General features: G+C 48.6%; 49 protein-coding genes, 1 other RNA gene and 2 pseudogenes. 34 read left to right on the forward strand and 18 right to left on the reverse strand.

What is annotated here, in order from left to right; genetic code table 11:
* Positions 1-250: 250 nt before the first annotated feature.
* The 7 genes from ACJJI8_RS04150 to ACJJI8_RS04180 all read left to right on the forward strand — a co-directional run bounded on the left by ACJJI8_RS04150 (position 251) and on the right by ACJJI8_RS04180 (position 5,249).
* Positions 251-1,213, forward strand: coding sequence for an alpha/beta hydrolase (locus tag ACJJI8_RS04150; RefSeq protein ID WP_444934376.1), 963 nt, complete (start codon positions 251-253; stop codon positions 1,211-1,213).
* Positions 1,214-1,273: 60 nt separating this feature from the next.
* Positions 1,274-2,011, forward strand: coding sequence for a DUF1963 domain-containing protein (locus ACJJI8_RS04155; RefSeq protein ID WP_444934377.1), 738 nt, complete (start codon positions 1,274-1,276; stop codon positions 2,009-2,011).
* Positions 2,012-2,086: 75 nt separating this feature from the next.
* On the forward strand, positions 2,087-2,452 hold the full coding sequence (locus tag ACJJI8_RS04160) for a hypothetical protein (RefSeq protein WP_444934378.1): 366 nt from the start codon (positions 2,087-2,089) through the stop codon (positions 2,450-2,452).
* A gap of 121 nt (positions 2,453-2,573) precedes the next feature.
* Complete coding sequence (locus ACJJI8_RS04165) at positions 2,574-2,825, forward strand: hypothetical protein (protein WP_444934379.1); 252 nt, start codon at positions 2,574-2,576, stop codon at positions 2,823-2,825.
* 41 nt (positions 2,826-2,866) lie between these two features.
* A complete protein-coding gene (locus ACJJI8_RS04170; RefSeq protein WP_444934380.1) occupies positions 2,867-3,250 on the forward strand; it encodes a DUF7674 family protein in 384 nt (127 codons plus the stop codon).
* Between the two features lie 139 nt (positions 3,251-3,389).
* Complete coding sequence (locus tag ACJJI8_RS04175; RefSeq protein ID WP_444932661.1) at positions 3,390-4,340, forward strand: IS5 family transposase; 951 nt, start codon at positions 3,390-3,392, stop codon at positions 4,338-4,340.
* Between the two features lie 249 nt (positions 4,341-4,589).
* A complete protein-coding gene (locus tag ACJJI8_RS04180; RefSeq protein ID WP_444918426.1) occupies positions 4,590-5,249 on the forward strand; it encodes a hypothetical protein in 660 nt (219 codons plus the stop codon).
* Between the two features lie 92 nt (positions 5,250-5,341).
* Here the strand turns inward: ACJJI8_RS04180 and gcvH are convergent, their stop codons facing one another.
* From gcvH to ACJJI8_RS04220, 8 genes are all read right to left on the reverse strand, one after another.
* Positions 5,342-5,728 carry a glycine cleavage system protein GcvH gene (gene gcvH, locus ACJJI8_RS04185; protein ID WP_282930945.1) on the reverse strand — a complete coding sequence of 129 codons (387 nt, stop codon included), beginning with the start codon at positions 5,726-5,728 and terminating at the stop codon, positions 5,342-5,344.
* A 66-nt stretch (positions 5,729-5,794) separates the two neighbouring features.
* The gene (gene gcvT, locus ACJJI8_RS04190) at positions 5,795-6,883 is read right to left on the reverse strand and encodes a glycine cleavage system aminomethyltransferase GcvT (protein WP_413663598.1); all 1,089 of its coding nucleotides are present in this window, start codon (positions 6,881-6,883) and stop codon (positions 5,795-5,797) included.
* A 269-nt stretch (positions 6,884-7,152) separates the two neighbouring features.
* Positions 7,153-8,268: a CNNM domain-containing protein gene (locus ACJJI8_RS04195; RefSeq protein ID WP_444907019.1), complete on the reverse strand. Its 1,116-nt coding sequence runs from the start codon at positions 8,266-8,268 to the stop codon at positions 7,153-7,155.
* 5 nt (positions 8,269-8,273) lie between these two features.
* Positions 8,274-9,215, reverse strand: coding sequence for a rhomboid family intramembrane serine protease (locus ACJJI8_RS04200; RefSeq protein ID WP_444934381.1), 942 nt, complete (start codon positions 9,213-9,215; stop codon positions 8,274-8,276).
* Between the two features lie 149 nt (positions 9,216-9,364).
* A complete protein-coding gene (locus ACJJI8_RS04205) occupies positions 9,365-10,603 on the reverse strand; it encodes a UbiH/UbiF/VisC/COQ6 family ubiquinone biosynthesis hydroxylase (protein ID WP_282930941.1) in 1,239 nt (412 codons plus the stop codon).
* A gap of 50 nt (positions 10,604-10,653) precedes the next feature.
* The gene (locus tag ACJJI8_RS04210) at positions 10,654-11,892 is read right to left on the reverse strand and encodes an FAD-dependent monooxygenase (protein ID WP_444934382.1); all 1,239 of its coding nucleotides are present in this window, start codon (positions 11,890-11,892) and stop codon (positions 10,654-10,656) included.
* Positions 11,893-11,956: 64 nt separating this feature from the next.
* Positions 11,957-13,309 (reverse strand): aminopeptidase P N-terminal domain-containing protein, encoded by a 1,353-nt coding sequence (locus tag ACJJI8_RS04215; RefSeq protein WP_444934383.1) that lies wholly within the window; start codon positions 13,307-13,309, stop codon positions 11,957-11,959.
* Positions 13,309-13,863, reverse strand: a complete 555-nt coding sequence (locus tag ACJJI8_RS04220) for a UPF0149 family protein (protein WP_444934384.1) — start codon at positions 13,861-13,863, stop codon at positions 13,309-13,311. The genes ACJJI8_RS04215 and ACJJI8_RS04220 overlap by 1 nt, the downstream gene beginning before the upstream one ends.
* Positions 13,864-14,032: 169 nt before the next feature.
* On the opposite strand from ACJJI8_RS04220, the gene ACJJI8_RS04225 reads away from it, so the two are divergent.
* The 4 genes from ACJJI8_RS04225 (at position 14,033) to ACJJI8_RS04240 (ending at position 15,477) form a co-directional block, all read left to right on the forward strand.
* Entirely contained in the window at positions 14,033-14,275 is a 243-nt protein-coding gene (locus ACJJI8_RS04225; protein WP_444918431.1) for a TIGR02449 family protein, read from the forward strand.
* Positions 14,275-14,604, forward strand: a complete 330-nt coding sequence (locus tag ACJJI8_RS04230; RefSeq protein ID WP_413663605.1) for a cell division protein ZapA — start codon at positions 14,275-14,277, stop codon at positions 14,602-14,604. The genes ACJJI8_RS04225 and ACJJI8_RS04230 overlap by 1 nt, the downstream gene beginning before the upstream one ends.
* An 85-nt stretch (positions 14,605-14,689) precedes the next feature.
* A non-coding RNA gene (gene ssrS / locus ACJJI8_RS04235) (6S RNA) lies at positions 14,690-14,870 on the forward strand.
* Positions 14,871-14,898: 28 nt separating this feature from the next.
* Positions 14,899-15,477, forward strand: coding sequence for a 5-formyltetrahydrofolate cyclo-ligase (locus ACJJI8_RS04240; RefSeq protein WP_444907015.1), 579 nt, complete (start codon positions 14,899-14,901; stop codon positions 15,475-15,477).
* Between the two features lie 93 nt (positions 15,478-15,570).
* On the opposite strand, the gene ACJJI8_RS04245 is transcribed toward ACJJI8_RS04240, so the two are convergent.
* Together ACJJI8_RS04245 and ilvA are read right to left on the reverse strand one after the other, a co-directional pair.
* Complete coding sequence (locus ACJJI8_RS04245) at positions 15,571-15,708, reverse strand: hypothetical protein (protein ID WP_192879435.1); 138 nt, start codon at positions 15,706-15,708, stop codon at positions 15,571-15,573.
* Positions 15,709-15,952: 244 nt separating this feature from the next.
* Positions 15,953-17,470: pseudogene (gene ilvA, locus ACJJI8_RS04250) on the reverse strand (threonine ammonia-lyase, biosynthetic); the annotation flags it as partial.
* Between the two features lie 207 nt (positions 17,471-17,677).
* Here ilvA and rpiA point away from each other — a divergent pair.
* From rpiA to ACJJI8_RS04265, 3 genes are all read left to right on the forward strand, one after another.
* Positions 17,678-18,349, forward strand: coding sequence for a ribose-5-phosphate isomerase RpiA (rpiA, locus tag ACJJI8_RS04255; RefSeq protein ID WP_282930934.1), 672 nt, complete (start codon positions 17,678-17,680; stop codon positions 18,347-18,349).
* 17 nt (positions 18,350-18,366) lie between these two features.
* Entirely contained in the window at positions 18,367-18,993 is a 627-nt protein-coding gene (locus ACJJI8_RS04260) for a transglycosylase SLT domain-containing protein (RefSeq protein ID WP_282930933.1), read from the forward strand.
* A gap of 313 nt (positions 18,994-19,306) precedes the next feature.
* On the forward strand, positions 19,307-19,684 hold the full coding sequence (locus tag ACJJI8_RS04265) for a DUF4168 domain-containing protein (protein WP_282930932.1): 378 nt from the start codon (positions 19,307-19,309) through the stop codon (positions 19,682-19,684).
* Positions 19,685-19,709: 25 nt separating this feature from the next.
* On the opposite strand, the gene ACJJI8_RS04270 is transcribed toward ACJJI8_RS04265, so the two are convergent.
* Positions 19,710-20,042, reverse strand: a complete 333-nt coding sequence (locus ACJJI8_RS04270) for a helix-turn-helix domain-containing protein (protein ID WP_413663608.1) — start codon at positions 20,040-20,042, stop codon at positions 19,710-19,712.
* 364 nt (positions 20,043-20,406) lie between these two features.
* Between ACJJI8_RS04270 and ACJJI8_RS04275 the strand changes: the two genes are divergently transcribed.
* Positions 20,407-21,441, forward strand: a complete 1,035-nt coding sequence (locus ACJJI8_RS04275; RefSeq protein WP_282930930.1) for an AraC family transcriptional regulator — start codon at positions 20,407-20,409, stop codon at positions 21,439-21,441.
* Between the two features lie 93 nt (positions 21,442-21,534).
* Here the strand turns inward: ACJJI8_RS04275 and ACJJI8_RS04280 are convergent, their stop codons facing one another.
* On the reverse strand, positions 21,535-22,779 hold the full coding sequence (locus ACJJI8_RS04280; protein ID WP_444934385.1) for an OmpA family protein: 1,245 nt from the start codon (positions 22,777-22,779) through the stop codon (positions 21,535-21,537).
* Between the two features lie 383 nt (positions 22,780-23,162).
* Between ACJJI8_RS04280 and ACJJI8_RS04285 the strand changes: the two genes are divergently transcribed.
* From ACJJI8_RS04285 to ACJJI8_RS04320, 8 genes are all read left to right on the forward strand, one after another.
* A complete protein-coding gene (locus ACJJI8_RS04285; protein ID WP_444915307.1) occupies positions 23,163-24,371 on the forward strand; it encodes an acetyl-CoA C-acetyltransferase in 1,209 nt (402 codons plus the stop codon).
* Between the two features lie 10 nt (positions 24,372-24,381).
* Entirely contained in the window at positions 24,382-26,538 is a 2,157-nt protein-coding gene (locus tag ACJJI8_RS04290; RefSeq protein ID WP_444907012.1) for a 3-hydroxyacyl-CoA dehydrogenase NAD-binding domain-containing protein, read from the forward strand.
* Between the two features lie 105 nt (positions 26,539-26,643).
* Complete coding sequence (locus ACJJI8_RS04295; protein WP_413663612.1) at positions 26,644-27,792, forward strand: acyl-CoA dehydrogenase family protein; 1,149 nt, start codon at positions 26,644-26,646, stop codon at positions 27,790-27,792.
* A gap of 53 nt (positions 27,793-27,845) precedes the next feature.
* The gene (locus ACJJI8_RS04300; protein WP_444934386.1) at positions 27,846-29,042 is read left to right on the forward strand and encodes a CaiB/BaiF CoA transferase family protein; all 1,197 of its coding nucleotides are present in this window, start codon (positions 27,846-27,848) and stop codon (positions 29,040-29,042) included.
* A 559-nt stretch (positions 29,043-29,601) separates the two neighbouring features.
* Positions 29,602-31,161: an ABC-F family ATP-binding cassette domain-containing protein gene (locus ACJJI8_RS04305; RefSeq protein WP_444934387.1), complete on the forward strand. Its 1,560-nt coding sequence runs from the start codon at positions 29,602-29,604 to the stop codon at positions 31,159-31,161.
* A gap of 32 nt (positions 31,162-31,193) precedes the next feature.
* Entirely contained in the window at positions 31,194-32,720 is a 1,527-nt protein-coding gene (locus ACJJI8_RS04310; RefSeq protein WP_444934388.1) for a cryptochrome/photolyase family protein, read from the forward strand.
* A gap of 87 nt (positions 32,721-32,807) precedes the next feature.
* The gene (locus ACJJI8_RS04315) at positions 32,808-33,398 is read left to right on the forward strand and encodes a cysteine hydrolase family protein (RefSeq protein ID WP_444934389.1); all 591 of its coding nucleotides are present in this window, start codon (positions 32,808-32,810) and stop codon (positions 33,396-33,398) included.
* Positions 33,395-34,315, forward strand: coding sequence for a DMT family transporter (locus ACJJI8_RS04320; protein WP_444907006.1), 921 nt, complete (start codon positions 33,395-33,397; stop codon positions 34,313-34,315). The genes ACJJI8_RS04315 and ACJJI8_RS04320 overlap by 4 nt, the downstream gene beginning before the upstream one ends.
* Before the next feature lie 75 nt (positions 34,316-34,390).
* On the opposite strand, the gene ACJJI8_RS04325 is transcribed toward ACJJI8_RS04320, so the two are convergent.
* The gene (locus ACJJI8_RS04325) at positions 34,391-34,807 is read right to left on the reverse strand and encodes a VOC family protein (RefSeq protein WP_444907005.1); all 417 of its coding nucleotides are present in this window, start codon (positions 34,805-34,807) and stop codon (positions 34,391-34,393) included.
* Positions 34,808-35,309: 502 nt separating this feature from the next.
* Here ACJJI8_RS04325 and ACJJI8_RS04330 point away from each other — a divergent pair.
* The 7 genes from ACJJI8_RS04330 to ACJJI8_RS04360 all read left to right on the forward strand — a co-directional run bounded on the left by ACJJI8_RS04330 (position 35,310) and on the right by ACJJI8_RS04360 (position 45,030).
* Positions 35,310-36,917, forward strand: a complete 1,608-nt coding sequence (locus ACJJI8_RS04330; RefSeq protein ID WP_282930917.1) for an ABC-F family ATPase — start codon at positions 35,310-35,312, stop codon at positions 36,915-36,917.
* A gap of 758 nt (positions 36,918-37,675) precedes the next feature.
* Complete coding sequence (locus ACJJI8_RS04335) at positions 37,676-38,461, forward strand: outer membrane protein OmpK (protein ID WP_444934390.1); 786 nt, start codon at positions 37,676-37,678, stop codon at positions 38,459-38,461.
* Position 38,462: 1 nt separating this feature from the next.
* Positions 38,463-39,824, forward strand: a complete 1,362-nt coding sequence (locus ACJJI8_RS04340) for an NCS2 family permease (protein WP_413663622.1) — start codon at positions 38,463-38,465, stop codon at positions 39,822-39,824.
* Between the two features lie 11 nt (positions 39,825-39,835).
* A complete protein-coding gene (locus ACJJI8_RS04345; RefSeq protein WP_413663623.1) occupies positions 39,836-40,399 on the forward strand; it encodes a phosphoribosyltransferase in 564 nt (187 codons plus the stop codon).
* 250 nt (positions 40,400-40,649) lie between these two features.
* Positions 40,650-41,990, forward strand: a complete 1,341-nt coding sequence (gene aptA / locus ACJJI8_RS04350) for an omega-aminotransferase AptA (protein ID WP_444934391.1) — start codon at positions 40,650-40,652, stop codon at positions 41,988-41,990.
* A 138-nt stretch (positions 41,991-42,128) separates the two neighbouring features.
* Entirely contained in the window at positions 42,129-43,634 is a 1,506-nt protein-coding gene (locus ACJJI8_RS04355) for a M1 family metallopeptidase (protein ID WP_444934392.1), read from the forward strand.
* A gap of 463 nt (positions 43,635-44,097) precedes the next feature.
* Positions 44,098-45,030, forward strand: a complete 933-nt coding sequence (locus ACJJI8_RS04360; RefSeq protein ID WP_444934393.1) for a NosD domain-containing protein — start codon at positions 44,098-44,100, stop codon at positions 45,028-45,030.
* 243 nt (positions 45,031-45,273) lie between these two features.
* Here ACJJI8_RS04360 and ACJJI8_RS04365 read toward each other — a convergent pair whose 3' ends face one another.
* The gene (locus tag ACJJI8_RS04365; RefSeq protein ID WP_444916185.1) at positions 45,274-45,945 is read right to left on the reverse strand and encodes an IS630 family transposase; all 672 of its coding nucleotides are present in this window, start codon (positions 45,943-45,945) and stop codon (positions 45,274-45,276) included.
* A 67-nt stretch (positions 45,946-46,012) separates the two neighbouring features.
* A pseudogene (locus ACJJI8_RS04370) lies at positions 46,013-46,156 on the reverse strand (helix-turn-helix domain-containing protein); the annotation flags it as partial.
* Positions 46,157-46,614: 458 nt separating this feature from the next.
* Here ACJJI8_RS04370 and ACJJI8_RS04375 point away from each other — a divergent pair.
* Together ACJJI8_RS04375 and ACJJI8_RS04380 are read left to right on the forward strand one after the other, a co-directional pair.
* Positions 46,615-47,076 (forward strand): GNAT family N-acetyltransferase, encoded by a 462-nt coding sequence (locus tag ACJJI8_RS04375; protein ID WP_444934394.1) that lies wholly within the window; start codon positions 46,615-46,617, stop codon positions 47,074-47,076.
* A 44-nt stretch (positions 47,077-47,120) separates the two neighbouring features.
* Positions 47,121-48,164 carry a Kelch repeat-containing protein gene (locus ACJJI8_RS04380; RefSeq protein ID WP_444934395.1) on the forward strand — a complete coding sequence of 348 codons (1,044 nt, stop codon included), beginning with the start codon at positions 47,121-47,123 and terminating at the stop codon, positions 48,162-48,164.
* A gap of 64 nt (positions 48,165-48,228) precedes the next feature.
* On the opposite strand, the gene ACJJI8_RS04385 is transcribed toward ACJJI8_RS04380, so the two are convergent.
* Together ACJJI8_RS04385 and ACJJI8_RS04390 are read right to left on the reverse strand one after the other, a co-directional pair.
* Positions 48,229-50,436 (reverse strand): transporter substrate-binding domain-containing protein, encoded by a 2,208-nt coding sequence (locus tag ACJJI8_RS04385; protein ID WP_444915292.1) that lies wholly within the window; start codon positions 50,434-50,436, stop codon positions 48,229-48,231.
* Between the two features lie 227 nt (positions 50,437-50,663).
* Positions 50,664-52,166 (reverse strand): hypothetical protein, encoded by a 1,503-nt coding sequence (locus tag ACJJI8_RS04390; protein WP_444934396.1) that lies wholly within the window; start codon positions 52,164-52,166, stop codon positions 50,664-50,666.
* Positions 52,167-52,492: 326 nt separating this feature from the next.
* Between ACJJI8_RS04390 and ACJJI8_RS04395 the strand changes: the two genes are divergently transcribed.
* Together ACJJI8_RS04395 and ACJJI8_RS04400 are read left to right on the forward strand one after the other, a co-directional pair.
* Entirely contained in the window at positions 52,493-54,043 is a 1,551-nt protein-coding gene (locus ACJJI8_RS04395) for a CocE/NonD family hydrolase (RefSeq protein WP_282930907.1), read from the forward strand.
* Positions 54,044-54,172: 129 nt separating this feature from the next.
* Positions 54,173-56,911: a M1 family metallopeptidase gene (locus tag ACJJI8_RS04400; protein ID WP_444934397.1), complete on the forward strand. Its 2,739-nt coding sequence runs from the start codon at positions 54,173-54,175 to the stop codon at positions 56,909-56,911.
* A 96-nt stretch (positions 56,912-57,007) separates the two neighbouring features.
* Here the strand turns inward: ACJJI8_RS04400 and ACJJI8_RS04405 are convergent, their stop codons facing one another.
* Complete coding sequence (locus tag ACJJI8_RS04405) at positions 57,008-57,592, reverse strand: HdeD family acid-resistance protein (RefSeq protein ID WP_444915288.1); 585 nt, start codon at positions 57,590-57,592, stop codon at positions 57,008-57,010.
* Positions 57,593-57,671: the final 79 nt, after the last annotated feature.

Below are 57,671 nucleotides of genomic sequence, written 5' to 3' on the forward strand. Positions count from 1 at the left end.
TCAGATTCCAGCTGTATTTACAGATATAATTAGTCCAACTCTTATTCGGGTGAAGTCGAAATCTATCTGGCTGTACCTGGAGACATGTAGCTTTGACAATAAAGTGGTTATCTTTCTTAATGCTCCATCTGTACTCAGTAGGGGTAATATCACTATAAGGTGGGGAGAAGGCCCAACCACACAATCTATTGAGCTTTGGCATCAGGTGTAACAGGTAAAAGCATTATCTTTCCCTCTATCATTAAAGATTATGATTAAGAAATTGATATTAGTATTCGTGAGCAGCATAGTTATTGGCTGTTCCACAGTAGTTACAGAATATATTGAGCGGTCTAATAGCTTTGATTTTAAAGAGATTGTTTCTTTCGATAATATTGAAACTTATGGGTTTAAAAACAACAGATATTGCTCTACAGAGCATAAAGTATGCACAAACTACCTTCTAGGGGAGCCACTTGAAAACAAGAAGCTTCGCTATACGGTTTCCCTGGAATCATTTAGCGGTGCGGAAAGCACTGTTAGTTTAGACATTTTAAAAAGCTCACTACCTGAATTACATTCAGGAACAGTTGTTCTTATACATGGTTTTAGGGCATCTAAAGAGTTTATGCTGAATTCGGCTCTGTACTTCAGAATGTTAGGCTTTAGAGTTATAGTCCCTGACTTATTAGGGCATGGTGAGTCTGATGAGGATAAAGAATACGGTGTTGGTGATAGTAAAATAGTCAACGAAATTATCAACAAATATGAAAATAAAACCCTGTATATTGTTGGTAACTCTATGGGTGGTACAACTGCAATGCACATTTCTACTTTAAGAAATGACATTGATGGAATAATACTACAAGCTCCAATGCTTCGATTTGATAAGGCAGTTTTAAATTATACTAAAGCTAACTTTCCGAGTATGACAATGCTTTTCTCAGAGGAAAGCATCAAGCAAGGAGCGTTAGATAGTTTAGTTAGAGCCGATATCACCCTTGAACAGACGGACATTAAGCCAATTATTGGATCTTCTAGTGTACCTATAATTATTTTTGCATCATCTTCAGATCCTATTGCTCCACACAGAAGCTATAGCAATCTAGCATCGAATGGTGTTTCAATTGTAAAAGTTGACGACCGAAACCACCCAAGTATGTCAATAATTGGTGACAATGAAAGTCGGGAGTTAATTCACTGGTTTGGTAAGCTAACACACAAATCCAAGTGATGCTTACAATCTGACTGACTTATTAATAAGATTCTTATAACTTGCATGAGGTATTAAATTTTGTCTGAAATTGATTGGGAGAAATATTGGGAAGAGTTAAAAAGCAAACTCAGCCCCTATAGAAAAATCGCGTGGGAACCTCAAACACAAGAGCAAGTGACTGAAATATCAGATTCTAAATTTTGTGGAATGCCACTACTTACAGCAGAAGGCTGGCCTGAGTGTGGAAATTGCAATGAACCTATGCAACTCTTTGTACAATTGAATTCTAAAGATCTCCCAGAGGCTTCAAATACCCCTTTTGGAGATGGAATATTACAAGTTTTCTATTGTGTTAACGAAAATTCAAGCTGCGAGGCTGACTGTGATACGTGGGCTGCAAATTCAAAAGCTACACTATTAAGGATATTGCCACTAAATACTCCGGCTCAAACAGAAGTTACATTAACCCCTTCTTCAGATTATCCAGAATTAAAAATAACTGGTTGGGAAGAGTTAGAAGACTACCCAGATACATTTGAGCTCGAGGAGTTAGGTGTAGAGCTATCAGAAGATGAAGAAGATTTTCTATGCGAAGGCGAAGTTCCATTCTCAGGTGAAAAGTTACTGGGGTGGCCGCATTGGGTGCAGGGAATTGAATATCAATCCTGCAAGATATGTAATAAACAAATGCAGTTTATCTTTCAAATAGATTCCTCAGGAAATATTCCTTATATGTTTGGAGATTCTGGATGCGCACATATTTCACAGTGCACAGAACATAAGGAACAATTGGCAATGGCATGGGCTTGCTGTTAATAATGGAATTAATATGATGCCCTTTATACAGAGCTATTTACAAAAAATTATTATAACCTTACTGGAAAGACCAGAGTGTTTTATACAAAATTGAACAAGAAAGCTATAGCCTGGGGATTGATTAGTTTCAGTATTCTTTGGGTCATGCTGACTCTGATGATAAATTTTCTAGACGTTCCACTTAGCGCTACAGGGGTACTCCTAGTTTTATCGTCCATTCTCTCAGGCATAGTGGTGGTAAAACGTGGTGCTCAGGCCTCTTTAACCAACGCTGCAATCTCTGGTGGCATTGCTGGATTGCTTCTATATATCTTGACTGTTCCATTTTTTGGTATGGAGCTGTGGAGCCTGATTTATTCTTTAGTAGTTACTACGGGGGGATTTGTGGTAGGTGCTACTCTTTGGCTAGGCGCCTCTTTTTTTGTAAAGCTACGCAACTAAGCCTCCTCTTTACTAGGGAATAGCACATAAAACAAGTTTGTCCCAAGACAATTGAAAATTTAGGTAAGTAATAAAAACTGATGTCGCAGAAAAAACTGCTTTGATAGTTCAGCAATCAAGTATGATTATGGGTTCACACTTGTACTATCTCATAGAAGTTTTAGATGAAAAAGAATTTATAAGTATATGTAAAAAATTCGGAAAGGTAATGAGAGAAGCTCATTTGCAAATACTTGATCCAATATGGAAAGCCCACCCTGAGCTATTAGCTGAAGAACTGGGTGGAGAATACAAAATTGATAAAAATATGTATACAATGACTCGGAGTCCTAACTTGAAAAACCGTACACACGCCACTCTGAACTCCCAGTAAACTATTTGCCGTTTATCACTACACTATGCCGCATGGAACACATGACTCCACATGAATTTATCAATAGCCTTTTAGAAGCCTGCCCTGATATCGACTCGGAGTGGCAGGAGCACCTTGATTTTTGGGATGGTGATATTCCTGGATTCTATAATGACATAAGCGTAATCGTTCATTACGTGCTTTCAAAATATAGAGATAATGACTTTCAGGATCTTGAAAATGTAGCCTTAGTTGTTGACCTTGGTCTTAACTCAGGGAATCCAGAAACATCGGAGCTTGCATTAATTGGGTTTCTTGAAGGTATATTATTCGTCGGATCACATGAAAATCTATCTCCCATAAATCATAAGCACTGGTTGCGTGAACGATCCTATTGTGCGCTTGTCAATTTGAGCGAGGCGTTCGAAAGTCTAAATAACAAGTAATGAGCAATATTTACTATACATATTAGGTCTAACGTACCAGATTCTTGCCAAATGATTTCAAATAATTATCTAGGGAACCTCTGAATAATTCTGAGTCAATTTGGTAATATTCACCTACCCATCAAGACTACGATGAATCATGCACCAAGTCACCTTTGCCGAAGCAGAATATAAGCTAAAGCGCCGTATAACTCGGCGAGAGAAGTTTCTTTCTCAAATGGAAATCCTCATCCCATGGCAGCGACTAGAAGCTCAGATCACTCCTTGTTACCCACAAGGCAAACGTGGCCGACAGCCATATCCATTGAGTGTCATGCTTCGTATTCATTGCATGCAGCTATTTTACAATCTCAGTGATCCCGCTATGGAAGATGCACTGTATGAAATTGAATCCATGCGTAGTTTTGCTGGATTGACTTTGAGTAGCCCAATTCCCGATGAAACAACGATTCTTAACTTTCGCCACTTACTGGAGCTCAATCAGCTAGGTGCAGCTCTTTTTGATGAAATCAACAAACATCTTGCTGAGAATGGCATGGTACTGCGTGAAGGCACGATTGTAGATGCCACTATTATCTCTGCGCCAACTTCAACTAAGAATGAAAAGAAAGAACGTGATCCGGAAATGCATCAAACAAAGAAAGGCAATCAATGGCATTTTGGGATGAAAATGCATATCGGGGTTGATGATGTGCTCGGAGTAATACATAGCATAGATACAACAGCAGCGAATTCGCATGATGTCACAACCACAGAGCGAGTTCTCCACGGGGAGGAGAAAAGAATCTGGGGAGACTCTGGGTACATTGGTGCGGAGAAACGTGAAGAGTTGAAAGAGCGGGAGGCGGATTGGTATATAGCAATGAAGCCGAGCAAGCTAAAAACTCTTCCAGGGCGTGATGCACTCCGTAAAGCGGAAAAGATCAAGGCGCAGATAAGAGCGAAGGTCGAGCACCCCTTCCGCTACATCAAACAGGTATTTGGTTATGACAAGGTCCGCTATCGGGGACTGGTAAAAAATACTGAGAGGCTGTGCTTACTGGCAGGCTTTACCAACTTATTAATAGGGAGAAAATACTTGGCTACCTAGGGGGGGCGCCTGAAATCCGCCTATTGAGGATTTCAGATGAAAAATTAGGGGACTATTACGCGAAAATTACGCGTTTGAGCGTAATAAAGTGAATTTTTCAAGCAGTGTAGCTTAATTCTAGAAAAATGCTTCGTTGATCAGAGGGTCCCTAGCTCCAGTGATACACTATAAAGGCGCCCATTTATTTAAAACTCACTAGAAGTTTGTGCGCAATGATGAACCATCGCATATAAAACAAGGAATGAAATCGTGCTAAAAAAGATAGCGCTTCTCGCACTAGCTACAATGATCACTGCCTGTGTTTCACCTATTCCGTTACAGGAGCAGTCCGCAAAAGCAGAGTACACAACTAAAGAACCTGTTTTAATTTCTGTTATTGATCAGCGCAAACGTGTTCAAGAAGGGAAAGATAAGAATTTTATTGGTAAAGCCCACGTTTCATTTGGCATCCCCGTTGATTGGCATGTTAATCAGGTGCTTGCAACAGAGCCGGGAGATAAAGAAAAGAATCTGGCTCAGTTTCTACAAAGCCGATTGACTCACGGCTTGAATGAAACGGGCTGGAATACCACAGCAGTAGATTTAGATGAAGTGCCGAGTGATGAAGCCATCAAAGCCTTGATGGAAGAAAATAACACCGAAAAAATGATTAGCCTTGTGCTTAACGAGTGGTATTTCAGTGTTAACTTGAACTGGGTTTCAGCATTCAACTTCGACACGAATACCGATATTCTCGTATACAGCCTGGAAGAAGGGAAGTTACTTGCCAAGAATATTGCTGAAAGGGATGTCGTTGATGAGCAGGCTAGTGAATCTCCACAAAACAATATCTTGCGGGCCTATAAAGCTCAGCTAGATCAGATTGTGAATGATGAGGAAGTTCGCAACGCAGTATCGTTTGATCAATAAGCAGAAATTGATTTAGGCGCTTATAAAACAAAAAAGGCTGTGGGGATTAGCCACAGCCTTTTTTTAATATGCTTTTCAGCACATTCGCTCTATTAGTCTTCAGACTCTGAACGATATGTGTCTGCATCCAGCATATTGTCTAGCTCGCTCACGTCGGAGGGCTTGATGCGGAAGAACCAGCCATCGTCGTAAGGAGAGGAGTTTACAGTTTCCGGAGCTTCTTCCAGAGCTTCATTGACAGCAACTACTTCACCGGAAACCGGGGAGTAGATATCGCTGGCAGCTTTAACGGATTCAACTACACCTGCCTCGTCACCAGCAGCCAGATTGGTGCCCACTTCTGGAGTCTCAACGTAAACCACATCACCCAGGGCATCTTGAGCGTGATCGCTGATGCCGATGGTTACGGTGCCGTCCTCTTCCAGGCGTGCCCACTCGTGGCTGGAGAGGTATTTCAATTCATTGCGGATTTCGCTCATGCTGTTATCCCTTGATTAAGCATCTAAGTTTATTGTCTTAGTGACGCGTACACCTCTGGGCGACGCTTAAATAACTGACTTGCCGTTGCGTACGAAGCAGGGCTTAACCACCTTGACTGGCTGCAGTTTCTTACGGATTTCCACCTGTGCGGTATCACCAACACTCACCGGAACTCGCGCCAAGGCGATAGAGTAACCCAGTGTGGGGGAGAAAGTGCCGCTGGTAATGATACCCCGGTCATCACTATCGTCTACCACTACCGGTTGACCTGCGCGCAATACACCGCGCTCTTCAAGCACCAGGCCTACGAGCTTGTGCTTAACGCCATCGGCTTTTTCCTGCTCCAGAACACCACGGCCGATAAAGTTGCGGCTCTCCGGTGCCCAGGCAACCGTCCAGGCCATGTTGGCAACCAACGGAGAGGTCTCATCGTCCATCTCATGCCCATACAGGTTCATACCCGCTTCCAGGCGCAGGGTGTCGCGTGCACCCAGTCCACATGGAGAAACGCCCGCTTCGGCCAAGGCGCGCCAGAAACCACTGGCGTCTTCACCCGGCAACATAATTTCCAGGCCATCTTCACCGGTGTAACCGGTGCGCGCTACGAACCAGCCACCCCGGGCAACGCTTTGGAAAACTTTTAGTGCATCAATCGCGGAAGTCCAATCAATGCCCAAAACCTCTTTGGTTTTCTCGATGGCATTGGGGCCCTGGATAGCGACCATCGCTACATCCGGGCACTCTGTCAGGGTCACATCGAAGGACTCTGCCTGCTTGCGCATCCACGCCAGGTCTTTCTCGCGAGTTGCACAGTTAACAACCACTCGGTAGCCGGGATCGCGCAGGTAGACGATCAGGTCGTCAATCACGCCGCCTTTGTCATTGAGCATGCCGGTGTAAAGGGCTTTACCCGGGTTGCCATCCAGCTTGGCCACATCATTGGCCAGCAGGTAGCGCAGGTAGTCGCGAGCTTGGGCGCCATCTACGTCGACCACGGTCATATGGGAGACATCGAACATCCCCGCATCGGTGCGCACCTTGTTGTGCTCATCCAGCTGCGAACCGTAGTGCAGCGGCATGTCCCATCCACCGAAATCCACCATTTTGCCGCCCATAGCGACATGCGTGTCATACAGAGGAGTTCTATTTCCCATTTTTAAAATCTCAGTCCGTCAGGTTCCGAAGCGGCGTATTCTAGCGGCTTGGGTACCGGCCTTTCCAGCGGGGCAGGCGCGGCAATATATATGCTCTGCAAGCCTAGCAGGCATTGGTAGTAAAACCTGTCCAGGTTCACAGAGGCCGTCAAAGATTCCGCTGGCGCTCTATCCTGCATTCGCCCGCGTTTGGGAATCGGGCAATACCCAATACCCGCTGTATTGGGCTAGTGCAGAGATGATCATTTTTTGATCAGATAAATTCTTAATCAGTCGCTGCCCCGGTCGCGCCCTTGACCAGCCTCTTCCGCGTTCTCTTCTGTGTTTGCAGATTCGTCGACTTTGAGGCCGTACTTCTTCGATCTCCAGCGCCACAAACGCTTAGCCAGCTCCTGGCGGTCGGGTGTTTTATCTGCCTCGTCGACAATTTCTTCGCCGAGCAGGGTCTCCAGCAGATCCTCCAGGGTCACCAAACCTTCGAGACTGCCATATTCGTCCATAACAGCACTAATCTGCACGCGGCGGGACAGCATTTTCTGGAACGCTTGGTAAATAGTGGCTGTTTCCGGCAGGATCAACATTTCACGGCGATAATCCGCCAGAGTTTTCTGGTGCTCACCTTTGGCGTAGGCCAGCAATAGCTCCTGTCGCAATACAAAACCCACCACACAATCCGGGTCGCGATTTTCATAGACCGGGATTCGGGAGAAACGCCCTTTCTCTGCATCCTCGTAGGCCTCTTCCACAGTGATGTCCTGCGGCAGGGAGAAGACCACTGTGCGGGGAGTCATCACTTCGCGTACGGAGTGGTCTCGCAGGGTGAAGAACAGGTTGCGCAGGATGCTGGACTCCCGCTGCTCCAACTGCCCTTCGGCCTCGCCAATTTCCGCCATAATGGCGAACTCATCGCGGCTGAAGCCCGTCAGGGTTGGGCCGTGGGACAGGCCTTTGGTCAACCACTCGGACATTTTTACAAACGGGTGGAGTAACCAAACCAGGCCGCGCAATACATAAGCGGTGCTTGGGGCCAATTGGCGCCAGTACACGGCTCCCAGGGTTTTGGGGATAATTTCAGAAAAAACCAGGATCAGCAGGGTCAGGATCGCTGAGGCGATACCCAGGTACTCATTGCCAAAAACCGCTGCTGCCTGGGCACCGGCACCTGCAGCACCCGCTGTGTGCGCGACGGTATTCAGGGTGAGGATAGCGGCCAGAGGGGCATTAATATCGGATTTTAATTTGCGCAGCAAAGACCCCGCTTTATGCCCCTCCCGCTCCATCAAGCGTACGTATGGCGTTGTTACGCTGAGAATAACTGACTCTGCTATCGAGCACAGAAAAGAAAAGCCAAGGGCAATAAAAACGTAGGTTATCAGTAAAATCATAAAATTCAGGTTGAAGCGGGATAAGAGTTAAATTTTCGCGCACCACCAGCAACGCAGTAAACCAGCGCAATCAAAAAACCAGCAAAAAAGCCTCCTAAATGCGCAGCATTGGCGATGCCGATCCCAGTAAAATAGGTAATCACTCCAAGAACACACAATATCATCCACACAATCGCCAGGGTAATAATACCCGGGGGTATATCTCTCCATGCCGGTTGCCAACGCTGCATTACCACAGTAAATCCGACCAGCGTGTATACAACACCCGACATTCCAGCGAATATCACCTCGGGCTTCCAGGCATATTGGGATAAATTAGCTGCAATCCCGCCGAGCAACACTAGAAGGCTATAAATAAATGGCCCTCCGCGTGCTTCCAATGGACGCCCAAGTATCCAGATAGCCAGAGCATTGAACAGGGCATGCTGAAAAGACAAGTTGATGATTGCAGGGGTCCACAATCGCCAAAACTCCCCTCTCTCCAAGTGCCACATTAAAGACGACTGTGAGAAAAGTGGGCCACCACTGGTATCTGGATATATTAAAAGCGGTGCAGACAGATTATTGGAATGTAAAAACCAACCAAAAAAACACAGGCCGATAAGCAGTAAACTAATCGGTGTTTTATCCATTGGGAAAGTCGGTAAAAATGAGGGGCTTACAGGTGTTTTCTCCTTTGGTGCTTGTCCCTCTTCACCCGGTAAATGGTCGCCGTCCTCTGGTTCCGCCTTTGTTAGCTGAACTCTGTCCAGATCAACTAATCCCCGCTCCCAATCTTGCAAAAGCGGCTTCAGCAATTCAGCTATACCTGAATCTGTCGTCAGCAACGCCTGCTGATTTTCTTCCTCAGCAATTCTCAATGGCAATTGGTAACGCTGTATTAAGCGAAAAAGCGCGCTGAGATCCTTTGATATAGGAAATGAGTAAACAGTAATCCAGTGACTCAATTGAAATTAACCTTTTTTACCGACGACAAGGCTTTTAATTCCCCTCTGCCTCAGGGAAAAGCCACTTAGTAGATAGGTAAACACCAGCAACTTCTCTGACACCCCCACTGAGCACTTTCTCCCGATCCATTTTTACGGGGATAGCAAATTTAAACCGCCATAGCCCGCATAATAATCCGCTTCTTTAACATGGGGCTGGCATCTACCATGCTCAACCCAGTGTTACGCAGCCAGCGCCAGTGCACATCGCCAGCACCGAACAAAGACTTAAAGGCGCTCATCGCTTTCATAGTTGCGGCGTTGTCGCCGCGACGGCGGCGTTCGTAGCGGGCCAACACTGAAGAGTGAGAGGGCTCCAGGCCGCGTGCCATAGCGCGGTCAATTTCATCTGCCAGCACCCGTACATCCTGCAGCCCAAGATTTACACCCTGGCCCGCGAGGGGGTGGATACTGTGGGCGGCGTCTCCCACCAATACAGCGCCAGGGCCGCGATAACGTTCCGCATGGCGCGCGCGCAAGGGGAAGGAAAAGCGCTCACTGACGGATTCCACTTTGCCCAAACGGCTCTCAAAGGCTTTTTCCAGGTTCAGGGCAAAGGCCTGGTCATCCAGCATCAATAGCTCTTGCGCCAGCTCTTCATCCGCAGACCAAACCACAGCGCAGTGATTGTCATCCCCCAACCCCGCGAGAGGTAAAAATGCCAGTGGGCCCGTTTGTAAAAAACGCTGCCAAGCGGTGTGACGGTGAGATTTCTCACTGCGCGCGACACACACCAACGCAGTTTGATGGTAATCGGTATCCTGGGAGCGGATATGCAGTAAGTCTCGCACTTTAGAGCGGGCGCCATCGGCACCGATTAACAGGCGGGTGCGCACTATCTCTGGTTGCTCACGGAGGCCATCCTCTTCATTTAAGCGATCTTCACCGCGAGGCTGTAAATGCCAGAGTCCGCAGTCGCGCCACCAGCTCTCCAGGCGAAAACCATTGACTAACTCCACGTTGGGTAGGGTTTCCAGCCGTGCTCTTAACGCGGCGACAATGACATTATTCTCAACGATATGACCGAGATTCGGCAGCTGCACATCGCGGCTGTTAAAGCTTACTGAGCCGGTTCCATCTGCATCCCAAACCCGCATTTCCACATAGGGGCAGGCGCGGCGGCTGGCAATATCATCCCAGGCTCCCACCTCTTCGAGCAGCTCGCGGGAGGCCTGTGTCAGGGCCACCACGCGGGGTTCATACTGCGGTGACAATTGCGGCGTTGTTTCCGGGGACGCCTCCAGCAAGGCCAGACGCATGCCCGGGTGCCGAACTGCCAGCAGCGCTGCCTGGGCCATGCCCACCATGCCCGCACCCACAATGGCAAAATCCAAACGATGTCTGTTCATAGAAGCCAATTCCGCTGAAGTGGCAGTAGCCGTCCCCGACCCTGCACCTTTTAAAGCCCAAATCCCGCCGCTTGACTGACAAATTCCCGGCGCAGCGGCGGGACCATTGTAAGGCCGAGCATTCCCAACTGACGAATTCCCTGTTGCAGCCAACCGGAAGAGGAAAACAGTGTGGGAATACGGTCACTGAATCCAATCGTCAATTGCTGGTCCAGCTGGCGCATTTCTCCGTATTTCTGCAGGAAATCGAGCCGCCCTGGCAATGTATCCGACGTCACTGTCGACAACGCTTGTGCCAATCCATAACAGTCCCGCAGAGTCAGGTTAAAACCCTGCCCTGCTACTGGGTGCAGAAAGTGGGCGCAATTGCCCATCAACACCACATTCCGGCGCCACTGTTCCTGGGCGATCGATAAACTCAGTGGATACCCCTGAACAGCTCCAACCTTAATAAAACGTCCGGCACGCCAGCCAAATACCTGCTGCAGTTTTTTCAGGCGTTCAGCCTCGGACATTACACCGACGCGCTCAGCCTCTGCTTCCTCGCAAGCCCACACTAGTGCCGCGCGGTGCTGCCCTTCTCTATCTGGCAGCGGTAAAAGTGCCATGGGCCCCATTCGGGTGAAGCGCTCGTAAGCCACACCTTGGTGAGGCTGTTGCAGAGCGACCGTAGCGACCAGCGCTCTCTGAGGGTACTTAACCGAGCTGATTTCTATTCCCAGCTGGCGGCAAAGGGGAGAGTTCACCCCATCGGCAACGACCACCAATCCGCAGGACAGTGCCTGATCGGGGGAATTATCCTCGGATCGCCACAACAGGTTTGCGCCCGCAGAGGTCATGGTAATGTCAGTAACCTGCGCCGGCGCTAATAATTGGGTGGAAGTGCTAGTCAGTGCGCTGTGGAGAATCGGGCCCAGCGCTGCATTTTCTATTACTGCGCCCAGAATGCCCTCAAAGTTGACTCCCTGTCCCTCCCGGGTCGAGAGGGCGGCGCCAAATGCATGCCCCCGATCACTCACATGAATACGATCAATCGGGGCGCTATAGGCTTGCAGAGCAGGCCAGAGCCCAAGCTCCGCAAATAACTGCAAGCTGCCTGCGGCAATGGCCGTGGCTCGCGTGTCGAAACTCGGCAACTGAATACTGGCAGCGGCATCCGGCAGTGCTCTCTGCTCCAAGAGCGCCACACTGAGTTGAGGACAAAAATGTGACAACATTAATGCCAGGCTGGCTCCCGCCATACCGCCACCGACAATGGCCACATCTACTTTACGCGCCGACTCACCCATCCCAATTCCCCCTTTGATTATTCGGCATTGAAATATTATTGGCCGAACAATCCAACAATCACTTCTAACGGGTCAGTAAGTCCCGCCCGTGAAGCATGGTGTATTCAATATCTTCAATCGCTTTTGGAGCCGCTGCTGAGAGGATCTGAGGCCCTCTATTGGTAAGTGCGACATCATCTTCGATTCGAATCCCGATCCCGCGAAATTCTGCGGGAATACTCTCATCGTCCTCCGGGACATAAATTCCGGGTTCGACCGTCATTACCATTCCGGCTTCCAGCTGGCGCCAGGCTCCATGAATGCGATAATCACCCACATCGTGCACATCCATGCCCAGCCAATGGCCAACCCGGTGCATATAAAACTGCCGATAAGCGCCAGACTCTATCAACCCCTGGGTGTCGCCTCGCAACAATCCTAAATCGACCAACCCCTGAGTGATTATCTCAACACTGGCAGCGTGGGGATGGTCCCAGTGATTGCCCACTGAAGCCTGTTCAATCGCCGCTTGCTGTGCCGCCAAAACGATCTCATAAAGTGCGCGCTGCGGTCCGCTAAATGAACCATTAACCGGATAGGTGCGAGTAATATCGGCCACATAACCACGGTACTCACAGCCCGCATCCACCAGCACCAAGTCCCCATCGCGCAACTGGGCATTATTACTGCAATAGTGCATCACCAACGCATTGCCGCCACCCCCAACGATGGTGGGATAGGCTGTTTCCCGGGCTCCGGAGTCGACAAAGGTATGCAGGAGAGCAGCCTCCAGCTGGTATTCGTAAAGGCCCGGCTGGCATCGGGTCATAGCCCGGCTGTGTGCCTCGGCACTGATTTTGGCCGCCTGCTCCATTAAGCGAATTTCCTGGGCCGACTTAATCAGTCGCATTTCCCGCAACTGGTAATCGAGGTCGACCATTTCCGGTGCCCCCCCGGTATCCGGCGCTGCGGCAATCCGCTCCAGGTAATTACGGATTCGCTTATCCAAATGAGCGTAGCGGCCCATGGGGAAATAGAGCAGCTCGCGCCCTTCTAGCAGCCCCGGCAAAATATCATCGAGATCACCGATGGGAAATGCATCGTTCAAGCCGCACTGCTGCATCGCGCGCTCCGGCCCCAGGCGCGGGCCATCCCACTTTTCTTTTTCCGCATCGCGCTCGCGACAGAACAGCAGGGTTTCTCCCTGTGTTCGTCCCGGTACCAAAACCAGCAGCGCTTCCGGTTCATCAAATCCAGTGAGATACAAAAAATCACTGTCCTGGCGAAACGGAAAAAAAGTATCCCGGGAACGCAGTTGCTCCCCAGCAGATGACACGATTGCCAAACTACCTGCGGGCAATTCTGCCATCAGGCGGTTGCGTCGGCGGGCGTACTCAGATCGACTGATTCCCGCTGTGGTTTTCGGGGTCTTAGACATCAGTGAATGGTGGGCTCGCTATTGGAGTCCTTACCCTTTACCTCAGTAAATATATTGAGTACGGCTACGCGCACGTATTCCTGCAGTTCCACCAGTTGCAGCTCCGTCTCCTCACCCTCTTCAACATGTTCGGCATCCAATTGGGCGATGGCACTTATATCTTTTAAAGCTTCGTCACTGGTGGGCATCAATTTTTCCCGGGCCCCGCCGACGCCAAAGCCATGCAGGAATCCATCGCACCAATGACCCAGCGCCAGAGCACGGGAGACAACATCTTCGTCATCGCACAGCACCAACTGAAAATCGAAGTTAGAGCCGTCGAGCTGCTTGTGACTTTCCTCAGTCAGCTGGAAAAAATCCCGATTGAGATCTGTCGGCACCGCCTCCACATCGAGCAATCCGGCCAGCTCATTCTGCCAACGCTGTTTGTCCGGTCGCTCGCCCGCCGCCAAAATGCCACAGATAAAACCGTGCAATTCACTGGGATCAGCCTGCCCCCCAGCTGAGAGAATGGCGTTGGCGAGGAGTTCAAATCGGCTAGCTTCAGAAGTCATGGTTACCGTACAGCTTTTTGTAAATTAGGCTTTTCAATCCGGCCGTCACACTGGTGTCAAACCGGGAATTTGAGGCATTAAGAGACAATTTTGTGATTGTCCGCGCAGGTGCAGCGATTGACCCACCAATACGCCGGCAATATAGTAGCGGAATCCCTCGCAGTCTGTCGTGTTGCGAACTCAGACGTCGACCTCAAATGCAGGAAATATGGATAAGCTGCAAGCGCTAGAAAGCACCGTGGATTCACTCATTGCCCGCTGTCAACAATTGGCGGATGACAATCGTGAATTACGCCGGCAGGAAGCCGACTGGCTGCGTGAACGCCAGCGCCTGATAAAAAATAACGAGGCCGCCCGCTCGCGGGTAGAAGCTATGATTAACCGTCTTAAGGGGCTAACGCAAGATACCTGATGTCTGAAACCGCATCACCCTCCGAAACTGTAACTGTTTCTATTCTCGATAAAGAGTACCGTGTCGCCTGCGCGGAAAGCGAGCGCGCCGGACTACAGGCTTCGGCACACCTGCTACACGAACGCATGTCCCGCATCCGCGCAACAGGTACTGTCATCGGCTTAGAGCGTATCGCCGTAATGGCAGCGCTTAATATTGCCCACGAGCTTATCCAAGCGAAAGCTGAACTCAGCTCCATTCCCCTGCAAGAGGAAATGTTGGAGCGGCTTACTGATAAGGTGCAAAGTGCACTGGGCGAAATAGACTCGGAAGAAAAACTTCAGGAGTAAGGTGACAAGAAGCCACTTTCTGCTACCGGTCACTTCATTTAAATTTCTGGTTAACAGCCCCCCGCTCTACAAGTTATAATTGGTTCATACCCTGGGGTGTTGGCCAGCAGACTATGTCCTTGAGCCGATAATCTTACCCCGGTGGTTTCCAGCGGGTGCTGGTGAGCAAGTCCGCCTTGTAGCGGAAAGCCTTATGTACTCCGGATCCCACCACCTTGAACCTTACGGTTCAAGGCTCCGTCTACAGCCGCACACTCGGGGTACCCTATTTCTTCACGCTCTTCTCTTCCCACAATGACTGAAACCAAAACGCAACTGCGCCGCCGTATGCGCGCGGGGCGACGGGAACTCAGCGCCTATCAACAGCGTTTGCATGGCCGTGCAGCCATCACTCTCCTGAGCCGTATCCCACAAATGAATCGAGCAGCTCATGTCGGTATCTATTGGCCGACTGATGGCGAGCTGGATGTCCGCTACCTGCTGCAACGTTTTCCACAAAAACATTTTTATTTGCCACAGCTGCCGGCAGAACCACACCCCCACCTCCGGTTCAGGCGTTGGCAAGGCGAACCCCTGGCTTTTCGCAATCGCTATCGCATTCCGGAGCCTGTGCGCACAACTTACCGCGCTCCCAAGCTCCTGGATCTTGTTTTGGTTCCTCTGGTCGCCTTCGACCCCAGCGGAGCGCGCTTGGGTATGGGGGCCGGTTTCTACGATCGGACTTTTGAGCGCAAACAGTTATTACCAGGCACTGGACCACAACTTATCGGCGCGGCGCACCATCTACAATGTGTGGATAACCTGCCCACAGACAATTGGGATATTCCACTGGATATGGTGGTTACAGAGCAAAGGATTTACCGCTGCCGCTAAAAAGTGGATAGTGGAGCACAAAAAAAGCCGGACACCTAAATGTCCGGCTTTTTTTGTGTTTGCTCGTGGGCAGAGCGCCCCCCCGGCATCAGCCTAACGGGTAACCACTCCCTGTTGCAGAGCAGCCGGCGGTTCAGCTTCGGAAGAAAATACCTCAGATAAACCACTGGTACTCAACAGAACGCCCGCGACAAAGACAACCACAGCGATTGTCAGCGCATCGGCTTTCATTGGGACCATCCTGTACGATAATTTTGTTTTTATATGCGTTTCGCCCCGCTTATGACCAGAGCCACAGCAAAAGTTCCACGCGAATAGACAATACTCAAGAAGCGGCGTAATAGTAACCGTTTATTGGATATTTTATGAGTTTTTTGTCTCAAAATTAGACAAGCAAGTTCGACAAAACAGGATTTGCAGTCTATACACGTTTCGATAAATGAGACGTCTTTCTCAGGTATCGGGAAGCGATGGTTTAAGCGCCCAAAAATAACCGATAAGCCGGATTCTGTGTTTCATCCCAAAAACGAAATTGAAGCTGGTGTAATAGTGTCTGTAGTTCGTCCCTCGCTGCCGGCTCCACCTGCAATCCCACAAGAACACGCCCATAAGCTGCCCCGTGATTGCGATAGTGAAACAGCGTTATATTCCAACGCCCGGCGAGATGCTCGAGGAACTTGCGCAAGGCCCCCGGGCGCTCGGGAAATTCAAAGCGGTAAATGACTTCGTCGGGCAAGCCCGGCACTCTACCTCCCACTAAATGGCGAATATGCAGTTTCGCCATTTCGTTATCGGTAAGATCGGTAACCTGATAATCTTTGGACTCAAGCTGACTGACCAATTGGCTGCGGTCTTCCTCAGATACCACCTGCAAACCCACAAAGATATGCGCTTCGTTATCACTGGCAAAACGATAGTTAAACTCAGTAATTGAGCGGTCCCCTAAATCCCGGCAGAACTGCAGGTAACTTCCCGGTTGCTCAGCAATTTTTACTGCGAGGACCGCCTCGCGCTTTTCACCGATCTCAGTGCGCTCACTAATGTAGCGCAGGCGATCAAAATTAATATTGGCTCCACTGCACACTGTGGCGAAGGTGCCATTGCGATTGTCGTTTTGCTCCAGATATTTCTTCAGCCCCGCCAAACCGACGGCCCCGGCCGGCTCAGCGATAGAGCGTGTATCCTCGAATATATCCTTAATGGCCGCACAGATTTCATCGGTACTAACAGTGATAACCCCATCCACGGTTTCGCGCAGAACCCGGAAGGTCTCCTCACCGATTTGTGCAACGGCAACACCATCGGCAAACAAGCCCACCTCCGCTAGCCGAGCGCGCTCGCCGGCTTTCAGCGCGGCCTCCAGACAGGCAGCATCCTGCGGCTCTACACCGTAGACTTTGGTTTCCGGACGTACATATTTGATATAGGCGGCCATACCCGCAGCTAAACCACCCCCTCCGACCGGAATAAACACCGCGTCCAGGTTACCCGAGTGCTGTCGCAGCATCTCCATAGCCACGGTGCCCTGGCCGGCGATTACATCGGGGTCATCGTAGGGGTGGATAAATACCAGCCCCCGCTCTTCAACCAGCTCGCGAGCCCTCGCCGCCGCTTCATCAAAAGTATCCCCATGTAGCACGACTTCGGCACCGCGCATGCGCACAGCACTCACCTTAATTTGCGGGGTGGTTTTGGGCATCACTATAGTGGCGCGCACTCCCATTTGGGCAGCGCTCAGGGCAAGCCCCTGGGCATGGTTACCCGCCGATGCAGCAATCACTCCCCGGGCCCGCTCCTCGGCGGGCAACTGCAGGAGCTTGTTGTATGCCCCTCGAATCTTGAAGGAAAACACCGGCTGCAGATCTTCGCGCTTCAACAGAATCCGGTTGTTAAACCGATGGGAGAGTTGGCGCATTTGCTCCAATGGCGTCTCGGTAGCGACATCGTAAATACGTGCGTCTAAAATGCGCTTGATATAGGACTTGGGCATGACGTGTTTGACGGCCGTAGCGGTTAATTACTGTGCGCGACTCAGCGTAGACTAATAGCAGGGTTACAAAGGCCCTGTGTGAAGCGCAGCACCGGCATGACAGTCTAAGCCTTGAGAAGCACATTTGCCACAAAAAACAACCAGACGCGCTTTTTTTTATCGTCAGATACAAATTAAGGCGAAATAATTGCAAAGGAAACTATCCAGAGTATGACCCAGGATGAATTGAAACAGGCGACAGCTCGCGCCGCTATCGACTATATCGCCCCGCGCCTGGAGGACAATTCCATTGTCGGCGTAGGTACCGGTTCCACAGCTAACTTCTTTATCGATTACCTGGCGGAGATCAAAGGTACCTTTGACGGTACTGTGGCCAGTTCTGAAGCCTCCGCACAGCGACTCAAATCCCACGGCATTCCCGTTTATGAGCTTAATGCCGTCGACAGCATCCAGTTCTATGTGGATGGTGCCGATGAAGTGAATCCGGCCCTTGAAATGATCAAAGGTGGTGGTGCTGCATTGACTAGAGAAAAAATCGTGGCGGCCTGCTCTGAAGAATTTATCTGCATTGCCGATGAGAGCAAGTGGGTAAAAGTCCTGGGAGAGTTTCCCCTACCGGTTGAAGTTATCCCCATGGCACGCTCGCTGGTTGCCCGGGAGCTGGTTAAACTGGGCGGTGATCCGGTTTATCGTCAAGGTGTGATCACAGATAATGGCAATGCCATTCTCGATGTATACAATCTGCGTATCGAACACCCCACTGTCCTTGAAGAAACCATCAATAACATTACCGGTGTGGTGACCAACGGTATCTTTGCCAAGCGCTCCGCCGATATTTTACTGCTTGGCACCAGTGCCGGAGTGAAGACCATTACCGTTTAAACATGTCGTAAATAGTTATGCACAAAAAAAATAAAAAATGCGGACTGCTGGTTTTGCTCAGTGCTGTTGCACTGAGCAGCGGCTGTGCAACCGCACCTCCAAGTAATCTCGACAACGTCTGCTCTATTTTCCAGGAAAAAAAGAAGTGGTACGGCGAAGCAAAAGACGCGGAGGAAAAATGGGGCTCTCCAATTGCAGTGATGATGGCAATCATGCACCAGGAATCCCGTTTTGTGCATGATGCCAAGCCCCCGCGCACCAAGATCCTGGGCTTTATCCCCGGCCCGAGGCCTTCCGATGCCTACGGTTATCCCCAGGCTCTGGGAACCACTTGGCGCCACTACCAAAGGTCTTCCTTTAACTACGGTGCCGATCGGGATGATTTTGGCGACGCCATCGATTTTATCGGCTGGTATAACAACACCAGTGCACGCCAGTGCCAGATACGCGCCAATGACACCTACAGCCTTTACCTCGCCTACCACGAGGGGCACGGTGGTTTTAATCGGCGCACTTTCCAGAATAAAGCCTGGCTAAAGAATGTATCCCACAAGGTATCTGCCAGGGCGCAAAAATATCAGCAACAACTCAATAGCTGCGAACAGTCGCTGAAAAAACGCAAGAAATTTCTCTGGATTTTCTAGCTGATCACAACGACCGTTAGTCGCAAGGCCCACCTCGGTTTAAATCCGGTGCAGTTTTCCTGCATTATGAGCGGCGATAGCCGCTCGCTAAATTTTATGACCTCACAACCACTCCAGGAAAAATTCTCCTTGCTGGCGGAAAAAGGCGCTACAAGGCGCCAGAAACTGACTACGCTGAAGACTAATAGCTACCCGCTTTAGACTTGGTACAGGTCACTAAAGCTCCGCCACAAGCATAAATTTACAGCCCCAACGTGACGCTGGGTGCTCCCTCTGAGAAGCAAAAGCGTCCTTATACTTTTTGGAGTGCCCGATGAAGCTCTTTTTGAAATACCTGGCTGTATTGGCAATATCACTCAGCGTGCCGATGACCTTCGCACAACCTGCTACCAGCCAAACAACCGCCCCCAAAGCTTCGTTTAGCGAACCGCAGCTCAAGCAATTTGCCAACGCCTATCGCTCTATCGTGATGCTGAGTCGAGAATACGCTCCCAAACTGAAAGCGGCTGCCGATATCAAGGAAGCGGAAGCGATCAACAAAGAAGCACAGGGAAAAATGATCGCCGCAATTGAAAAAGCCGGCCTTTCCAAAACCAAATACCAGGAAATTGCCAACAGCATTAAATCGAATCCCGCCCTACTGGAGAAAGTGAACAAAATTCTTCAGCAAAGCCATGCGCCACAGCAGTAATCCAACTTTGTGAGTGGCGCTCTGATCAGCTCATTGCGTCACTCAAATCCAGCTTTACATCTAACACCTGGCAAATAATCGGCAAATTGGTTTTCACCCAATTCTTGTCAAAAGACCCCCAATCACGCAGCAGGTAGTAGCCGTCATTGTGGCGCACGCCCTCCTGAATGAACTCTACAACTGTGCCATGCCCCGGCAATCCTTTCGCAATAATGTCCTGCACCGTACGGCGAGGCCATCCAGTTGCCTCCTCCAAAGTAGGATTATTAGGACGCGGAATATGCTCGATCAGGTAAGCAATCAACATTCGCCGGCAGATGGTCGGGTTTAACAGACTTGCAACAGACGTCGGTGACATTTGACCAGTCCTTCACTAACGGAATTTTTCCTATTGTTGACGAATATGACTTACAGGTCGAGGAAATAGTGATTCACTATCGCTATCAAACTTTAAAAGAACTGTCAGTCCACAGAGGAACAAGCATAGAAAATTGTTGAGAGCAAAACTGGGATTTTCAGTCGTTAACGCAAAAAATACACATTAAAAGACAGAAATAGACAACTTTTATTCCATAAGCCCATCAAGTTCGAAACTGTCACCACTAATAAAAGCACAGGCAGTTGCATATAAATTAAGCAGAAGCCTGACTTTCTCTCTCTGTTTGCGCATAATCCATACCGTAATACAGCAGCAGACAGAAAATAATTGTGAGGCTGAAAGAGTGGACAATGAAAACCCCAAACTCCGCGAAGCGGGGCTAGGTATTCCCGCCGCTGCGGTAAAGGCCCATCTGGTTGGTGCACAAGCGACCGGACTGGATTGCCAACAACTACTCATCGATAGCGGAATCGCCCCCGCCCAGCTAGATGATCCCGATAGCCGCGTTGGCCGGGAGCAGATGGCCAACTTGTTACGCCTTGAGTGGGATTTTCTGAACGATGAGTCAGGAGGATTCCTGGCGCGCCCTTGGCTGCCGGGCACTTTTGCCATGATGGGGCACGCTTGTATCACCTGTCCCAACCTGCGCCGAGCTCTGCTTCGCTCTAGCCGCTTTATCAGCATGGTGAGTGACGACTTGCACATCAAGCTGGTCGAGGACGGTGAAGAAGCTCGACTGATCATTCACCACACCAATGAAAAAAAATTGCCCAACCAAATTTTCGTCGAATCTATCGCGGTAATCTGGTTGCGCTTTTTTAGCTGGCTGATCGACCGTACCATTTTATTAGAGCGCGTTCTTCTGGCGTTTCCCCCGCCCGACTACAACGAAGACTACAGCGATATGTTCCCTTGCAGGCACTACTTTAACCAAGGTGAAACCTGCCTGGTATTTAACACTCGCTATTTGCAAATGCCCCTGGTACGCGATGAGCAACAGCTGGCAGACTTCCTGTCCCGCGCCCCCGAGTGCCTGTTGACCCAATACAAATCCGACCACAGTTTCACCGGTCGTATTCGCCGTATGCTGCAACAGCAAAACAGTATCGAAAATCTGTCACTGGATGATGTCGCCGCACGTTTATACACATCTCCACAGACGCTGCGCCGCCGCCTCAAAGAGGAGGGCAACAGCTGGCAGGATATTAAAGACTCTGTTCGGCGGGATATGGCGGTTTACCAGTTGAAGCAGCAGGAAACTGCTGTAGCTGAAATTGCCGAGCGCCTGGGCTTTTCCGAACCCAGCGCTTTTAATCGCGCATTTAAAAAGTGGACGGGGCTAGCCCCCGGAGCTTACAGGGATAAGTTCCGTAGTTAAGGCGATACTAAAAATCCCGGTCAAAAGACCGGGATTTTTTATAAATGAAATCTACCTTGGAAAATATCCTTTAAAGGGATTCCCGTATCCCGGCTACTCCTGAGAGTTTGTCACTACCCGGATACTAACTCGCTCAACATTGAGGGCTTTTTGGTCCCTCTTCTCTGACATATCTTCCGCTACAGGCTTAGCTGAGCCCATTCCTGTTGCGGTGATACGATTTGCCGCTATCCCCTTCTTCAGTAGAAGTTCTTTCACTACATCCGCGCGTTCTTGGGAAATTTCCTGCTCTGCAATTTCATTGCCCTCACCTTTAACATGCCCTTCAATCGCAATGGTTAAGTTGGGGTTGTCCTGCATGATTTTTGCCAGAGCATCGATATCCTCAGCTGCAGGGTTAGTGATTTTTGCGGTTCCCTTTTCAAAGTTCACCCGCATGGGGAATTCCCGGTCGGGATTGTCAGAAAAGCTCTTGAGATAATCACGCAAATTACTGGAAAAGTTATCGGGACCCAGCTGCGCTTCCTCTTCCGCTTTCTCAAGGGGGGAATCCCCTACCGGCTGTGAAGCGGACTCCATAAAGCTCGCTTCCTGGGAAGTCATGGAAGGATTGCTTACTGAATTTTCCTTTTTCCCTTTCAACATACACATATTCAATGCGTAGAGAACCACAAGTACCAACAGCAAAGGAAAAAACCAGCTACTGAAACTAACCGGTTTACGTTTTTCTTCGGGCCCTTGAATTGCTGTAGCCCGAGGCTCCTGGGGTTTGGCGTGGCCATGGGTAACCAGAGCGTCTCCCAACTTTCCAAAATCTGGAACGTCGATTGCTTGAAGAAGGTTATCCGGTATATACCCCTGTAAATGCTCCCGCTGCCCAATCAGGAATGAGGCCAAGTCGGAAACATCCATTTTTTGAGCTTTGGCCTGGCTTTGCATCAACGAAGTAACTATCGGTGCGGATACACTCAATAGATCTCCGCCCTCTTTACCCAGATTATTCGCTGCAACTTCCAGGACCTCTTTTTTACGACTGCTGAAAATTTTTCCCAGCATTTTCTCACCGATGTCTGTAATTGACTTCAACTTTTCTGGTGAGGAAATAGCGGTGGCGAATTTAGACAAATCCAGCGCTTCACTTTCAGAAATTAAATTAAATAAATAACCCATTCCTGTTTTACTACTGGCCCTGTTCAACATACCAGCCAGTATGTAAGCAACGCCTGAGCAGAGTGCAGCTTCACCTTGCCCTGCCGGCAAATTCAAAGCCTTTGTCAGCGCATCAATACCCCCGGAGCCCAATTGGCCGGTAGCCATATCCAAAACATTATCCGCCATAGCCAAACCTCGCTCACCACCTCAGGGACCGTCAAAGTACATTTATTTGTCCGGGGCCACCCGTGTGTTACCCATTCAAATTTTTCTCAGCTGCCCTGAATCCCCATTACCCTGCCTGACATGGAATTCCTCCAGCCGCAAAGATAATTTAAGTGCCAATTTACCGTGCCAAAATTTCAATAGATTTAGGCGCCTTACTTGAGTGTACGGCAGTACCTCCACATGGTTAGGTTAATTTGGAATAAATAAAAAGATATTTGACTAGGAATTTTCGGTAGTACCTGGAAGCTGAGTCATCTTCCGTGGCAATTTTTATCATTGAACCCAAGCTGCACCGCACTATGGTAATAAGCGAAACCATAAAATAAAAAGAGGCTAAAACCGTGCCAACCGAAGCCTACATCTACGATGCTATCCGCACCCCGCGGGGCAGAGGCAAATCCAGCGGTGCCCTTCACGAAGTCAAACCTATCACCCTGCTTTCAGATCTCCTGAAAGAATTACAGACCCGCAATAGATTCGACACTGCCAAAGTGGACGATATCGTTATGGGCTGTGTTACACCGATCGGAGATCAGGGTGCCGATATCGCAAAAGTTGCAGCTTTAGCTGCCGATTGGGACTGGGATATCGGTGGCGTAACTCTAAATCGCTTCTGTGCCTCCGGTGCCGAAGCGGTCAATCTCGCCGCTACCAAAGTTCGCTCCGGGTGGGAGCATCTGGTAGTGGCCGGAGGCGTAGAGTCCATGTCGCGGGTGCCCATGGGCAGCGACGGCGGCGCCTGGGCGATGGACCCACGTACAGCAATAGATACTGGATTTGCACCCCAGGGCATTGGCGCGGACTTGATCGCTACACTCGGCGGATTTTCCCGCGAGGATGTGGATAACTTTGCGCTGGACTCTCAGCACAAAGCGGCAGCCGCCTGGAAGCGCGGTGCTTTCGAAAAATCTGTGATTCCCGTACGCGACCAAAATGGCCTGACCATTCTCGATCACGACCAGCTGGTGCGCCCAGATGCGTCCATAGAGGCCCTGGCACAACTCAAGCCGTCCTTTGCCGGGATGGGTGACCTGTGCTTCGACAGCATTGCCATATCCCGTTACCCACAGGTCGAATCAATCAACCATGTTCACACTGCGGGAAATTCCTCAGGCATCGTCGATGGCGCAGCCGCCCTGCTGATCGGCAGTGAACAGGCCGGGCGGGATCTGGGGCTCAGCCCCCGCGCCCGTATTGTCTCCGCTGCGGTAGTGGGCACTGAGCCTACTATCATGCTCACAGGCCCCGCGCCCGCCACTCGCAAAGCCCTGAAGGCCGCAGGCCTGACGGTGCAGGATATTGACCTCTTTGAGGTGAATGAAGCCTTCGCGGCAGTGGTGATGCGTTTCCAACACGAGTTAGACGTGGACCCACAAAAACTCAACGTTAACGGCGGCTCAATCGCTATGGGCCACCCCCTCGGCGCGACCGGTGCAATGCTGATCGGCACAGTACTGGATGAGCTGGAACAACGGCAACTTCGCTACGGCCTGGTCACACTATGTGTGGGCGGCGGTATGGGTGTAGCAACCATTATCGAAAGAGTTTAGGGGGCAGACTATGAAATCCATTCGCCTGGAAAAAGACGATCACAATATTGTCCACCTGATCATGGACAACCCCAATGCCTCAGCCAATGTGATGGACCGGGATTTTACCGAGTCACTGAGCGCAGCGGTTGAACAACTCAAGCAGCAAGAATTTTCTGGAATTATTGTTCGCTCCACAAAAAATACCTTTTTTGCCGGCGGCGACCTCAAATCTTTATTTGCGGCAAAAATTGAAGAAGCTAAACCTTTCTTCGAATCCTGCGAATCAATGAAAGCCAACCTGCGCTGGTTGGAAACCCAGGGTAAACCCGTCGTTGCTGCGATTAATGGCACAGCTTTGGGCGGTGGCTGGGAAATCGCCCTCAGCTGCCATCAGCGTATTGTTATCGATAGCACCGCAATAAAACTGGGATTGCCTGAAGTCACATTAGGCTTACTACCTGGTGGTGGCGGCTGTGTACGTATGCCCCGCCTTTTAGGCATCCAGGAGTCTCTACCCTACTTACTGGAAGGAAAACAGGTGAGGCCGCAACAGGCTCTCAAAGCCGGTCTGGTACATCAGCTCGTTACCAGTGAAAATGAATTACTAGAGAAGGCTGTCACTTATATTCGAGAGAATAGTGAGCAACCTGTTGCTCAGCCTTGGGATCAACCGGATTACCGGATGCCGGGAGGGGACGCAAAGAACCCTAAAAATGCGCAGTTACTGATGATCGCCCCAGCAATGCTGGAGAAAAAAACCAAGGGATGTCTGCCGGCCCCAGAGTCGATAATGGCAACCGTCGTCGAAGGGTCAAGGGTCGACTTCGAAACTGCTACGCGAATTGAGTCCCGACACTTTGTAGGCCTCGCTTGCGGGCAGGTTGCCAAAAACATGATTGGTACTTTCTGGTTTGCACTCAACGAAGTCAAAGCCGGAGCATCGCTGCCCGCCGCCGCCCGCGATCATAAAACGTCGCCCATGCAAAAAATTGGCATACTCGGCGCCGGCATGATGGGCTCAGCCATTGCCTACGCCTGTGCCAGTAAAGGTGTTGATGTCGTATTAAAAGATGTATCCATGGAAGGTGCCTTAGCCGGCAAACAATATGCAGAGAAATCCCTGCAAAAACGCTTACAGCGGGGTCGCATTACCGAGGACAAGGTCAATCAGATCCTCTCCCGTATCACGCCCACAGACAGCAATACCGACCTGGCTGATTGTGAGTTGGTGATAGAAGCAGTTTTCGAAGACCGGGAACTCAAGCGTAAAGTTACCCAGGAAGCCGAAGCACAGCTGCCGAAAAATGCAGTATTTGCTTCCAATACTTCGACACTGCCGATCACTGGGCTCGCTCAAGCTTCCGACCGTCCCCAGCAATTTATCGGCCTACATTTCTTCTCCCCTGCCGACAAGATGCCACTGGTGGAAATTATCTGTGGGGAGCAAACCAGTGATGAGACTCTCGCCCAAGCCTTCGCCTTTGTATTGCAGATTGGCAAGACTCCTATCGTTGTTAACGACAGCCGTGGCTTCTTCACCTCAAGGGTATTCGGCTGCTTTACCAATGAAGGTATCGGCATGCTTAGCGAAGGGGTTAATCCCGCCACCATTGAAAATGCCGCAGCCCTAGCTGGCTTCCCAGTCGGCCCTCTAGCTGTTAGTGACGAGGTCTCTCTAACGCTGATGAGCCGGATACGCCAGCAGACCATCAATGACCTGCAAAAAGAGGGTAAACCCGCCCCCACGCATCCCGCCGACGGAGTGATCGACCGAATGCTTGAAGTTGGTCGCGCTGGTAAGGCCGCAGGTGGCGGCTTCTATACTTACCCTGAGGGCGGGAAAAAGCACTTATGGAGTGGCCTTGAGAAGGAGTTCCCCGCCAAAGAGGCACTGCCGATAGAAGATGTGAAGGAACGGCTGCTGTTTATTATGGCTCTGGAGACACTTCGCTGTTATCAAGAGGATGTGCTACGCAGCGTACGCGATGCCAATATTGGCTCTATCTTCGGTATCGGCTTCCCACCCTGGACCGGTGGTGCATTGCAATACATCAGCCAGTTTGGCCTGAAAGCGTTTACCCAACGCGCCCAGCAACTGGCTGATGCCTATGGAGATCGATTTGCCCCGCCAGCAATTTTGCTGGATCTGGCAGAGTCAGGAAAAGCTCTGGCGGACAACCCTTAACCCAGGGGTTTGAGCGATGTAAACAGGCTTTTAAAGTCTTGCTGTTTACATCGCCAATCAAAACACTGGTTCAATTTTTCAGTAATAAAATGCGGTGGTGTAAGGATGGTACCAAGAACTGTTTACAACGAAGATCACGAACAGTTTCGAGAAACTTTACGTAAATTTTTAGAGAATGAAGCTGTACCCTACCACCATCAGTGGGAAAAAGATGGTCAGGTAGATCGTAAACTGTGGAATAAAGCTGGAGAAATGGGCTTTCTGTGTCCGCAAGTTGACGAAAAGTATGGTGGCTTGGGGCTGGACTATGGCTACAACTCCATTATTGATGAGGAGGTAGCCCGAGCGGGACTTTCCGGTATTGGCTGGGGCCTGCACTCTAATATTGCAGTGCCCTACATTATTAATTACGGCACGGAAGAACAGAAGAAAAAGTACCTTCCCAAATGCATTAGTGGTGAGATGATTACCGCTATCGCCATGTCCGAACCTGGTGCCGGATCGGATCTCCAAGGCGTGAGAACCACAGCCGTGCGCAAAGGGGATCACTATCTGCTCAATGGTTCCAAGATTTTTATTACCAATGGACAGCAGGCAGACCTGGTTATTGTCGTGGCCAAAACCGACCCTCACGAGGGGGCCTCTGGAGTCAGTTTGCTGCTTGTGGAAGCAGATAGCCCTGGATTCAAGAGAGGCAGTAACCTAGAAAAAATAGGCATGAAGGCTCAGGATACTTCAGAGCTGTTCTTTGATGATGTCAAAGTCCCTGCGGAAAACCTTCTCGGTGGAGAGGGACAGGGATTTATTTATTTAATGCAGGAATTGCCTCAAGAGCGTTTAAGTGTGGCAATTTATGCAATAGCTAATGCAGAAGCAGCCCTGCAATGGACGATTGATTACGTACGGGATCGCAAGGCTTTCGGCAAACCCATCTCTGCCTTCCAAAATACACAATTCAAGCTGGCTGAGCTGGATAGTGAGTTAACCGCTCTTCGGGTATTTATCGATCGCTGCTTGGAGCTTCACTATAAAAAGGAACTCGACGTTGCAACTGCAGCGAAAGCCAAGTTATTGAGTACAGATTTCCAATGCAAACTTTTGGATGAATGTGTTCAGTTACATGGCGGCTATGGCTATATGTGGGAATACCCCATCGCCCGGTCTTGGGCCGATGCTCGTGTAGCACGTATTTATGCCGGAACCAATGAAATTATGAAATTAATTATTTCCCGAGACCTCCTGCGCGATGACTAAATTAAAGTGCTAGATTGAAATTTCTGTTTTCAATTAAAATAATGAAATAAAAAGTGAAACAGCAAACGAAGAATCACTGCGCCCCTCTTGAGGGGCTAAAAGTACTCGACTTTTCTACCCTACTTCCCGGTCCCTATGCCACTATGTTATTGGCAGACTTGGGCGCAGAAGTACTAAGAATCGAGTCTCCCACACGGCCAGACTTACTACGGGGCTTTCCCCCTTTAGTCGATGACACGGCTTCCCTATCCGCCGCCCACGCAACCATTAACCGCAACAAACGCTCCCTGGCGATCGATCTAAAAAATCCAAAGGCGCAAGCGGTGATTCACCGACTGCTTCAGCAATACGATATTGTGATCGAGCAATTCCGCCCCGGAGTGATGGATAGGCTGGGCCTTGGCTACCAAAGCTTAAAGCAACAGCGCGCAGACATTATTTACTGTTCGATCACCGGATATGGCCAGACTGGACCATTAAAGCAACGTGCCGGGCACGATATCAATTATCTCGCACTATCTGGCCTGGCCAGCTATTCCGGCAAGCGCGACCATGGCCCCTGCCTGAGCGGCACCCAGATAGCAGACATCGCCGGCGGCTCACACCATGCGGCTATGTCGATACTGGCAGCGGTTTATCATCGCCAGAGAACCGGTGAAGGCAACTATATCGATATCAGCATGACGGACTGTAGTTTTGCATTAAACGCAATCAGTGGGGCCAATGCACTGGCTTTAAATACCGATCCCAAGCTGGAATCCGAGTTGCTAAACGGTGGAAGCTTTTATGATTACTATCGCACGGCAGATAACCGCTATCTCTCTGTGGGAAGCTTAGAGCCACAATTTGCTGAGCAATTTTTTACAAAAATAGGCCGAAAGGAGTGGCTGACTCGTGTTGTCCAAGACGGACAACAAGAAACACTTAAGAAAGATATTGCAGAAATTATTGCCACAAAAAGCCGGAAAGAATGGATTGATATATTTCAGGATACTGATGCGTGTATTGAACCCGTACTTAATTTTACGGAAGCTGCTGATAGCGATCTTATCCAGTCCAGAGAGATGATCTGTTCTGTGAATGGAGACCTTAAACAGATCAACACACCCTTTAGATTTAACGGCCAAAAGCCCCACTTATTTAACCGAGGGGCAGCTCTGGGAGAGCACAATCACGCTGTGCTGGGTGAACTCGGCTTTAGCGCTGAAGAAATTGAAGAGCTTTGCGAAGTTCAGGGTGTCACTCATTAATCACGTTGAACAAGGTTGCTAGAGCAGTGATAGCTGCCTCTAGCTGCCACCCCCCCCACCACAACTGCTTCCAGAATCTGAAGAGGAGCCGCCACCCCAAATTCCAGAGAAGACACTGCCGGAAGTTCCGCCTTGACAGCTCGCGGCACAATCAATATGACTGGCACAGTGAGCCGCAGTGGGACTATTTCTTGATAGACAGTTTAACGAATAATGGTAACCGCCTTTAATTCCCAACTTTATATCAATTGAGAAAAAATGCTTTATCTCAATGTAATATCAATAATACTCATATACCACTCTATTTTAAGAGTTGAGAGTAGCAAGTGAGTGCTTATAGGTTGGGACTTGAAGTATTTTTGAATCTTTATTAAGCTAACACTTAACAACTTTTCTTTTTGGAGCTATCTACGCCAATGAATTAAGCCTTGCACACACTGGAGATAAACCGGTTTCTTAAGAGGCCATCAATTCCCGTGCAAGTGGCGTACTCCATTCTCTACAACTTTCTCTCAAGATCATGGTATTGCGCCACCCATTCCGACTACCGGAGGGTGACATGCAGAGCATTTGTTCTATAAAAAATCTTTACTTAAACGTCCCTGAGAAATCTCTATTTAAGGGGATCCATCTTGACTTCCATTCTGGATTTACTGGCTTAGTGGGAAATAATGGCAGTGGAAAATCGACTTTTTTAGAGGCTTTGATTGGGAAACTAAAGCCTGAACAGGGAAGTATTACTTGGTATACGGACTACCTTAAAGTGGATCAAGTGAGCAGCAATTCCAACAAGAGAATTGTAGATATATTCGACCCTACGGGCCTCTATGACTGTTTTTCACGTATTGAATCTGGCAATCAGAGTGACGAAGATCTGATACGTGTCTCAGATTCATGGGAGCTACCTACAATTTGGCAACAGCATTTATACAGCGCCGGAATAAATCTCACGTTAGACACTCCTATCGGCAATCTTAGCGGCGGTGAGAGAATCCGACTGGCTTTAATCAATGCCTTCTCTTATAAAAACTACTATCTGCTACTGGATGAGCCTAGTAATCACCTAGATTCAGACGGTAGAAAATGGTTACAGCAGAAAATTAGAAACCATTCTGCCGGAATCCTAATGGTCAGTCATGATCGAAGCTTACTCCAACAAGCTGACACGATAGTGGAACTAGATTCAGGAAAAATACGCACATATGGTGGCAACTATTCACACTACAAGAAAGAAAAAGAGATACAGAGACAGTCTGTAGAAAAGAAAATTGAAAGTACCAAAAAGAATATAAAAAGCCTAAACAAACTTAAGCAAAGTTCTGCTGAAAAAACTACAACCAGAAAAAACCAGGGTAAGAAGTTAAAAGGTTCCCAATGTAAATCGCTACTAGATGCGAAAAAAGATCGTGCAGGGCAAAGTTTAGGCAAGCTGACTAGAAACCTGGATCGTCAGCACCATAAGTTAAAGCTAGATTTAGAAAGTTGCCAAAAGGACTATAAGAGTCATAAGCTCCCAAATATGCAACTTAGCAAAACAGGGCTAACGGGTGGTATTCGTCTGCATGTTGAGGATCTCAAACTGCCCTACGGTATTCAGAGTGATCCCATATCACTTACCATGCACAGTGGCGATCGCTGGCATATTTGTGGCGCCAATGGTAGCGGAAAGACAACGCTACTAAAGATCATTGCTGGTCGAGTTAAACCTCGCAGCGGTTTGTGTAAAACTTTTGGCAGCTGTTTTTATCTGGATCAGAACCTAAGACAACTAAATGGAAATCTATCTGCCCTGGAGACTTTATCCCGCCTGCACCCTGATAAAGATACCAACTTCTGGCGCACAGCCCTGGCCACAATGAATATTCGAGGTGATTCTGCACTTCGCTCTACCAATACTTTAAGTGGAGGGGAGCGACTAAAGGTTGCTTTACTTGCCGCTACTCGTGGCACTGAGGCACCAGACCTGCTACTACTGGACGAACCGGACAATCATTTGGATCTGGAGTCGCGTATAGCGCTAGAAACTGCGCTGGTAGAATACCCCGGAACATTTTTATTGATCTCCCATGACTCTACTTTTGTAGAAAATGTGGGAGTGAATAGAAGGATCTATCTATAGGCATATTAAGACCTAAATAAAGGAAGTGAGATGTGAAAACGCTGCGCTTGCTATTAGGAGATCAATTGAACCAAAAACACTCCTGGTTTAGAGGTAACCAGGAGGATAAGATTTACTTTATGGCTGAAATGCGCCAAGAGACCGATTACGTTGTTCACCATATCCAAAAAATCGTTGCCTTTTTTGAAGCTATGCAGATTTTCTCAGAGTGGCTTAAAAATAGGGGCTGTAATGTCATCTACTATCGAATAGACAATAAAAACAACAAACAAAACCTTACAAAAAATATCGAAGATATTATTAGAAAACACAAAATTGAAAAATTTGAGTACCAACTTCCCGATGAGTACCGACTAGATCAGCAACTATTACAACTAGAGAAGAGACTATCAATAGAGTTTCAAGCCTACGACACTGAGCACTTTTTGACCACCCGAAAAGAGCTGGCAGACTTCTTCCAGGGGAAAAAATCTCTACTTATGGAAAGCTTCTACCATTATATGCGGAAGAAGCATGACATTCTGATGAACAATGGAAAACCTGAAGGAGGAAAATGGAATTTCGACCAAAGCAATAGAAAGAAATGGAATGGAAAGCTGGGCAAACCCAAGCAGGGAAAAATAACAAGCAATGTCACTTCAACTTTATCCCGTATAAAAAAGTCTGGAGTTAAGAGTATTGGAAAGATTGATCCAGAGAATTTTATGTGGCCAACCAGCAGGGAGGAATCTATAAAACTACTTCGTCATTTTTGTAAACATCTACTTGCTAATTTTGGCGATTTTCAGGACGCAATGGATCCAGATGAAGCCTTTCTTTATCACAGCCGAATTAGCTTCTCCCTAAATAGTAAACTCATATCTCCAAAAGAGGTTATCGATACAGCGATAAAATCTTGGGAAGATGGAAAAATTCCAATAGGACTAAACCAGATTGAAGGTTTTGTACGCCAAATATTGGGCTGGCGAGAATATATGCGCGGTGTCTACTGGATGTCTATGCCCAGTTATGAGCATCAGAATAAGTTGAAGAATAAAAATAATTTGCCAGATTTTTTCTGGGATGCCAAAACGTCCATGAACTGCCTTCACAACACCATCAGGAATAGCTTGGAAAATGCCTATGCTCACCATATCCAAAGGCTTATGATTACCGGTAATTTTGCGCTATTAACACAAACTGACCCTGACCAGGTGGAAAGTTGGTATCTCGGTATTTACATAGATGCTATTCAGTGGGTTGAAATGCCTAATACCCGGGGAATGAGCCAGTTCGCCGATGGTGGATTGGTTGCAACAAAGCCCTATATTAGTAGTGGCTCCTATATCAACAAAATGAGTAACTATTGCAGCGACTGTATTTATGACGTCAAACAACGAACTGGAGAGAAGGCCTGCCCATTTAACAGTCTCTACTGGAATTTCTTAATTGAAAAAAGAAAAGTGCTAGAGGGCAATCATAGAATGACAATGATGTTCAGCCTTCTGGATAAGCTTGAGAAGAGTGAAGTGGCAGCAATAAAAAAAAGGGCAAAGCAATTTATGACGAAGAAATCGTAAACCCTATATAGATCATAAAATCCTTTATCGAAGGCTTCCTTAATCATTACTAAACTAAGCCAATACTCCCCTCAATAGACTCTGGTCATGAAGACTTCAATCATTACCCTCGATTTTATCAACGATATTTGTCATCCAAAGGGACAAATATCAGCAGCGGCCCCAAGAGTCCATAAGAATAGAGTTATTGAGAACACCAATAAACTCCTTGCGTGGGGAAGAGCACGACGTCATCTTATTTGCCATATCAGGGTCGCTTTTTCCACCGACTACAGGGAATCTTCCTCTAACTCTCCCCTCTTCAGCTATATCAAAGATATAGGCGCCCTCCGTCAGAAAAGCTGGGGCACTGCTTTTATTGATGATCTCAATATCACTGATAGCGATATATCTATTTATAAGAGGCGTGTCAGTGGCTTCTATGGGACTGAACTCCCAGTACTTATTGCTAGCCACAATATAGAAAGGATTATTCTCTGTGGGGTATCAACACAGAATACAGTCGAACTGACGGCCAGGGAAGCTCACGATAGAGACTTTTCAGTACTCATTGCCTCAGATGCCTGTGAGTCTGACACGGAAAACAATAAACAGAATAGCCTGAACTTCCTCACGAAGATAGCCAGTGTAAAAACAGTCGATGAGATTATTGCTAGTGAGGGTGCTGGTAAACCATGAGTACCCGCATTTCCAATAGAGAATTTGCCCTCAGTGTCATTACCGCAATTCTGGCGGCCAGCTGTATGTCGCTAACCGGGCTATTTGGTAAAGAACTAACTACTTTTAGCTCCTTATCCCTGGTGGTCTTTATTCGTTTCTTTGCCCCATTTTTACTCCTAACCTGGATTTGCCTCGTTGTTTTTGATGAAAACCCTGTGACTCATCGAATAGACAGGATTGATGGTGCAAGGGCGTTATTCACTTGTCTCGCTCAGTATTGCCTGTTTTATTATTTGTCCAAAGGCTCTCTACTTGTCGCCGCCCTTCTATTTTCAACGTCAGGTTTATTTCTCCCTTTTATTACCCGGTTTGCCAAAAAGGATCCGATAAAAAAGAAGACATTAGCGGCCTGTTTAATCAGCTTTATCGGCGTTGCTTTTATATTGAAGCCAACTGCTGGCTTTGATAGCTATATGATAGTGGGCCTGCTATCGGGCTTCTTTGGAGCTTGTTCACAGTTTGTAATGCACCACTCATCAAAGAAGCAAAATACGATATCTTCAACCACCAAGATGTTCGGCCTATCCAGCCTCTATATGCTTGCCATTTTATTGATTGAAGGAAATCTTGGGGAGCTTACGAAAGTCGCGGTATCTCTATCGGACTCGGTAAGTTTTGTGATTGTGATTATTGCTTTTAGCCTGGCGACAATCAGTAATCAATCCTTGCGCACTAAAGCCTATCGTCGGGTAAACAGACCTGCCAGCCTATCTCCCTATTTATATACAAGCCTGATTTTCTCCGGCATATTGGATTGGTTGGTCTATAACACACTCCCTACCTGGAATACTTATGCCGGCAGCTTACTGATAGTAATAGGAGGCATTATTCAGGCAATCAGAACTCAACCCCAGATTAAGGCATCTCATTCTTAGCAAAGATAAGCGAGGACAGGGAATAGCGGGAGAAACTCAGCCCCACAGATTCAATTATCTGCAGGGCACAGACGATTACTTGAACATCAGTTCAGGATTAACCATCGTTTTCATTTCCAGAACGTTGCCATTTGGATCTTCGATAAAGAAAGTTTCCTGTTCATATTCATTGCCGACAAAGCGACGGTAGGGCTTGTCCAGGTATTCCAGCCCGGCATCTTCGATACGGCCTTTTAGTGCCTGAAACTCATCTTCCGGCAGGTGAATGCCAAAATGAGGAACAGCCACTTCTCCCATATCCACCTTGTGGCGAACATTGGGGAGCTTCTCCTCACTCTGGTGCAGGGTGAGTTCGTTACCCCAAAAGTCGATATCTACCCAGCGACCTTCTTCACTGTTGCCGGTCTTGCAGCCTAAGACATCGCAATAGAATTTCTTGGCGGTTTCCAGATCCCCTGCCGGAATCGCAAGGTGCAAACAATTCGATTTCATATAGCCTCCAGCCTTTGCTAGCTCCTCATAGAGATCAAAAATTGATTGACTGACATCTGCTAGTCATTAGCCCTTCAACCCTCCCCCCTAACAGCATTAACATTTACTTTGCCGTCGGAGCCACCCAAAGGATACAAATAAGATCAAGTGATCCCGTTAATTATTTAAATAAAAGTGGCCGCTTTACGCGCTGGCAACTTATACCGGGAATATTCCTAATATTAGGGCCCATAGCTTTAGCTAAAGAGCCCGAATTCAGGGAGTATACAGATGCATATCATCGCACCCTACCCCGAAATGGAATATTCTCCTAGCCTAGGAGTATACTTTAACATATATATTTCAATCTCTAATATCGAACCCGCGGAGAAACTGCTTAGTTATTGAACGTACTCCTCGACACTTCAGCGCCAAATCCTTATAGTGCGGCCCCCACATCACGCCTCCTATTTTGGCGAAACTGGCTTACCAGAGCCCATTTGTAATCCTCAGGAATACGCTCTTGATCTCCACCGCGAATATCACCATGCAGTTTGGTGCCCAACCACTGTTTGAAAACATTTCTGTAAAGTTCGGCAATGGCAACCGATATGGCCTTATCGGGGCCAATGGATGTGGAAAGTCAACCTTTATGAAGATCCTGAGTGGTGCCTTGGCGCCCTCGGCCGGCAACGTATCCATTGAGCCTGGATGCACCTTGGGTACTTTGAGCCAAGACCAGTTTGCATTTGAAGAGTACACCGTCGTCGATGCGGTCATCATGGGAGATGTCCGCCTGTGGGAAATTAAACAGGAACGTGACCGTATATACTCGCTACCGGAAATGAGCGAAGAAGACGGCATGCGTGTAGCCGAGCTTGAAGTCCAATTTGCTGAGCTGGATGGCTATAGTGCAGAGAGCCGTGCGGGAGAAATCCTGCTTGAAGCTGGCATCGACGAATCCCTACATTTTGGCCTGATGAAACAGGTAGCTCCCGGCTGGAAATTGCGTGTATTACTCGCCCAAGCGCTATTTGCCGACCCGGATATTTTATTGTTGGATGAGCCGACCAATAACCTGGACATCCACACCATCAAGTGGTTGGCAGATGTACTGAATCAACGCAAAAGCACCATGGTCATCATTTCCCACGATCGCCACTTCCTGAACTCTGTCTGCACCCATATGGCCGACATAGATTATGGTGAATTGCGGGTTTTCCCCGGCAATTATGAGGACTTTGTTGCGGCCTCCACGCTAATACAAGAACAACTTCACGCAGAGAATGCCAAGAAAAGTGCCGAACTGGACGAGCTACAGAGCTTTGTGAACCGCTTTTCTGCCAATGCATCCAAAGCCAAGCAAGCCAGCTCCCGCGCGAAGAAGATGGAAAAAATCAAGCTGGACGAAATCAAACCCTCCAGTCGGGTCAGCCCTTATATTACGTTTAACCAGTGTAAAAAATTGCACCGTCAGGCGCTGACTCTTGAGGGGCTTACCCATGGTTTTGACAGTGAAACGCTATTTCAGGGTGGCGAAATGCTGCTGGAAGCCGGTGCGCGCCTGGCAATTATCGGTGAGAACGGCGTTGGTAAAACAACCTTCCTGCGCTGTCTTGTCAATGAGATCCAAGCAAACAGCGGAGTCGTCAAGTGGTCAGAAAATGCCGCTATCGGCTACTGTCCGCAAGACAGTAGTGCAGATTTTGATGGTGACCTGACAATATTTGAGTGGATGTCCCAATGGCGCACCCCCAAGCACGATGATCTGGCCGTGCGGGGTATTCTGGGCCGACTATTATTTACCGCAGATGATGCCAATAAAAAGGCAAAGGTCTGCTCTGGCGGCGAGAAAAATCGCCTGCTGTTTGGCAAGCTAATGATGATGGACACCAATGTGCTCATCATGGATGAGCCAACCAACCACTTGGACATGGAAGCCATCGAAGCCCTAAACAAGGCACTGGAGAAATATGAGGGCACACTTATTTTTGTGAGTCACGATCGTCAGTTTGTCTCATCCCTGGCAACCCGAGTTATTGAAATCAAAGACCAAGCACTGATCGATTTTCAAGGCACTTACGAGGAATACCTGGCGCACCAGTCAGGTACAGAACAGCAGGTAGCCTGACTCCAAACTCGAATCGGAAAAGGCATATTGGGGCGATAACAATACTCGCCCCAGGTCTCAAAAGCTGCAAGTGTAACCAATCACCACCAGATAATACGGGGCTCGGTAGGCATTACCTGCGTCCCCCTAAAGTCGCCCCCCGCTACTGCAATCCATCCAGATTCCTTCCTGGGCCAATTTCCTACGAACTAGCAAAAAAACCAAACAGCCAAATAATTTTTATACAGGTTAAAAGTCGATTTACTTTTCCCAACTATAACCATCGACCTCAGGCCGATGCCTGCCTATATAAGGAAGGCGCTCAGAAGATACATTTCAACCATCCTTGTTCTGCTACCAAGCGGATGACTTCCAGTGTCATCAAAGTTAAACAACATCTATCGCGACCCCTTAAAGCACCAAAAGTATTCATGTTGCCTGTGCAAGCACCACTGGAGAGCAGATGCCGACTTTCTGGACTATTTACCTAATTTGCCCCTGCAATATAGCGATTCCCTACTATCAAACCAATCAAGCAATACTTTTTTGCTACACCAACCCATCGCTAACCAACAAATGAGTATCTCGTTTTCCCCAAGCGTGTTTTTTTGGTGCAGAGTTACTTAAAAAGCTCGGAAAAAAGCGTAAATCCCGAGAAAAAACACTGGAAAACAGGGGTTAAGTTCTGGTACATTCCGCGACTATTTTTTAACCAACTGCCGATTTTCTCATCGGCCGCCAGTGCGAAATTCGCCTGTCGCTGTAACAGAGGTAATAGAATGAAACCAACCAAGCCCCTGCTACTGCTGGCCTCTAGCCTGTTGTCCGTAGCTGCCCAAGCTGAGATGACCTGGAGTGACAACAGCCTGAGCCTTCTTTACGGCCGCGATTACGAGGTTAACTACAGCCTCAACACGGATGACTCTGAAAGATCCGTAGTAACTTTCGAGCACGCCAGTGGCCACAGCTGGGGTGACCTCTTTATTTTTGCCGACTACCTGGACTCGGAAGATGGCTCCAATGAGCTGTATAGTGAGATCTCTCCCCGCCTGAGCTTAGGCAAGCTCAGCGGCAGTGAGCTGGCTTTCGGACCGGTTACCGATGTGCTTGTCGCCACAACTGTGGAGATAGGCAATATGGATGACCCGGATCACCTGACGGCCACAGGCCCCCACTTCACCAATTACCTGACAGGTGTGGGCTTTGATCTCGCGGTTCCCGGTTTCTCCTTTGTACAGGCGAATGTTTACCACCGCGATAACGATGACAAGGCCAGCAACGAGCAGCTGACCCTGGTTTGGGCCATGCCTTTTACCCTGGGTGATGCCAGCTTTGTCTACGACGGATTTATCGATTGGACCAGTGCTTCTGAAGATTCACATCCGAGCACTAACTTTACCTCCCAGCTGAAATGGGATGCCGGCGCCACCTGGGGTGAACCCAAGACCCTGTACGCGGGTATTGAGTACGTACACTGGAACGACAAGTTCGGAATCAAAGATGGCACTTATGGTGTCGATTCCAACGAGCGCAACGTTAACCTGCTAGTAAAGTACCACTTCTGATATGAAACCCACTGATATCCAAACATCGGCGACCCCAGGGTCCGACATCCCGCAGGTGGGAGGCAATGCCTCATTCCTGGAGAAGTTGTTCAAGCTCTCAGAGCGCCAGACGAATGTTCGCCGGGAAGTGATTGCCGGCGTTACCACATTCCTGACGATGGCCTACATCATCTTTGTGAACCCCAATATCCTGGCTGCAGCGGGTATGGATAAGGGCGCTGTGTTTATGGCGACCTGCCTTGCAGCCGCTATTGGCTGCCTGATTATGGGGCTCTACGCCAACTACCCCATCGCATTGGCGCCAGGTATGGGCCTCAATGCCTTCTTCGCCTACGTTGTCGTCGGTGAAATGGGCTACAGCTGGCAAGTAGCCCTGGGTGCGGTGTTTATATCAGGGGTAATCTTCCTGCTGCTCAGTATCTTCAAGCTGCGAGAGTGGATTATCGATAGTATCCCCCTCTCCCTGCGACAATCCCTGGCAGCGGGTATTGGCCTGTTCCTGGCGATCATTGCCCTGAAGAGTGCCGGTATCGTTGTGGCCAGCCCCGCTACTCTGGTAACCCTGGGCGACCTCAAGTCAATTGAGGCGATCCTGGCAGCACTGGGCTTCTTTATTATTGTGGCGCTGTCCTACCGCCGTATGCTGGGCTCAGTGATGATCGGTATCCTTGCGGTAACCGTCATCGCCCTGGCAATTGGTAAGGTAGAGTTCACCGGTCTGGTATCCGCACCTCCCAGCCTGGCACCGACTTACCTGGAGCTGGATATCGCTGGCGCCTTCGAAGTAGGCATGATCAGCGTGATCTTTGCCTTCCTGTTTGTCGACCTATTCGACACCGCAGGCACCCTGTTGAGTGTTTCTGATCGCGCCAAACTGCTGGATAAAGATGGCAAGTTGCCTGGAATGGGCAAGGCCCTGATGGCCGACAGCTCCGCATCTGTCGTTGGTTCTGTGCTGGGCTCCTCCACTACTACCTGTTATGTAGAGAGTACTGCGGGAATTACCGCCGGTGGTCGCACAGGCCTGACCGCTGTGGTTTGCGCCGGGCTATTCCTGTTGGCGACCTTCTTCTCGCCCCTAATCGGTATGATTCCGGCCTATGCAACCGCAGGTGCTCTGCTGTATGTTGGCGTCCTGATGACTTCCGGTATGTCATCTATTGATTGGGATGACATTACCGAGGCCGCACCGGCAGTAATCGCCGCAGTGATGATGCCTTTGTCGTTCTCGATCGCGCACGGAATCGCCCTGGGCTTTATTTCCTACGCAGTTATTAAAACGCTGAGCGGACGTAGCAAAGACGTCAGCATCAGTGTCTACGTGTTAGCGGCACTCTTTGTTGCCAAGTTTGCCTTTTTCTGAGGGGTACATTGATGAAAAAGCACTTTATTAGCGCACAGCAGCTCCTGATAGACTCTTATGCTCTCGCCGAGCAAATCTATAAGGACGGCTTTCGCCCAAACTATATTGTCGGTGTTTGGCGCGGTGGCGCTCCTGTGGGCATCGCTGTACAAGAGCTGCTGCACGTGATGGGAGTGGATGCAGACCATATCGCTATCCGCACTTCCTCCTATCTCGGTATCGGTGAGCGCGACAAGAAAGTGCGCGTGCATGGCCTGAACTACCTGATCAAGCGCTTGGAGTCCCACGACTCCCTGTTGATCGTGGACGATGTGCACGACTCTGGCCTGAGTATTGAGCAAACTATCGAAGACCTGCGCGCTGCCTGTAAGAAGAACACGCCGGAGATTCGTATCGCGACCCCTTACTACAAGCCGAAGAACAACAAGGCCAAGCGCGAGCCGGATTACTTTATCCACAAGACCGAAGAGTGGTTGGTATTCCCCCACGAGATCGACGGTCTGTCCCGGCAGGAGATTCTGGAGAACAAACCAGAACTCGCCCCCTATGTAGACAGAATCGCCACTGCTGTTTAATCGGCAATATTACCGGGGGCTAATGCCCCCGTTTCTCTTTCTCCTCTCATCTCCCTCTCTCCCTCTCTCCCTCTCTCCCTCAGGCCATTCCGGCAAACCCTCCCCCGGCACTCAACTCCTGCCATAGGCAATACTTCAATACTCTATTAATAAATCCCACTTATGAAACTAAAGTTAGTGAGAATCAATTTATAAAGTAGAAAAGTTGGTCCAAAATTAATGCGATAAGGCCAAATGTCGGAAAATAAAAATGAACGACAAATCAGCGGGACTTAGTAAATCGCAGCTCGATGCTTACTGGATGCCTTTTACCGGGAATCGCCAATTCAAAAGAGATCCCCGTATTATTACCTCAGCCAGCGGCTGCTATTACCTAAGTGCTGATGGCCGCCCCATATTCGATGGTCTCTCTGGCTTGTGGACCTGTGGTGCCGGACACAACCGCCCGGAGATAATTGACTCCATTACCCGGCAAGCAGCCCTTCTGGATTACGCCCCCGCTTTCCAATATGGCCACCCGGGAGCCTTCCAACTAGCGGAGCGTGTCAGCCAGATGATGCCCATGGGGCTCAATCGTATTTTCTTTACAAACTCCGGCTCTGAATCCGCAGAAACCTCTCTAAAAATAGCTAGAGCCTACTGGCAGAAGATGGGCGCTCCAGGGAAAACAAAATTCATCGGACGCGTGAAAGGCTATCACGGAGTTAATTTTGGCGGTCTTAGTGTGGGCGGTATTAGTGCTAATCGAGCAATCTTTGGCTCATCTTTAGATTCTGACCACCTTCGCCACACCCTTTTACCCCACAACCGCTTTGCTAAAGGACAGCCTGAACAGGGAAGTTTCCTGGCAGACGAGTTGCTGGAACTTATCAAACTGCACGGTTCTGAAAACATTGCCGCTGTTATTGTCGAGCCCGTAGCGGGGTCTGCAGGGGTATTGCCCCCACCAAAAGGCTATCTCCATCGCCTTAGGGAAATATGTACTCAATACGACATATTGCTGATATTTGATGAAGTCATTACCGCTTTCGGACGCATGGGGAAAGCCACCGGAGCAGAGTTTTTTGGAGTGACCCCGGATATGCTCAATACAGCCAAACAGCTTACAAATGGCGCTGTTCCCATGGGCGCTGTGGCTGTGCGTCAAGATATCTACGAGATATTCATGGAAAATGGAGGACCTCAATACCAACTGGAGCTTCCCCACGGCTATACCTACTCTGGGCACCCACTAGCCTGCGCAGCGGCATTGGCGACACTGGATATTTTAAAGAAAGAAAATTTATTTGAGCGATCTGCGGAGCTTGCCCATATCCTGGAAGACCATATCCATCAACTCAATGGATTACCGTTAATAGAAGATATTCGTAATTGTGGACTCGCCGCAGGCCTGACAATCGAATCAGCTCCGGATGAGCCATTACTCAGGCCTTACTTAATTGCTATGAAGATGTGGGAAAAAGGCTTTTATATTCGCTACGGCGGCGACACACTGCAAATCGGCGTCCCATTTATAGCACAGGCAGAGGAGATTGACGGAGTTATCAACGCATTAGCAGAATCAATTACTGAGGTCGCAAACGGCCAGTAGCCAGAACCTATTCCTTCTCACTCTGTATAAAAGATTCCCCCTCCTGATACGGAAATTTATATCGCCACCTAGCTATCTTTAATGATACAAAGTAAATCGCAAATAGTAATTCAATAACTCTATATTAAAAATAGCACCATGAACAAATATATTCGCCTTACAAATGTATTACTAAAGTACAAAGTGGTTATAGCGATTCTATGTGGTATTTTATTAAGTTCCTGTGAGCAAAGAACTACTAAGCAAGAAATAAGCTCACCAGCAAAGAAAATTTCATCTCCTATTAGAACCACAGCCCCAGGACTTTCAGAATCTTATGCTGACATTCGTCGTCAGCAAATTGCTGAAGTGGACTATCGGCTGAGCATCAATCTGGATAGTCAAGCTAAGAACTTCTCCGGAATTATGCACGCAGATATCAATTTTAGAAAAATACTTGAACAGCCGCTCACTATCGATTTTTCCGGTGGTGCGGTTGATTCAATCCAGGTCGATGGAAGATCTGTTCCATTTGAGTACAACAACCACTTTATTTCTATTGATTATCAAAACCTACCGGAAAAATCCCACACGATTACGGTGAATTATCAACACCCGTACTCTAACAATGGCTCAGGATTACATCACTTTAAAGACCCCAAAGATGAAAAGGTCTATTTATATACGGACTTTGAACCTTATGATGCCAATCGCCTATTCCCACATTTTGACCAACCCAATTTGAAAGCACGCTACACCCTGGATGTAAAGGCTCCAAAAGACTCGGTAGTAGTTAGCGCGGAAAGAGAGGAGAGAGGAGAAGAGAAAAGAAAATCAAACCACTGGTTTTTTCCTCAAACCAAGAAATTCTCATCTTACATATTCTCTTTACATGCAGGTCCTTACCACATCTGGGAAGACAAGGCAGGAGATATTCCCCTTCGCTTAATGGCAAGACAGAGCCTGGCAAATTACGTAAAAACAGAAGACTGGTTTACCTTCACCAAACAATCCTTTGAGTTCTTTCAGCCCTACCTTGAAATTGATTATCCATTTAAAAAATATGATCAAATACTAGTACCTGATTTTAACGCCGGCGCTATGGAAAATGTTGGGGCTGTAACATTTAACGATTCTTACATATCCCGAGGAAAAAAGACCCAGGCCCAGCGGATGCGCCTCGCCAATGTTATTGCCCATGAGCTGGCCCATCAATGGTTTGGTAATTTGGTCACCATGAATTGGTGGGATGACCTTTGGCTCAATGAGAGTTTTGCCACTTATATGGCCAATCTGGCTCTAGCCGAAAATAGCGAATTCACTACCGCTTGGGAGAACTATTATTTAGGCGCCAAGCAATGGGCTTACCACACTGATCAACGCCCCACTACCCACGCTATTCAACTACCAGTCAACAATACTGACGAAGCCTTTGCCAATTTTGATGGAATTACTTATGGCAAAGGCGGCTCAGTACTCAAGCAATTGCCCTACTATTTGGGCAAAGAAGAATTTCGCAAAGGCGTCAGTAATTACTTAAAGGCTTTGTCTTATAACAATTCAACCCTCAATGACTTTATCAACCACCTGGGCAAAGCTGCGGATAAAGATCTTAATTCCTGGCAGCAACAGTGGCTTTACCAGGCCGGCCTCAACACAATTTAGGCCAGTTTCCAGTGCCAGGGCATCTTTTCTATACTCCTCTGAGTATTGTTTACGAGCGTTTTTGGTTGGTTTATTTGATCTTGTCTAGAGCACCTCTGCTGCATAGTTTATCGCATAAGAGTGTGTCCGTCGTTGGTGGGTAGGATCAGGTCGTTAGTGAGGATGAACAATTTCTTTAAATAACATTACCTTCCGGATGGACCATTTGGCTGCTATATAATATCAGGGATTTTCATAACAAACTTAATAAGTTATCGAAATAAATGGAGCCAATTTATTTAAAATCGATACTTTTGAAGAAGATTCAGACCTGCCAGAATCTTTACATATTGACCCCTGAGTGAAATTTTATCTACATGGATTTGTAGTAATTAGTTCTAGATTTTTTCTGTTATTTTTTTATTTGAGCTTTGATTAATGTTTACAGCTATCCATATCACTACAAGAACGTGAGTGAAAACTTATGAAAAGTACAGCAATGCATCTTACCTCAGTGACGATTTTAATTGGCACATTAGCCGTCCCCATAGTTGCCAGTGCCGTTAGCTGTGGCGACGTTATCACAACCTCGGAAACTCTCACAGAAGACCTATCCTGTGATTCAACTATTTTTAACCCATCTCTTACTATTGAGGGACCTTCGGGCCGCCTTGATATGGGTGGTTACACTTTAATGTGTGTAAACGCGACAGGTGATGGGATACTTTTAACGGGTACTGCAGCCAGGCTCAGCAATGGTGATATTCAGGAGTGTTTTGACTCCATACAGATAGAGGGTACTGGAAGCCATAGAGTATCTACAATCAATATAATTGACTCAGATGATGATGCCATTGTTATCAATAGTAGCTTCAATACAGTAACCGATACCTCCTCTTTCAATACCGATGATGATGGAATAGATATTGGATCCAGTTCAAATTCCAACATAATCACTAATAATATTATTGATACGGTTGATGATGAAGGTATCGAACTTGATGGAGATGGTAACTTTATTTCTGGTAATGAAATACTAAATACTGAAGATGGGATTGATCTTGATGGATCATTTAATGTCGTTGTTTTAAATACAATAGATTCTAATGACGAAGCAGGGATTGAGCTTAGGGGTGAATTTACTACAGTCGTCAATAATTCTATAAACAATAATAACGTGGGTATAGAAATATACGATGCTGACAATAATACTATTACTGGCAATGAAGCTAGTGACAATACATCTTATGGCATCTATCTGCTCGACTTAAATGCTACTCAAAATGTAATTGTGTCGAATACAGCAATTGATAATGGTATTTTTGATTTATTTTCACCTCTGGATCTAGACTGCAGTAGTAGTAACGTATGGGCGGGAAATATTTTTGTTACTTCAGATCCAGCCTGCTTGGATTAATTAAAGTTTGGGCATAGTGAGTGATCGCTCTGCTCAAACTCTAATTCTCCACTTTTTAACGAATGCATTAATTAATACATAGCCTCTGGCGGTAGTGTTCAGAATTCTGTATCACTTCTTTACTATTAACCCGGAGGCCCAATAGTTCATCTATGCTGCATATTAAATTTCCTTATGCTTAGAGTAGGAAACTACGCGCGCAGGCTTCTTCTGTAGCGTTCTCATGTGAGAAAGTAGTTTTTTCTAACTTTTTTTGAATTGTATTGGAATCCCACTATATACACCCCCTTTAAGATCGAAGTTCAAATACTCATCTGGGTTCAATTCAGGTGAATACGATGACAAATAAAATTTTTCTATCTCATCCTCATGCTCTGACAGCCAAGCTTTAATCACTCGGGCATGATGTACCCTAAGGTTATCTAGAATGAGGTAAACCTTTCTGCCTGCGGTTTTAATTAATCGCTTAAGAAAGCCAATTAATCTGTCGGCATTCATGCTTCCTTCGTAAATTTGAAAGCGCACTGTCCCTTGATTTGTAATCGCTAAGATCATGTTGAGTGAAGCTCGCTTTGCGGTTAACTTCACAATGGGTGGTTTTCCTTTTGGCGCATAGCCGCGTTCATGCTGACAATCACTGCGAATGTCCGTTTCATCACCCCAGTAAATTTCTGCACCTTCCTTTTTGGCACGTTGTTTAATATATGGATAGTCTTCTTCCATCCATTTTTTAACTACTTTGGGGTTTTGCTCATAGGCGCGTATGGCGGGCTTCTGAGGTGTAAAATCCCAGCGCTTCAGATAATCACCGACCGTTCGAATTGACATTTTTATGCCAAACTCACGTTCGATTAGCTCCATGAAAGTCTTACAAGTCCACAGAGCATAGTTAAGTTTGAGCTGTTCAGCTACGATTTTTTTGAAGCTGCTTTTCTTGCTCTGCCGTTAGGCTGCGATTCACCACTTTCAAATAGCCGCGCTTTTAAGCGGCTAATGCCTCGAATCCGTCAAATTTGTAAGCCTTAATCCAATTTTGCACAGCACGGCTGGAAACATCCAGTGTTCTTGCAATTTCTACTGTAGGCTCCGATTTCTTCCAAAGCTTTACCGCAGTTCGACGTTTCTCCTCCTGAGCGGAAGCGGGTAATCTTCATGCATCAATAATATTCATTCGAACATTATACAGAACTATAAGGTCGCCGAGCTAGTGAAAGAAAAACCACAACTTAAGCCCACATTGGTAAAAGCATTAAAAAATCATCGCTACTCCGGTGAACGCTGTATCAATATCGGGAAGCGATTACTCTAAATCTTCTTTAAACTAGCTATTAATGTTGAACTAAGTGCAATATCCAGCCCTTAGTTCCCCTTGCCAGGCTTTTGGCAGGGTATTACGCGTAATAAAACGGTGCAAAAATTATATATTTTATCTCAATGCCCCCTAATAAAGCATATCTATTGCACCAGCCAACTTATACTTATCCTTCTCTAAAAATCTTGTTACAGTGACATTTCAAAGCCTAAAAAATTAACGGGCGTTCCTGCTTAAGCCATTATTTTAAAAAGAAAGACAATCAAATAAAGATGTATATATCAGTACAATTAGACGATCTGTCCGACGGTTCCATTAACAATCTTCTCGAAACTCATCTACGGGAAATGTACCGACATTCCCCACCTGGAAGCGTTCACGCACTAAATCCTGATGAGTTAAATGACCCCATGATTACCTTTTGGGGGGCAAGAATTGATGGAGTTTTGGCCGGATGTGCTGCTCTAAAAGAGATCGACCCTAACTTGGGTGAAATAAAATCCATGAAAACTCATCCTCTGTTTCTGCGCAAAGGCGTTGCCCGCGCCTTGATAGAAAGAATATTGGAGGAGGCAAAGCAGCGTAAATATAAAGAGATAAAGCTGGAGACAGGCCGCACTGAAGCTTTTGCTCCCGCAATCGCTCTCTATCGCCATTATGGATTTGACGATTGCGACCCTTTCAGTCACTATAAAAATGACCCTTTTAGCCTATTTTTAGGTAAAAAATTATAATCAATAGGTATTCTTTATCAGTCAGTGTGAGAGTGTTTGTTACTATGACGCTATCCAGAAGATCCTTTATTAAATATTCCAGCTTAGCTTCCCTTACTTTTGGTGGAGCCAATCTAACCGCTAAAGAGGCTATTTCCAGTCTATCTATATCAAGTCTTCCCAGCCTGGAAATGCCTTTACAGGAGATTTACCCCGCAGTCTTTTCTGGCGAGATCTATGTAGCAGGGGGATTTATCCCATCGGATACAGCAGTTTTCTTCGGTCTCTCTCCAACTAAACAAACACATATCTTTTCTCCGCGGGAACAAAACTGGAGGCCAGGGCCCAATTTACCTGAGTCAAGACATCACCTCGGCATGGCCAGTAACTCCAACAGTCTATATGGCATAGGTGGATTTTTTGGCGATTCGGATAGCGCTTGGCAAGCCCGAAATACCGTTTATAAACTTTCCAGCGAATATAAGCATTGGATAGAAACCAGCCCTCTCCCCCGGCCCTTGGCTGAATCTATTTACACCAATATTGGGGAGAACATCCATGTCATTGGCGGTAAGGCCCCCAACGAACAGTCTAAAAATAGAGATACCAATTCTCATTATGTGCTTACAAGAGGAGATCATTGGGAGCAAGCAGCACCAGCCAGTATCAAGCGAAAATCCGCAGGTGGGGTAACTTTAAATAACAGAATTTATGTTGTTGGTGGCCGCCAGGTTAGCGACAATGGTCGCAAGGCCGGGAATCTAACTTATGCCGAAGTTTATGACCCCAGCCTGGATAAATGGGAAAAGATCCGCCCCCTTCCCCAAGCTGTTGCCGGGCTCACAGCAACCCCATTAAATAATAAATTAATAGTTACCGGCGGTGAGGCATTTGGCCCCAATGGCAACTGGAAGACTGGTACAGCATTTAACAATATTTGGATTTACGATCCAGTCACAGATGATTGGAACAATCAGGGTCAGTTGCCCCAGGCACGGCACGGTCACGGAGCAGTAGCCCTAGGAGAAAGCCTCTACTTGATTGGTGGAGCCTCTAAAGTTGGGCCGCAAGAAACTCTCGCCTCCGCAATACAGCTGCGCTGGAGCTAAAGGGCAATCAATAAAAACCCACAATGCCTCTGGCTTGCAGAGGCCCACTGATGGGATGCATTAATTAATCGGGAGCAATGCCGCCATCAATATCTGTATAGTTCTGATGGCGCTCAACTCCTAAATATCCAATATATCTATCCCGTATCTCACGCACATAATTAACTGGCTCCCTGCCGCGCACGTAACCAAAACGACTATCGCGATAGTATTCAGGCTGGGACAACAGCAACATGGCCTCTTCAACATGGCCAAACCACTGGTTAGGGTCCCACTTCAGTCGTCGGGCTAACGTTCTGGCATCCCTGACATGGCCGTGACCCGCATTATATGCAGCCAGGGTAAAATAGATCTTCTGCTCTAGGGGTATATTTTCAGGAAAACGTTTATCCAACCACCCCAGATAAGATACACCTGCGCGGATACCGTTTTCAGGATCATACAAATTGTTAACTCCCATCTGTCGTGCAGTCCGAGGTAATACCTGCATCAAGCCCTGAGCACCGGCAAAGGAGCGAGCTTGGGGGTTAAATTGACTCTCCTGATACATCTGCGCAACCACCATACGCCAATCCCGATCGGTAGCCTCAGTATATTTCTTTACTATGGGATCAAAGGGCGATAGTTCATCAGTGCTGCGCAGGCGCTGCCCTTGATGTTGTAGGATACGCTTTTGCTCCTTGAAATATTTATTGTAAGTAACGTTAAAGAACAGGTCCCGATTGTGCTTGTTCAGAAAGTTATTCAGTTGTTCCAGTAATTCCGGTTGGCCAGTTCGAACGGCCCAGGCGATATCTCGCTCCCCTGGCAACTCCCCCACTACAGTAAAGTCATCCCGGTAAGTGCTTTCAATGGCGGCCAAGTGTGAGTCAACTACGGTATAGGGAAAAATACCCCTGGCTACTGCATCAATAAGAAACTCACTGGTAGCGCTTTTTAGACGATGGATCTGTAGCGGCACCATATCCTGCCCGTGCTGCTTTTCCATTATTTTGACCAGACTCTCGTGATAGCTCGTGGTGGGATTAACCACTACTGTTTGCCCAGAAAGCAGGTTCTCTGGAAGGGGCAGCTCTTTATCAGGCACATTTGATTTTGCGGCTACTACCTGTTCCGTAACTGTCATATAAGGCTTGGAAAATACCAATCCCTGCTGGCGGCGAGCCTCGGTAACAGTTAGGGATGCAGCAATCATGTCTCCCATTCCATCATTCAATGCCTCGACCAAATCCTGGTCTTTATCGGGCACAACCATGCTCAGACGTAATTTATGGTCACGGGCAAACTTCCTTAGCAGATCGTAATCAAACCCCATCAACTCACCGCGCCAGATAAAGTAGGAAGCGGGGTGATTGCGAGTAAGCACCCTTAAAGTTCCGCTCTCCTTTATCGCCTGCCAATCTCTCAGTGGCTGCTCTCGGTTTTGACTGGCCAATACCAATTCTGCTGTAAAGAACTCATTCAACTCACGCCTCAAAGCGATAGCATTTTTGCGTACAGCCCAAGCGATAGGCCTGCGGGAATCGAGTTCTGTGGTGGCTGTGAGTTGAGGGTAATCAGTTAGAAGTACATCGGCCAAATTACTATCAATAATTGTTGCGGGATATTCACCCGCTGCTACAGCCGCGATAAGCTCGCTGGTTGCAACCGGCTTATCGAGGTAAGTGATTCTGTAATTTTCCGTATCGGCTCGCTGCTCCAGGGTTTCAGCAAATGCACTGCCCCGCCGCAGCACGACTTGTAAGGGCACAGCCTCTTCCACCTCGAACTCTTTATGAGTAATTAGCAACTCATCAACATATTGTAATGGGCGGGTAAAACCCAGTAATAACTTGCGTTCTTCGGTACGGGAAAAATTGGTGGCGATTACATCCCCACGTCCATCAATAACCGCCGGAATTAAATCGGAAAAGTTATCTACGTAAACCCACTGAGGCTTTAATCCGCGGCTACGAGCAAAATTTTCCGCAAGTTTTCGCCACTCTGTTGCAGGTAGTCCTTCTCGTGGTAAGGCGCTCTCCTGGGGGCCCCTTGGGGCCAACAGGCGCAATACACCTCTCTCTAACAGGGCTGGCAAATCTCCTTGCTCTACATAATTTTCAAACTGTGGCTTTGCGGGCTGTTTATTCTGCGGCGTTGGTATCGGTTGTTGGGGAGATTCCGTTAAAACCTTTGAGTTTTCTACAACAGGATCTCTATTACTTTCGCATGCGGCAAGCAGCAATATTAAGACAAATAGCGGAAATATAACGAAAAACCGTTTTCTGCTCACAGTGCACCCTTTCTTATTCTATGAGAAGCATTACCCTTAACGCGCACGCTATGCTTCACAATATGGAATTGCCGCTGTTACAGAAATCGTACCAGTTTGCTGGGAAATTATCCCCTAAAAAAAAGCCCGGCAAAGTCAATTGCCGGGCAAATATACGTTGGCGAATGTCGGATGTCTCTTACACAGAGTGACAAGCCTTTTTTATTCAGTGAGCGCTCTTATGGTTGCTATGATGACTTGGGTTTGCCCTTCAGCTCTGCCAACCTCATTTTTATTTCTTTGTTCTGCTCCTCGTCTGGGAGCTCGAACATCAGCGGCTTCGCCACTCGGGCAAAATACTCCGCATCTTTCTTTTGGTAGAGCTCTTCTGCCAGCCACTGGGCAATATGCAGCTCACGGGGGGCACGCTTGTAAGCCTGCTCCAGCTTTTCCAGATATTCCTCTCGGGGGTAATCCAGCATCTCCATAGCCATCGCCAGGCCAAACCAGTGAGATGCATTTCTCGGTTCTTCCTTCACCAGAAAGTCGAACTCTTCCCGCGCCATTTTCAGGCTGCGAAGGTCCCGCTTACTACCGGGCGCCACCGCCTGCTGATTAACCGTTAACCAGGCATGGGCACTCAAGTACCAGAGCTGGCCTCGGTCCTTAGTGGGGACACTGGCCAAAAGGTGGCTAGCCTGGGGGAAATTACCCAATCGCAGATCGGCACTCGCTTTAATCGCAGCCAGCTCAGTACTGTAAATACCCGTGCTGTAGGCATACTCAATCAACTCATCCAAGGCCAGCAGGTTGTAACCGGACTGGGCGATAAATCCAGCCAGGATACTCACCGACTCTCTTTTGCTGAGGCGTTTAATCGTAGGGCTGGCCTCTTTAAAGTCCGCGGGGATAGCGCCACTAAAATGTTCAAAGCTATCCGCCTTATAAGTGGCTACATAGGCCTTTTCGATTTCTTTCACCGACATCCCCAGCGCTTCTTCCAGGGCAAGTACTGGGTCGGCACCATCGTTATAGGCTTTGACGAAATTATCGAAATTATCCTGCTTGCCACTTTTCATCATCAACCAGTGAGACAGAATCCAACCTCCGGCATAGACATCCGCCTTTTCGTCTGCATCGGTGTTGTACACCGTCGCGCGCAACAGGTCTTCCAGCGGCATAAGCCCGGTATACATCAGGGTCATGGCCCGTTCGCTGGGAATGGAGCCAATTTCGTAGGTGCCTTTTTCCGGGAATGACATGGTTGCCATAAATTCAGCAAACCCTTCGCTATACCAATAGGGGTAGTGGGTAGTGTTGCCGTTATAGCTCAGAAAATGGGTGTATTCGTGGAACAGGAATTCGCGCGCTTTGAGCTGCCTCTCAACGCTGCGACCATCCAGGTTTACCAGGGCATAGTTACCCTCCGCAGAGGTATCGAACAAACCGTTGGTCATATCCGCCAGCTCAACACCCACCAGGTTTGCATAGGTGTCCCGGTCTGCGGCCGCATAAATAGTTAATCGCTCGCTTTTTGGATCTGCATCGAGTAGCTCCAAGGCCACTGCGCGATAGCGCTCCAGGTCTGCTACCAGACTTTTGACTGCGTTGGGATCACCGTCGGTAATCACGCGAAAATTATCACTGTCGACTTCATACCAGGTCACCTCCCCCAAACCACGCGGCGCGGCGTAAGCTGAAGCGATAAATCCGAAACAAAGTACTAATAGAACAACTGAACGAGAAACCATAGTTCGGGCCACCGAGTCATTGTTGCTGAAGCCCTCCCTAGCTGATTAGCGAAGACGACACAGTACCGGTTTTCACTGATCAAAAAAAGATCAATTTGATCACAAAACGGCTTTTCGCCTGTTTTTGTGTGACCGGAAAGACACAAAATAGATAGCTGTTCACAAACAGTTTTCTGCAGCAGATTGCGACATGAAGCGAGACAAACGTCTCAAATTTAGCCCTGTTTACGTACAAAACTAGGATGAACTCCTATAGTACGGGGTCGACCAAGGAGGGAATCCTGGTCAAAAAAATAATAATGATTTCATCAGATGAGAGAAAACTAATGAATACCAAGCCACTACTGGCGCTGCTTGGCGGCGCCCTAATGTCTGCTCATGCCTGGTCGGCACCGGAATATATCGCCGACGTGGATATTACTTCTTTTGACGGTACGGTCCTGGATGCGAACTTATTTATCCCGGAGACGCCTGCACCAGCAGACGGTTACCCCACCGTTATTTTTACCAACAGCTGGGGGCTGGAGAAGCACCAGTACCACTTCCAGGCCAAAGAGCTGGCAGAAAACGGCTACCTGGTGCTCAGCTACTCCACCCGGGGATTTGGGCACTCAGGAGGACTTGTTGACGTCGCAGGGGATAACAGCCTTAACGATGTGGGAGTCCTGATCGACTGGCTGGAAACCAATTACCCGGTGGGCAAGCTGGGTATGGCCGGAATTTCCTACGGCGGTGGAATTTCACTACTGAGTGCTGCCAAGCACCCTCGCGTCGATGCAGTAGCTGCGCTATCCGGTTGGGCAGATGTAGTAGAAGCTTTGTACCCCAATGAAACCGTCAACCTGGTTTGGGGCACGCTGCTTGTTACTACGGCCTTCCAGAAAGAGGCCGAACTCGAGCAGGTATGGAGCAACCTGCGCGACGGCGAAAATATGGAACAGGTAATTAATTTCGGTGCTGAGCGCTCCGCAATGAGTTACGTGGACGAAATCAATCAAAACGGCACAGCGGTATTGCTCTCAAACAATTTCGCCGACTACCTGTTTAAGCCAAATAGCATGACCGATTTCTACTCCCTGCTCGAAGGGCCCAAGAAACTCATGCTAAACCCCGGCACCCACGCGATTACCGAGACTCTTACCGGTAACAATGGCCATATCTGGTCCACCAGTTTCCGCTGGTTCGACCACCACCTTAAAGGCGAGGACAACGGGATCGACACCGAACCCAAGGTGGATATGACTGTGCGTATCAGCAATGAGCTGGAGCAATTCGAGGACTACCCGGTAACAGACGAAAGCACCACCTGGTACCTGCAGCCACGCTTTACCATGTTTAACAATGCAAAAATGGAGAGCGACAAGTACGACGGTTGGAGCTGGAGTAATGAATTCCACGGCGGCTCAGATACCTTTGCAGGCACAGGTATCCCGCTGGTTTCCGATGCACTGGAGGGCTTCGGTATCCCCGTTTACGCGCCCATGATCGCTATCAACGGCTACTACGCCATCGAGTACAAATCACCGATTCAGTGGGAAACCCTGAAGATTCGCGGCGAACCCAAACTCGAAATGTGGGTGGAACCCAGCAAAAAAGAAGTGCAACTTAACGTGCACCTCTACGATGTGGGTCCGCTGGGATTAGGGCGCCTGATAACTCACGCCCCCATTACCCTGCATTCAGACAAGTCTGGGCAAAAACAAAAGTTCGAAGTGGACTTTTTCACCACCAGCTACGATGTCCCGGTTGGCCACCGTGTAGTATTGGCCATCGATACTCAGGGTTATATCTACCAGAAGCCGGAAAATACCAATTACACCATCACAGTGCCCTACAGCAGCAGCAAGGTCTCTAGCCTGACCGTACCGCACCTGTAGGTCTCCCCACAGAAGCCCGGCGTTCACTGCCGGGTTTCCTCCCACCTTCCCCCCAGTCCAACTATTTGCATCGCGTAATTTTTCTCCAAAGCGGTACAATCAGCCTTTTGGCTGAGTGCTCCCCCTACCATGAAAAAGAACATCCCGCTCGCCCTGCTAACTGCGGCCCTGCTCTCAGTAGCAGGTTGTAACCCCGCAGAAAAAGCATCGGAACCAGCAAAAACCAATACTGCCCAGGAAGTCGAGGCTAAAGGCCTCGATTTTGATAAGGCTCCCGAAGGGCGCCTACCCGAGGGCACTACCCCCTTGGATTACCAGCTGGAGCTGGTGTTGGACCCGCGCAAAGACACCTTCACCGGCAAGGTGGATATCGATATCCAGCTGGCGGAAGGTGCCCGACATATTTGGCTGCATGGCAAAAACCTGGATGTGCGCGAAGTCTACGCACAGCTCGATGACGGCCGCCAGATTCCGGCCGAATACCGGGAAGTACTGGACAGTGGTGTTGCCGCAGTAGAGTTTGCGGAGAAGATCGATGCGGGCAGTTTCAAACTGCACATCGACTACAGTGCTGCATTTGATCGCAACCTGGCCGGGCTTTTTAAGGTCGAGGAACAGGGCGATGCCTATGCCCTGGCAAAATCCGAATCGATCCAAGCCCGCAAGTATTTACCCGGTTTCGACGAGCCAGGCCTGAAAGCGCCCTTTACCGTCAGCCTGACAATACCCGAAGGCTACGCAGCGATTAGCAATGGGCCCGAGCTGAAGCGCGAAGCGGCAGGTGACGGCATGGAGAAAGTCACTTTCGCCACCACACCACCGATGTCAACCTATTTGCTGTCCCTGTCTGTCGGCCCCTTTGACCAAGTTGAGCGCCCAGCCATACCGCCGAGCAAGTACCGCAAAGACCCCATACCCCTGCGCGGCTTCGCCCGTAAAGGTCGCGGTGAGGATATGAACTACATCCTCGATATCACCCCCAAAATGGTGGAGACCTTCGAGACCCAGCTGCAACGCCCCTACCCATTCAAGAAGCTGGACATTATTGCCGCCCCCCAGTGGCCCAGTGGCGCTACTGAGTTGTCTGCGGCAATTACTTATCGCGAACAGCGTATCCTGGTGGGCAACAACCCGGCTCCCGGCACCCGCCTGGCTCTCGTAGAAGTTCATGCGCACGAAATTGCCCATATGTGGTTTGGCAATCAGGTCACCCCTCCCTGGTGGGACGACCTGTGGCTGAAGGAAGGTTTTGCTACCTGGGGGGAGGCGCTGGCCCTCACCATTATGGAACCTGAAGAGGGGCACGACCTCAACGCAGCGACTTATGCGATCGGCGCCATGCAGCTGGACTCCCTGGCCAGTACCCGCGCCATTCGTGAGCCCATCGCGGACAACAACAATATTCGCAACGCCTACGATTCGATCACCTACTCGAAGAGCCTGGGCGTTATCCACATGGTGGACACCTATTTCGGAGCGGAAAACTTCCGCCCGGCACTGGGGCGCTACCTGGAAACCTTCTCCGACAGCGTGGCCGACTCACCACCCTTCTACAAAGTGATCGGCCAGGAAACCAACACCCCGGAACTGACCGAGACTTTCCGCAGCTTTGTCGAGCAAAAAGGGGTTCCACAACTGGATATCGCCATGGACTGCAATAGCGACGGCAAGGCCTCGCTAGTGGTTCAGCAGAGCCGTTACAAGCCACTCGGCTCCCCTATCGCCGACGCTAGCGATAAATGGAGCATCCCCTTCTGCTTCAGCACCAATAGCGGCGTGCAGCAGTGCCAGATCCTGACTGAGCCAAAGGAAACCCTGGAGATTACCGACGGTGCCTGCCCAAATTGGGTAATGCCCAATGCTCAGGGCAGCGGCTACTACCGCTGGAACCTTCCCAAGGCGCAGTGGCAGGCACTAATTAAACAATTTGCCCAGTTCTCTGCCACTGAGCAGCTGTCCATTATCGACAGCGCCTTCTCAGCTTTCGAGGCCGGCAATCTCACTGCGGCACCACTGCTGGAAGTAGTGCGCAAATCCGCAGCGGCGGACAAGCGCCAGGTTATCACCATGCCACTGCGCTACCTGCAGAAGTACCGGGATAACTACCTGGTTGAATCCCAGCGCTCTGCATTCCTGAATTTTGCCCAGAACCTATACCTGCCGATACTAAATCGCAGCGCCAATAGCAGTGATAGCGACCAGCAGATGCTGCACAGCGACCTGCTAACCTTTATGGCGCAAGTTGCAGAAGATCCTGACTCGCGCAAGCAGTTACAGGAAATGGCAACCGCCTTTACCGGCTTTAAACAGGAACGGGATGCGAAGGCGTTAAGCTCTGACCTATACCAGGCAGCCCTGAGTGTGGCAGTACAGGATGCAGGGGAAGATTTCCTCGCACACCTGATCAAAGTCCGCTCCGAGCTGGATGATCCCCGCTTTGAAAATGCCAGTGCCAATGCCATCGGTACCAGCAACAATCCCAAGCAAGTGGAAACCATTCAAGCATTAGCGCTCAGCGACGAAATGGGGCCGAGAGAATCATTTGGCCTGATCCATTACGCCCTGGCCCAGCCCAGGGTTCAGGAACAGCACTGGGAGTGGCTGCAACAGAACTTTGACAAGGTAGTAGATAAGATTCCGGCCCAGATCCGCCGCCGCACCCCATCACTTGCCGCTGCCTTCTGCGATAAACAGCACCTGGGCGAACTGCAACAACTCTTTGCCCAGCAAGGTGATTTAGCCCCCGGGTACCAGCGCAGCCTCGCGCAAGCCGAGGAGCGAATCCAGCTGTGTATGGCACTGGAGAAAAAAGGCAAAGCGTTAATGGGGGCATTGCCGAAGGCAGTCAATCTCGCCGCTAAGCAATAAAAAACAGAAGTTGTTATTTAAATAGCAATTCGAAAAGGCCGGTATTACTAAGTCATACCGGCCTTTTTTATTACTGAGCGTATTTGAGTTAAACGGTTATGAAGAAGCGGATTTATTATGCTTGCGCAGTCGGAAAGATAACCAGATCAATGGCAGCCCCAAAATAATCGCATAGGCACCGATTACCCAGAGCAACGCCAGAGCACCGGCCCCGGGGCTGACTAAAATTGCAATTCCGAAAATCACCGAGAGAACACCAATGGCGATCAGCAGCCACTCGTTATCAATTTCCTTGCGCAGGCGAACAGCACCGACAATTTCAAAGATACCCCGCACCAGGGCCCAGGCACCGATAAAAATCACCAACACTAAAGCGGTAACCTGCGGGAAAATAAAAGTCACAATTCCCGCGGCCAAACTGATCAGCCCCGAGACAATCAACCACCACAGTGGAGTGGACTTATGCCGCCCCATCACCGCTGCAACCAGGGAAAAAATACCATCCAGAAAAGCGTAAACCCCAAAAAGCAGCACCAGGGTCAACAGGGACAATCCCGGCCAGACAAAAGTCAGCACGCCAAAAATCACCGCGACAATACCGCGCAGCAGGAGTAGCCACCAGTTTGCAGACAACACCTGCAAAATGGGTCCGGTCGCCAGGGGAGGAGTGTCAGCGGGCATAGAAAAGTCCCCAGGTTGAGTAACTTTCCATATTGAAGAGTCCCTTACCACCAGGGAATTGAATTTTCCCCCGGCGGTT

The sequence above is a fragment of the Microbulbifer maximicatervae (SeqCode) genome (assembly GCF_052467695.1).

Excerpts from the sequence above, each read along its gene's own strand:
- ACJJI8_RS04150 (WP_444934376.1), top strand. The coding sequence starts at position 251 with ATGATTAAGAAATTGATATTAGTATTCGTGAGCAGCATAGTTATTGGC.
- ACJJI8_RS04165 (WP_444934379.1), top strand. The coding sequence starts at position 2,574 with ATGATTATGGGTTCACACTTGTACTATCTCATAGAAGTTTTAGATGAA.
- ACJJI8_RS04170 (WP_444934380.1), top strand. The coding sequence starts at position 2,867 with ATGACTCCACATGAATTTATCAATAGCCTTTTAGAAGCCTGCCCTGAT.
- ACJJI8_RS04175 (WP_444932661.1), top strand. The coding sequence starts at position 3,390 with ATGCACCAAGTCACCTTTGCCGAAGCAGAATATAAGCTAAAGCGCCGT.
- gcvH (WP_282930945.1), bottom strand. The coding sequence starts at position 5,728 with ATGAGCGAAATCCGCAATGAATTGAAATACCTCTCCAGCCACGAGTGG.
- gcvT (WP_413663598.1), bottom strand. The coding sequence starts at position 6,883 with ATGGGAAATAGAACTCCTCTGTATGACACGCATGTCGCTATGGGCGGC.
- ACJJI8_RS04195 (WP_444907019.1), bottom strand. The coding sequence starts at position 8,268 with ATGATTTTACTGATAACCTACGTTTTTATTGCCCTTGGCTTTTCTTTT.
- ACJJI8_RS04205 (WP_282930941.1), bottom strand. The coding sequence starts at position 10,603 with ATGAACAGACATCGTTTGGATTTTGCCATTGTGGGTGCGGGCATGGTG.
- ACJJI8_RS04210 (WP_444934382.1), bottom strand. The coding sequence starts at position 11,892 with ATGGGTGAGTCGGCGCGTAAAGTAGATGTGGCCATTGTCGGTGGCGGT.
- ACJJI8_RS04215 (WP_444934383.1), bottom strand. The coding sequence starts at position 13,309 with ATGTCTAAGACCCCGAAAACCACAGCGGGAATCAGTCGATCTGAGTAC.
- ACJJI8_RS04220 (WP_444934384.1), bottom strand. The coding sequence starts at position 13,863 with ATGACTTCTGAAGCTAGCCGATTTGAACTCCTCGCCAACGCCATTCTC.
- ACJJI8_RS04230 (WP_413663605.1), top strand. The coding sequence starts at position 14,275 with ATGTCTGAAACCGCATCACCCTCCGAAACTGTAACTGTTTCTATTCTC.
- ACJJI8_RS04240 (WP_444907015.1), top strand. The coding sequence starts at position 14,899 with ATGACTGAAACCAAAACGCAACTGCGCCGCCGTATGCGCGCGGGGCGA.
- ACJJI8_RS04245 (WP_192879435.1), bottom strand. The coding sequence starts at position 15,708 with ATGAAAGCCGATGCGCTGACAATCGCTGTGGTTGTCTTTGTCGCGGGC.
- rpiA (WP_282930934.1), top strand. The coding sequence starts at position 17,678 with ATGACCCAGGATGAATTGAAACAGGCGACAGCTCGCGCCGCTATCGAC.
- ACJJI8_RS04260 (WP_282930933.1), top strand. The coding sequence starts at position 18,367 with ATGCACAAAAAAAATAAAAAATGCGGACTGCTGGTTTTGCTCAGTGCT.
- ACJJI8_RS04265 (WP_282930932.1), top strand. The coding sequence starts at position 19,307 with ATGAAGCTCTTTTTGAAATACCTGGCTGTATTGGCAATATCACTCAGC.
- ACJJI8_RS04270 (WP_413663608.1), bottom strand. The coding sequence starts at position 20,042 with ATGTCACCGACGTCTGTTGCAAGTCTGTTAAACCCGACCATCTGCCGG.
- ACJJI8_RS04280 (WP_444934385.1), bottom strand. The coding sequence starts at position 22,779 with ATGGCGGATAATGTTTTGGATATGGCTACCGGCCAATTGGGCTCCGGG.
- ACJJI8_RS04290 (WP_444907012.1), top strand. The coding sequence starts at position 24,382 with ATGAAATCCATTCGCCTGGAAAAAGACGATCACAATATTGTCCACCTG.
- ACJJI8_RS04295 (WP_413663612.1), top strand. The coding sequence starts at position 26,644 with ATGGTACCAAGAACTGTTTACAACGAAGATCACGAACAGTTTCGAGAA.
- ACJJI8_RS04305 (WP_444934387.1), top strand. The coding sequence starts at position 29,602 with ATGCAGAGCATTTGTTCTATAAAAAATCTTTACTTAAACGTCCCTGAG.
- ACJJI8_RS04315 (WP_444934389.1), top strand. The coding sequence starts at position 32,808 with ATGAAGACTTCAATCATTACCCTCGATTTTATCAACGATATTTGTCAT.
- ACJJI8_RS04320 (WP_444907006.1), top strand. The coding sequence starts at position 33,395 with ATGAGTACCCGCATTTCCAATAGAGAATTTGCCCTCAGTGTCATTACC.
- ACJJI8_RS04325 (WP_444907005.1), bottom strand. The coding sequence starts at position 34,807 with ATGAAATCGAATTGTTTGCACCTTGCGATTCCGGCAGGGGATCTGGAA.
- ACJJI8_RS04335 (WP_444934390.1), top strand. The coding sequence starts at position 37,676 with ATGAAACCAACCAAGCCCCTGCTACTGCTGGCCTCTAGCCTGTTGTCC.
- ACJJI8_RS04340 (WP_413663622.1), top strand. The coding sequence starts at position 38,463 with ATGAAACCCACTGATATCCAAACATCGGCGACCCCAGGGTCCGACATC.
- ACJJI8_RS04345 (WP_413663623.1), top strand. The coding sequence starts at position 39,836 with ATGAAAAAGCACTTTATTAGCGCACAGCAGCTCCTGATAGACTCTTAT.
- aptA (WP_444934391.1), top strand. The coding sequence starts at position 40,650 with ATGAACGACAAATCAGCGGGACTTAGTAAATCGCAGCTCGATGCTTAC.
- ACJJI8_RS04355 (WP_444934392.1), top strand. The coding sequence starts at position 42,129 with ATGAACAAATATATTCGCCTTACAAATGTATTACTAAAGTACAAAGTG.
- ACJJI8_RS04360 (WP_444934393.1), top strand. The coding sequence starts at position 44,098 with ATGAAAAGTACAGCAATGCATCTTACCTCAGTGACGATTTTAATTGGC.
- ACJJI8_RS04375 (WP_444934394.1), top strand. The coding sequence starts at position 46,615 with ATGTATATATCAGTACAATTAGACGATCTGTCCGACGGTTCCATTAAC.
- ACJJI8_RS04380 (WP_444934395.1), top strand. The coding sequence starts at position 47,121 with ATGACGCTATCCAGAAGATCCTTTATTAAATATTCCAGCTTAGCTTCC.
- ACJJI8_RS04390 (WP_444934396.1), bottom strand. The coding sequence starts at position 52,166 with ATGGTTTCTCGTTCAGTTGTTCTATTAGTACTTTGTTTCGGATTTATC.
- ACJJI8_RS04395 (WP_282930907.1), top strand. The coding sequence starts at position 52,493 with ATGAATACCAAGCCACTACTGGCGCTGCTTGGCGGCGCCCTAATGTCT.
- ACJJI8_RS04400 (WP_444934397.1), top strand. The coding sequence starts at position 54,173 with ATGAAAAAGAACATCCCGCTCGCCCTGCTAACTGCGGCCCTGCTCTCA.
- ACJJI8_RS04405 (WP_444915288.1), bottom strand. The coding sequence starts at position 57,592 with ATGCCCGCTGACACTCCTCCCCTGGCGACCGGACCCATTTTGCAGGTG.